This is a genomic window from Marinobacter antarcticus, assembly GCF_011049865.1.
Classification (GTDB): domain Bacteria; phylum Pseudomonadota; class Gammaproteobacteria; order Pseudomonadales; family Oleiphilaceae; genus Marinobacter; species Marinobacter antarcticus_A.
Map to the genome: position 1 here is coordinate 1 of NZ_DRGY01000070.1, position 44,664 is coordinate 44,664.

A 44,664-nucleotide genomic window follows, 5' to 3' on the forward strand; every position below is an offset into this window, starting at 1 on the left:
AGAGAACAGCGCCGCTGAGATCCAGAGTTTTTGTGCTCTCATGTCTTCTCCATTATCCGATTGAAATGCGCTTTCAAAACCGCGAACGCCTCGTTAAGTGCCTGAACTGCTTCTGTATCGCCGCCCCGATCCGGATGTGCCTGCATGACAGCACGACGAAACGCCTGTTTTGCCGCGGAAAAACTCTCAGGAATCCCGTCAAACCCCAGCTTGTTCGCCGCTGCCAGAGCGTCCGGCCGGGTGGGTGCCGGGTTTTGGTAGCCGGCCCAGAAACTTTCCATCATCTGCGCGATAGCCTCCTCGGGGAGTTCGTACTGCGACAGGTCCAGGTAGAACTGGCGAAGCGTGTCTACGGCATCCGGCAAACCGTTTCCACCGATCGTATCCTGGCGTTCAATGCCGATCCGCATGGGCGAGATGTGCAGGTTTTCACCGGCCGCAGCCAGAGTATCCCGTAAACGGTACAGCACGTGAAAAAGCAGAAAATGCGCAGGGTAGAGGGCTTTCGGGTCGTGAAATTCAAGCTCTCCGATCAGCTTCCAGGGCGACTTTTGCAATTTTTTGATCAGCGTCAGTTCGTCCAGACCACCGGGCGAATGGCGAAGTTCATGCTCCACGGCCACTGACAGATGCTGAATCTGTTGTTCCAGCGTGTCTTCATAGGCTTTTTGGGAGACCGTTCGAGAGGGGCCTAACGGCTTGGAAACGTTTTTCATGGGCGGCTGTGGACTTCTATCAGTGCAGTGGTTGCGTTCGCTGAACTTAACATATTCATCCGGGTATGACCTGTCCTCAAACGCAATGGGTGCGTACAATCCATGTACCACTCTTTCACTGAACACAGTTGATATGCCCGACGCGATAATGAATAGAACTGAGCAGACACACCGTACTGAACACGAACGCGGTCTGAAACCTGAACAGAATAAATTGCAAAAGCGTCTGCGCCGACAAGTCGGCCAGGCCATTGCTGATTTCTCGATGATTGAGGCGGGCGACAAGGTGATGTGTTGTTTGTCCGGTGGCAAGGACTCCTACGCCATGCTGGACATTCTGCTCAATTTGCAGAAAAGCGCGCCCATATCGTTTGAGCTGATTGCGGTCAATCTGGATCAAAAACAGCCGGGTTTCCCCGAAGATGTCCTGCCGGCCTATCTCGCTGACATGGGAATCGAATATCACATCATTGAGAGAGATACCTACAGCATTGTTAAAGACAAGGTTCCAGAAGGGAAAACGACGTGCGGCCTCTGCTCACGGTTGCGTCGCGGTATTCTTTACAATTTCGCGGAAGACCATGGCGTTACCAAGATTGCATTGGGACACCACCGTGACGATCTGCTGGAAACCCTGTTTCTGAATATGTTTTATGGCGGAAAACTTAAAACCATGCCGCCGGTTCTGCACAGCGACGATGGCCGGAATACGGTGATTCGCCCGCTGGCGTACAGCCGCGAGAAGGACCTTGCCCGGTACGCCGAGCTCCGACAGTTTCCGATCATTCCCTGCAATCTGTGCGGCTCCCAGGAAAACCTGCAACGTCAGGTTATCAAGGATATGTTTCAGCAATGGGATACGCAGCACCCGGGCAGGCTTGAATCCATGTTCCGGGCCCTGTGCAATGTGGAACCTTCTCACCTTGCGGATCCCGATCTTTACGATTTTCGCGAGGGCAAACGTTTAGGCGAAAAGCGCCAAACCGTGCAGGCGGCCGTGCCGGAATCAGAATTAGAGCCAGAACTAAAACCAGAGCAGAGCTTTGGCCGCCTGAACGTTCTCAATATCTGAGGTTGGATCGGCCAGCCTGAAGGAGTCAGAGCCGGTTCAATGGCTGGTCATCGTCAGCATCGGCAGGGTCCAAAGCCCGAAAAAGATCAGCAGGATGCCGGTAAACTTCCGGAACGTCTTATTGCTCTTCAGCCCGCTGATCCAGCTTGCCGCGTAACCGGTTCCCAGCATCGAAGGCAGGGTGCCTAACCCGAAAAACACCATTGTTAGCGCCGCAGAACCTACGGTGGGCTGCAAGGCTGCCCAGCCCAGCGTGCTGTAAACCAGGCCACAGGGTAACCATCCCCAAAGCGCTCCGAGCGCGAGCGCGTGGCCCGCGTGATTAACCGGCAGAAACCGGCGAGTAATGGGGGAAAGGTGCTTCCACAGGGGTGCTCCGATGCGCTCTACATAGCGAATACCCTGCCACCATTGTCCCATGGATAATCCCATGACAATCAGCAAAAGCCCCGCAATGGAGCGCAAAACCGTGGCAAGCTGTGCCCATTGATCCGCCGCCGTGGTGCTCAGCACTGCGACCAGCGCAGCGATCAGGGCGTAGCTTGCGATTCGCCCTGAGTTAAACGCAAGCAGCATGAGCGATTGCCGCAAGCGGAATCCTTTACCCACAGGCAGCGCCATGGACAGTGACGCGCTGATGCCACCGCACATGCCCAGGCAATGAGTGCTGCCGAGCAGGCCAATGATAAAGGCGCTGGGATAGCTAAGGTACAGTTCAGGGCTCATGAAGGGTCGGGCTTATCCTGGTGGTTTTCCTGATCGCCGGGCTGGGGCTTTGTCGGTTCTGAATCCATTACGCGGGCTTCTTCGGGAATCATGTCTTTGTCGTCGTCGTACAGAATCCGGTGTGCCGGGCCCTCAAGATCGTCGTATTGGCCATTTTTAACCGCCCAGGAAAACAGGAATATGCCCATCGCGACCAGGATCAGCATAACGGGCACCAGCAACATTACGATTTCCACGGGTAAACCTCATAGTTAACGCCACACGATGACGGTATCAGGGCGTGACTCGCGCGCCAAATTTTGGGGCGCGGCCAGCCTTGACCGGGCGGGTTTCAGTGCCAAGGCGCAAAGCGTTCAATACAACAATCAGCGAACTGATCGACATGCCGATAGCGGCGAGCCAGGGTGGAACCAGGCCTGCGGCTGCAAGAGGGAGGGCGCAAACGTTATAAACCAGCGCCCAGGCCATGTTTTGGCGAATGATTTTCCGCGTGCGCTTGCTGGTGTTGAGCGCCTCGACCAACTGCATCAGTTGGCCATTGAGCAACACGGCGTCTGCTTTGAGCTGGGTCAGATCGGCCGCCGTGCCCATAGCAACGGATACACCAGCTCCCGCCATTGAGGGAAGGTCGTTAAGGCCGTCTCCGACCATCATTACCTGATGCCCTTGCGCTCGTAATCGGTTCAGAACGTCCAGTTTTTGCTCTGGAGAGGCCTGACCAATAGCGTCGTCAATACCGAGCATGTCGGCGATCTTGCGAACATGGCCTGAACGATCGCCACTCAAAAGCAGTGTCCGGATGCCTGCATCCTGTAGCGCATTGATCGCCCGCGCGGCATCTTCTCTGGGCTGATCATCGAGTTGGAAACAGGCCAGCCACTCCTCATCCGACGCCAGCCAGATTTCCATGCCCGTGTAGGGTTTCGGCTCTTGTTCCGACTCTTGTTCTAATTCTGGCTCCGGCTTTGGCTCGGGGGCTTTCGTGTGTTGCGCAACAAACTCTCTGTGACCTATGAATAAAGACCGATCACCGAGCTTTCCAGAGAGCCCTCCGCCCAAATGGTTGTTGACGTGATCTACCAAGGCGGCGGGCCGGTTGTGGAAAACCCGCGCAATCGGATGCTCTGAATGCTGCTCCAGCCCCCCGGCCAACTGCAGGCAGGTGCTTTTATCTTTACTGCCTACCGTGCGAGTGTTGATCAGGCTAAGCTCGCCCCGGGTCAGCGTGCCGGTTTTATCGAAAACCACCGTATCGATGGCGTTCATGGATTCCAGAGCGTGGCCCCGGGTGGGCAAAAAACCCAGGCGCCGCAGTTTAACTGTGGCCGATGTAATAGCGGTAGGCGTTGCAAGCGACAAAGCGCAAGGACAGGTCACAACAAGAACCGACAGCGTAATATCGAAGGCATTGTCCGCCCCCGCCAGCCACCAACCTATCCACACTATCGGCGCCAGAATGAGAATGCGCCCCACGAACTTGCCGGCAATGCGGTCTGCCATGAGCGCCACAGGGGGCTTTTCTGACTGCACCCGGTCCAGTATTCGCAGAATGCCGGAAAGGCGTGTTTGGGCGCCGGATTTCTCGACCTGAACGTCCAACGGATTTTCTCCGTTGATGCTTCCGGCATGGACGACCTCCCCGGGCACCCGGGTCTCAGGCAGATACTCTCCGGTAAGTGCGGATTCGTTAAGGGTGGATTGCCCCCGCAGAATAACGCCGTCAACGGGCAAGGTTTCGCCGGGCCGAATCCGAATGACATCGCCGGGCTTCACCTGATGCGCCGGTACAACGTCGGTGTGTTCCCCGGTGACTCGCGTGGCTACTGCGGGGTGAAAACCGGCCAGGGCATTGCCGGTAAGCCCGGCACGGTACCGGGCCTGCACTTCGATGTAACGCCCCAGCAGCAGGAAAAAGGTGAACATGCACACGGATTCAAAGTAGACCTCCTCACCCCCCATAACGGTTACCCAGGCGCTGGCCAGGTAGGCAAGGCCAATGGCAATGGCAACGGGCACGTCCATAGTGAGGTGTCGGGTTCGGATATCGCGCTGTGCGTTGCGAAAAAACGGCGCTGCGCTGTATAGCACAACCGGGGTTGTGACCAGCAGGCTGAACCAGCGAAAAAACGCCACAAACTCAGGCGATAAGCCGCTGATCAACCCGAAGTACAGGGGCAAAGCCAGCATCATGCTTTGAAAGGTACCGATGCCTGCGACCGCCAAACGGATCAGCATGGAGCGATGTTCGGCTTTCAGTTGGTCTTCTGCCGCATCCGGTTGATAGGGTCGGGCGCTGTAGCCGAGCTCGTGAATGGCAATCAACAGACGACTGAGGGCGGCTTTATCCTGTGCCCAGAGAAGTCTGGCACGCTGTGTTGTGTGATTTACGGAGAACGAAATAACGCCTGGCTGTTGCTTCAGATGGTTTTCAAGCAACCAGATGCAGGCGGCGCAGGTAATTCCGCCAATCAGCAACTGGGCTTCCTGGCCGCTCGTGACCGGCGATACAAAGGCCTGTTGAACCAAGGGGTGATCCAACTCCCGGAGGCGGTCAATCTCCCCGTCGGTGAGCGTGCGGGGTTTGACGGCGGCCTCGGTGCGCAGTTGGTAGAACCCGGTAAGGCCCTCGCTGTGGATAATATCGCACACGGCTTTGCAGCCGTGGCAGCAGAAAAACCGGGTTTGCCCGTCGAGCTGAAGTGTAATCGGCGGTTCGCCGTTAGCCGCTTCACCGCAATGAAAACAATCCAGTGGGGTCACCCTTGTGCGGCGCCTTTTGCGCTCATACGCAGTGTGTCTTTGCCCGGAAGCCAGGCTTCGCCTTTCAGGCGCCATTGGTTTTCCGGCCCGCGAAGGTCGTAATACCAGCGACCCTCTATGTCGTCCAGCAGGGTTCCCGTGTAATGGCCGTTGCCATTGTTACGGAACTGGATGGTACGGTCGTTCTGGGCCAGTGTGGGATGGAACAGGTTGAGCACCAGATAGGGAAAATCCGCCGGGCCTTGATCGGTACTGAGGTTCAACATCATGGTTCGGCCTTCGAGGGCCAGGTCGCCGTGCAATTTCATTTCCGTGGCTTTCTGATCGCGAGCAATTTCCAGGTTAATACCACGGCCTTCTTTGGAATAATCATCCGACACCATCGTATCGTCCATATTCGACGCCACCACGAGCATGCCCATGCTGAAAATGATTGCAGAAAGCGGAAATATGGTCAGAAACCAGAACCAGGGCTGGCGATACCAGGGTGCTACGGGAACGTCTTCATTCATAATACACAGTCTCGTCTTTTTACAGAGTGCCAGCGGTGATCCCCGGAAGGATCACTGCGTTGGACCGACAAAGCGGCTTTCAGTTTCCAGCTTCAGCGACGCATCCGTTTCAGACCGTGCGTGGAAGATGATTTCATTGTTGGATTGCTCAATGGACTCCGGCAACACGTCCACGACCGTGGGCAGCGATCGATTCTCTCCGCTGTCTACGGATATCTGAGTCTTGGTCAGAATGCGAATGCCATCCATACCCTCGACAGATAGCGTAAAGATCTGTGGCACTTCTGACATATTGACGATTTTCAACGTGTAAGAATTTTCGATTCGACCTTCGCCGTTGAAACTGAACAAAGCGCCCCGGTCACGGAGAACATCCAACTGGGCTGGCACCCGAGTGGCGATTATATAACCGATTGCGACGATCATGGCGGCCAGCACAATGCCGTACCCAAACGTCCGTGGCCGTAACAGCTTGGAGGGCTTGCCTTCCAGTTCGTTCTCGGTGGTGTAACGAATCAGCCCGCGCGGGTAGTTCATTTTGTCCATGATCTCATCGCAGGCGTCAATACACAGAGCACAGCCGATGCATTCATATTGCAGGCCGTCGCGAATATCGATACCGGTTGGGCACACATGCACACATTGTCCACAGTCAATGCAGTCTCCCAGGCCGGCTTCCTCGGGCTTGACCTCTTTTTTGCGACCACCGCGGGGCTCTCCCCGATTTGGATCATAGGAAACGATGCGTGTGTTCGGATCAAACATGACCGACTGGAAGCGCGCGTACGGGCACATGTACAGGCACACTTGTTCGCGCATCCAACCGGCGTTCAGATAGGTGGCTATGGTGAAAAACGCGACCCAGAAGTAAGCCCACCCATTAGCCTGAAAGGTGAAAATATCGGTAATAAGTTCACGAATCGGATAGAAGTACCCAATGAATGTGAGCCCGGTCAATAAGGAGATAATTAGCCATATCAGATGCTTGGTTGTTTTTTTTACCATCTTTTCGGTGGAGTTTGGTGTTTTGTCGAGCTTCATGCGCTTGTTGCGGCTGCCTTCGATTCGCTCTTCAACCCACATAAAGATGAACGTCCACACGGTTTGAGGGCAGGTGTAACCGCACCATACCCTGCCAAACAGCGTGGTGATAAAGAACAGGCCGAAGGCGCAAATAATCAGCAAGCCTGAGAGCAGGAAAAAGTCTTTGGGATAAAACGTAGCGCCGTAAAGATGAAACTCCCGGGCGGGCAAATCAAAGTGGATCAGCGGAGCGCCGTCGAGCGTCAGCCAGACAAACAGAAAGTACATGCCCATGAGCAGCAAAAGGCTCACGGTCCGGATGCGCTGAAACAGTCCTTTTACTTCTTTCGCGTAGATCTTTTTGCGACTGGCGTAGAGCTCAATCGTTTCCGGCTTCTTCTTTTCGTTCGGAGGCCCCGAGGAGGGGTCGACCTGCGTAACCGGAATTTCATTGCTCATGGATACCTCCAGAAGGAGTCACAAAGCGGGGGCGCGCCGGGCGTTAAGCCCGGCGAAAAACTCAATTGGAGAGGCTGTAAACATACGCCGCCAGAATCTGGATCTGATCTTCAGAAAGACGTCCGCCCTGGGCTGGCATCTGGTTCTGACGACCGTTTACGACGGTTTCCCTGATCCACTTATAGGTGGAGCCGTAAAGCCAGACGTTGTCGGTCAGATTTGGAGCACCGATGGCTTGGTTGCCTTTGGCCTCCGGCCCGTGACAGGCAACACAGCCCTGGGCGAACACCGCTTTGCCGGCTTCTGCTGCTGCCGCGTCCTTCTCCCGACCGCTGAAGCTCAGCACGTAGTTCACCACCTGATCAACCTGCTCGCTGGTCATGTTTGGCATGACGCCTTTTGCCGGCATATTCCCCATTCGGCCGTTGTGCAAGGTTGCCAAAATGGCGTCGGGTGTTCCGCCGTAAAGCCAGTCGTTATCGGTGAGGTTGGGAAAGCCAACCTGGCCCCGCGCGGCAGAGCCGTGGCAAACCGCGCAGTTGTTGGCAAACAGTCGCTGACCAATCTTCAATGCGTCGTCGGTTTTTGCCAATTCCGGAACGGGTGTCTGGCCATACTGCGCGTAGATTTCACCATACTTCTCGTCAGCAGCGGCCACTTCGGCCTCCCACTGATTTGTGGATGTCCAGTTCAACAGGCCGTTGTAGTTGCCCAAACCCGGGTAAAGCGCAAGATAACCGAGGGAGAACACGCAGGTAGCCACAAAGAGATAGAACCACCACTTTGGCAGGGGATTGTCATACTCTTCGATCCCATCGAAGGAATGGCCGGTGGTGCGCTCGGTTTCTGCGTCGCTGGTCTGGCCCTTACGCGTCGCGAGCAACAGCCACCAGCAGCCAAAGATCGTGCCGAGCGTGATCACGCTGACCCAGATGCTCCAGAAGGTACTCATTGTTTTTTCTCCGTTTTTTCCTGTTCAAGAGTACGCTTGTCCACTTCGTCATCATCGAACGGGAGGTGGGCGGCTTCGTCGTTCGCTTTTTTACGATGGGCGCTGAACGCCCACCAGATGATGCCTATGAACACGGCCATTATCAGAAGGGTATGAAGGCCCCGTATGTCGTTTATATCCATCAGATCACCGTCTGTCTGAAATGACGGTGCCCAGCTGCTGCAGGTACGCAACCAGGGCCTCGATTTCAAACTTGCCGTCTACGTCATCGGCCGCGCTGGCGATTTGGTCCTCTGTGTAGGGAACGCCCAGGGTTTTCATGGCCGAGAGCTTGGCCGCGGTCCCCTGGTGATTCACATAATCCTCAAACAGCCATGGAAACGCGGGCATGTTTGATTCAGGAACAACGCTGCGCGGGTTGTACAGATGTTGGCGCTGCCAGGCATCTGAGTAGCGACCGCCAACACGGGCAAGGTCTGGCCCGGTGCGCTTGGAACCCCACAGGAACGGGCGATCGTAAACGAATTCGCCGGCCACGGAGTAGTGCCCATAGCGCTCTGTTTCGGCGCGGAACGGGCGGATTTGTTGGGTGTGACAGACGTGGCATCCTTCACGGATGTAGATATCACGTCCTTCCAGCTCAAGCGCCGACAAGGGTTCGAGACCTTCGATGGGCTCGTTGACTTCTTTCAGGAAAAAGAGCGGTAGCACCTCCGCCAGAAAGCCGCCACTGATGGTCAGCATGATAAAAACGATCATCAGGCCAATATTTTTTTCGACAATATCGTGTTTCATCTGTTCTCTCTCCGTTACGCCGCCTGAACTGCCGCACTGTCTTGGGCAACCGCTTCTTTTTGGCGCACGGTCATGTAGACGTTATAAGCCATGATCAGCATACCGCTCAGGAAGATGACGCCGCCGAGGAAGCGCACAAAATACCCGGGGTAAGACGCTTCAAGAGCTTCAACGAAACTGTAGGTCAGGGTGCCGTCTTCGTTAATTGCGCGCCACATAAGGCCCTGCATGATGCCGTTCACCCACATGGCGACGATGTACAACACGGTGCCAATGGTGGCCAGCCAGAAGTGAACGTTGATCAGGCTTATGCTGTACATTTCTTTGAGCCCCCAGAGTTTGGGAACCATGTGATAGACCGCACCGAAACTGATCATCGCAACCCAGCCAAGCGCACCTGAGTGGACATGACCGATTGTCCAGTCGGTATTGTGAGACAAGGCGTTGACGGTTTTTATGGCCATCATCGGGCCTTCGAAGGTAGACATGCCGTAGAACGACAGGGAAACCACCAGGAAGCGAAGGATGGGGTCGGTGCGCAGTTTGTGCCAGGCACCTGACAGCGTCATCATGCCGTTGATCATGCCACCCCAGGATGGCGCGAGCAGAATCAGGGACATGACCATGCTGGCCGTCTGGGCCCAATCGGGTAGCGCGGAATAGTGCAGGTGGTGGCCACCGGCCCATACGTACGTCGCAATAAGCGCCCAAAAGTGAACGATAGACAGACGATAAGAGTAAACAGGCCGCCCGGCCTGCTTGGGAACGAAGTAGTACATCATGCCCAGGAAACCGGCGGTGAGGAAGAAACCAACCGCGTTATGGCCGTACCACCACTGCATCATGGCATCCGTAACACCCGCGTAGGCCGAGTAGGATTTGAATGCGCTAACCGGAAGTGCGAGGTTGTTGAGGATGTGCAACACGCCAATGGTGAGGATGAACCCGCCATAAAACCAGTTGGCGACGTATATGTGTGGCATGCTCCGCTTGGTAATGGTGCCGAAAAACACGACGCCATAAGTGATCCAGACCACGGCGATCAGTATATCGATCGGCCATTCCAGCTCGGCATATTCTTTGGTACTGGTGAGGCCCATTGGCAGGGTGATTGCAGCTGAAACAATGACCGCGGTCCAGCCCCAGAATGTAAAGGCTGCCAGTTTGTCAGAAATAAGACGTGCCTGGCAGGTGCGCTGAACCACGTAATAAGACGTTGCAAACAAAGCACTGCCGCCAAAGCCGAAAATGACGGCATTGGTGTGCAGCGGTCTGAGACGGCCGAAGTGGGTAAAGGGCAGATCTAGATTAAGGGATGGCCAGACCAGTTGTGCTGCAATCAACACACCCAGTGACATGCCAACAACACCCCATACCACCGTCATTATGGCGAACTGTCTCACCACTTTGTAGTTGTATGTGAGGTTCGGATTTTGTGTGCTCATAGCCTTACCAATGGGTTCAGAGTGGGGAATATGCGGGCGCAATTATGGACAAAGCATTAGCTGTTTGCAATGATTCGGGGTAACTACGAATATCCATCAAAGTCGCCCGAATCAGTAGCATGGCGCGCTTTTTCAACGTTTTGCGCGAAGGTTTTCGGTAATTGCCCATAGCCGCTCAGGTTAGACTTGTCAAAAATCAAGAAATAAACGGACAGGCAATGACGAACGTCAACCGCGTTAATAAACGTTGCGATGTGGGCGCGTTGTGAGCGTTGACACATTAGGCGGTTAAGCTGTTCGCAGTGATGCGAATTATTTTGGATTTCCATGAAGAGGAGTGGATAAGTGAGCGCTGTTGAATACGATGCCGAGCTGGATGCCTGCGGATTGTTTTGCCCGGAGCCCGTCATGATGCTTCATGCCCGCATCAAGGATGTGGCGCCGGGGAAAATTCTCCGAATAACGGCAACCGATCCCTCAACAACCCGCGATGTGCCCAGGTTCTGTCAGTTTCTGGGGCATGAACTCATCAGCCATACCGAGCAGGATGACCGTTTCATTTATCTCATACGCCGCGGCGCTTAGGCCGGCTGTCATCGGGTTAAAACGGTTTCCGGGCGATCAGGTGGCAGGGCTGATGGCAGGGATCAACCCGTTAATGTGATCCAGAAACTGATCCCGATTCATTTCCCCAAGCACCCTGTGTTGCGCTAACTCCTCGCCGTTGCTGTTATAAAAAATAATGGCTGGAGGCCCAAACAGCCCCAGGCTGTCCAGCATGGCTTGCTGTGCTGGCGTGTTGTCGGTCAGGTCAATCTGCAGCAATGTGAAAGGGCGTAGCGCACGAACCACGCTCGCATCACTGAATACATTCCGCTCCATGACTTTGCAGGAAATGCACCAGTCGGCGTAGAAATCCAGCACAACGGGCAGACCTTCCTGTTTCGCCTGCGCCAGCATGGCCTCGATGTCCGAAGGGCTCTCCACCCGGATGAACTCCGCGTGGCGGGGGTCAGCAGCTGCCGCGTCGACGGATGGCCCTGTTGATAAGCCCGCAGTGAAGGTTTTGGCAATAAACGGATCCAGCGGAGCCAGTGGGTCATTGGCACCGCCTGCGGCGCCTGCCAGCAACGCCAGACCGTAGGCGAAGAAGATCAACCCAAGACCTTTGCGAGTGCGCCCCCAGCCAGCTTTGGCCGCATCAAAGGCCCCCAGTTGCACGCCGGTTATGGCAAGCAGCGCGCCCCAGAGGATCAGGCTGAGCCAACCCGGAACCAGGCGTTCAACCAGCCAGATGGCGACCGCAATAAGCATAACACCGTAAAAATGTTTAACGGTGGTCATCCAATGGCCGGTGTGCGGTAGAAGCGTTCGCCCACCAACGGCCACAAGAATAAGCGGAATGCCCATGCCCAGCCCAAGAGCGAACAGTGCGGTGCCGCCGATAACAGCGTTCTGCGTGGTGGATATATACAGAAGACTGCCCGCCAGCGGAGCGGACACACAGGGCGAAACAATTAACGCGGAGAGGGCGCCGATACCGAAAATGCTCACCACCCGGCCGCCGGTGAGCCGTTGGCTTGCGTCGTTCAAACGCTCACGGATAAAGCGCGGAAGTTGAATCTCGAACAGGCCAAACATTGAGAGCGCAAATACCACAAACATAAACGCAAAAATGCCGAGTACCCAAGGTGACTGAAGCTGCGCCTGCATGTTAAAACTCGCGCCCAGAAGCCCCGTCAGCACGCCGGCACCCGCATACGTCAGTGCCATTCCCAGAACGTAACTGCCCGAGAGCAGCAGCGCGTGCCCCGTTGTTCGTGTGTTTTGCCCGGACACCAGCGAGGAAATAATCGGAACCATCGGCAGTACGCAAGGTGTGAACGTTAACCCCAGGCCCAGCAAGAGAAAAACACCGGCTATGACCAGAATTGATTGCTCTGAAAGAAAGCCGGCAAGCCCGGTTGCGGAACTGGCGTCTACCCCGGGCGTGTTGCCAGTCTGACCCGCGTCACTCTGACCGGGCTGCGGTAACCCGGCGTCGGAATCCTGGCTCTGGTAAAAGAGCACGTCACGAGTTTGCGGCGGATAGCAAAGCCCGGCCTCTGCACAGCCTTGATACGTCACCTCGAAGCGCGCTTCACGAACGTTGGCCGGCAGGGTAACCGGAACCCGTGCTTGAACAGGATCGAAGAAAACGGTGGTTTTGCCGAAATATTCATCCTCGGTCTCAGTTCCCGAGCTTGAAAACTCTAGCGCACCGGTGCTGACGCCCTCATCAAGAGCCTTGATGCTGATACGATCCCGATACAGGTAATGCCCGGGGGCAATGTTCCAGGACAACACCACGGCACTGCCTTCCGTGGTGGAACTGAATGGCAGCGCCTCATCCACCGGCAGAAACTGATTATCCTGGCTCCCGAAAAGCGAGTTGCTGTTGCCAACGGCCCAGGCTGCATTGGCGCCCGTCAGCAACAACGCCAACACGAGAAAAAGGCTGTATGGCCCCGTGAGCTTGCGAATACTGCCAGGTGCGGTGAATAAAGCTCTCATGGAATGCGCAGTTTCCCGATTTATGTCATGTCTTGAAGAACCGGCAACTCCTACAAATAAGCCGCCGGTTCACAATGGTTTACGAAGCCCATGGACACAGTGGCCCCGCGAAAGTTCCTTCTGGCATTAGGCGCGTTAAAGACGCACAATAGACAACCAATGAATCACAGTCCAAACGATCTTATCATGCTGTTTAATGACCTGTTTCGGGAAGTTTTCCGAACGACTCTGGTCAGGGGCAGCGCAGAGCCCGAATACCGACCCGCAGGCAACACTGGTGAGTATGCCCAGATTGCTTTTGCCCATGGCTACTATTCCAGTGCTTTGCACGAAATAAGTCACTGGTGTGTTGCAGGTGAGCACAGGCGCACACTTCTTGATTATGGATACTGGTACTGCCCGGACGGCCGGACACCCGCGCAACAGCGAGCCTTTGAACAGGCCGAGGTTAAGCCGCAGGCGATCGAATGGCTGCTGTCAGTAGCCGCCGGTTGGCGCTTTCACATCAGCGTGGATAACCTGTCCGGAGACGGCGCATCGGACGCCGGCAAATTTTGTTGCAGCGTGCGGGACCAGGCCGAAGACTACCTTGACAAAGGCTTGCCGCAGCGAGCGCAGTCCTTTTTTGATACGCTGAAAGCGTTTTATGGAACCCGTGATACGTTCAAAGCAGCCTGGCGTGATGATGTCGGGCGGGTGGTTCCGTTATATTTTGCAAAAGAACACTATGAGGCAAACTGAGACTCCATGACATCTGACCCAAAGCACACCGGCGATCTGAGATTCAGCGATTTGAATCTGGACAAGCGCCTGCTGGACGCCATTGCTGCCATTGGTTTTGAATATTGCACCCCGATTCAGGCAGAAACCTTACCCTGGACCCTGGCGTGCGAAGACCTGATTGGCCAGGCCCAGACCGGAACCGGTAAAACAGCGGCGTTTCTTATCACAGCGATCCAGAGTTTGCTGGAGACACCCATACCCGAGGCCGACCGCTTTGCGTCTGAGCCCCGTGTTCTGGCACTGGCACCGACCCGCGAACTTGCCATGCAGATTGCCAAGGATGCCGAGGAGCTATGCAAGCATACCGGTCACAAGGTTGTGACGGTGGTGGGAGGCATGCACTACGACAAACAGCGCGAACAGCTGCACAACGGCGTTGTGGATATTCTGGTGGCTACCCCCGGCCGTTTGATCGACTTCCTGGGCTCGCAGGATGTGTTCCTCGACCAGATCGACATTCTTATCCTGGACGAAGCAGATCGGATGCTCGATATGGGCTTCATCCCGGATGTGAAACGCATTATCCGTAAATGTACCCCCAAAGATGAGCGCCAAACGTTGCTGTTCAGTGCAACGTTCAACCAGGACGTGCTCAATCTTGCGTCCATGTGGACCACCAACGCTGAATTTGTGGAAATTGAGCCGGAGCAAAAAACCGCTGAGCGAGTTGAACAGACGGTTTATCTGGTGGGTGACGACGAAAAATTGCCCGTGCTGGTGAATTACCTGAAGCGCCCGGAAGTCGAAAAGGCGCTGGTGTTTGCCAACCGACGCGACCAATGCCGGGATCTTGAAGAAGATCTGCGCAACCAGGGCGTCAAGGTGTCACTGATGTCGGGCGAAATTGCCCAGAACAAGCGGCTGAAAACCCTGGAGCAGTTCAAAGAGGGCAGTATTCAGGTACTTGTCGCAACAGACGTCGCTGGCCGCGGTATCCATGTGAACGGCGTCACCCACGTGTTCAATTATAACTTGCCCGACAACGCGGAAGACTACGTTCACCGTATTGGACGCACAGGTCGCGCTGGCAAAACCGGCGTTTCTGTCAGCTTTGCCGGCGAGGACGATTCCTTTGCACTCCCGGCCATTGAGTCTTATATCAGCCAGAAGCTTAAAACCGGCGTGCCGGAAGAGGCGTTGATGGTCGAAATGGATAATCCGCCCATCACCCGCAAGCGCGGTCGTCGCCCGTCACAGGGGCAGGGCGGACGCAGGCCAGTCGGTCGTAGCCCACGCCCACGCCGGAACTGATACCACGAGAAATGAGTATGTTGATCGTCGCAGACGAGAATATCCCACTGCTGGAGGCCTTTTTTGGCGACGTAGGCGAGGTTCGGCGCGTGTCCGGGCGAACGATGAGCCCTGAAGACGTTCACGACGCCGATGTGCTTCTTGTGCGATCCGTTACCCGGGTAAATCGCGAGTTGCTTGAGGGCAGCCGCGTGCGTTTCGTAGGCACAACCACCATTGGAACCGATCATATTGATCTGGGCTGGCTTGACGACAATGCGATCGGTTTTTCGGCAGCGCCCGGTTGCAACGCCAACAGTGTTGTTGAATATGTGCTGTCGGTTTTATCTCTTTATGCAGAGCGTCGCGTGCTGGCTGACTGGTCGCAGCTCACCGTAGGCATTGTTGGCGTTGGCAATGTGGGTGGAGAACTGGCAGAAACGCTCGTTCGCCTCGGTTTCAGCGTTAAACTGTGTGATCCGCCGAGGGCCGCGCAGCAATCAGACGATAGTACCACCTTTGTTGATCTGGACGAGGCGCTTGCGTGCGACGTGGTCTCGTTTCACACGCCGTTAACCCGCGACTCGGCCTTCCCCACCTATCACCTGGTCGGTGAGCGTGAGCTTGCCATGCTGACGTCTGAGCAGCTGCTGATCAATTCAGGGCGGGGAGAGGTGATTGACAACGCTGCACTGTGCAAGCGGCTGGATCGCGACAACGCGCCTCTGGTCGCGCTTGATGTCTGGGAGCAGGAACCTCGAATCAATCCGGATGTGTTAAACCGGGTTTGGCTGGGCACGCCGCATATCGCAGGCTATAGCCTTGAAGGCAAGGTTCAGGGAACGGAGATGATTTACCAGGCGTTGAGCCGATTTCTGGGGTTACCAATACGTAAAAAAGCGGGCCAGTTTCTTCCGGAGCCTGCGCTCAGTAAAGTCTCCTTCACCAGCGCAGCGGACGAATGTGCGGCAATCAGAATGGCACTACGAGCCTGCTACGATCCGAGACAGGATGATGCACGTCTTCGTCATGCCATGAAAGCCCCGGCAGACGAGCGCGGTGTCATTTTTGACGGCCTGCGGCGGGATTACCCCGTGCGTCGGGAATGCTCCAGCCTGAAAGTTCAGTTGAAAGGCACAAGCAAATCCCTGCAAGACAGTTTCCGTGCCATCGGGTTCAAGTTGAAAATCTGAACGTTCTGGCAAATCTTAACGCCCGGTCTTGATCGATTTAACCATCGTGTTTGTTCGCGAAGAGCGTGGCCTGAACCGCATGGCTTATCCGCACAGAATGCCCGCTTTTCAGCGCAGTCCTTAGCAGATGGATGTGGGTGGACAGGTCTTCCTGCAAAGACGGTGGTAAGGGTGCTCCCGGGGTATCTGCCGAACGTTGGCGCCCCTGAACAAGAGCGTCGGGCGCCGGAGCAATCAGGCGCGTAAGCGCTTCTTGCGTAAGCACCGCCTGGTCCAGGGCGTCTTGTCTGATGGTGTCTACGTAACGCAAAAATCCTTCCTCAGCCAACCAGAGCAGGGCGCCAAAGCACGCCATATGGCGTTTGCTGTGCAGGCCGAATTCATCCGGCTCGTCCGGGCCGGCAATGTCCTCTACAAACAGATTCACCCGCCTGGGGAAGGCGCTGTAAAGCTGTATCAAGGCTATGGCCGCGTCTTTGTAAAACTCTTCAACGTGGATGTCAGCCACAAGCAGTGTCCTTTTTTGTCAGTGCCTTGATATCAGCGAGTTACTGCCGGTATTGGGTCAGAAAATTCCCCAGCCTGCCCATGGCATCTTCCAGGGTGTCTTTGCGGGGCAGGAACACCACCCGAAGGTGCTGTTTATCCCCAATGTTGAACGCAGAGCCCTGAACCAGAAGAATCTTTTCCTGTAGCAGAAGATCCAGAACCAGCTTCTCGTCACTCACAACCGGAAATTTTTTCGGATCCAGTTTGGGAAAGAGATACAGGGCGCCCTGGGGTTTCACGCAGCTGACACCGGGAATGTCGTTCAGCATCCGCCAGGCGGTTTCTCTTTGTTCGTACAGTCGCCCACCCGGCGCAACCAGATCGTTGATTGACTGATAACCGCCCAGGGCTGTCTGTATGGCCAACTGGGCCGGAACGTTAGCGCACAGGCGCATGTTAGACAGCATATCGATGCCTTCGATCAGGTCCTTTGCCAAGTGTTTGGCACCGCTGATGATCATCCAGCCAGAACGGTAACCCGCAGCACGATAATTCTTGGAGAGCCCGTTGTAGGTGAAAAAAAGCACGTCGTCTGCCAACGACGCTGTGGATACGTGCTGGGTGCCGTCATAGAGAATCTTGTCGTAGATCTCATCGGAGAGAATGATCAAATTGTGTTTGCGCGCCAGTTCGATCACCTGTTCAAGCAGTTCCTGGCTGTAAACGGCACCGGTCGGATTGTTCGGGTTGATCAGTACAATCGCACGGGTACGATTGGTTATTTTCTTGCGGATATCATCAATATCCGGGAACCAGTTCTGTTCTTCATCACAGTGATAGTGCACAGGCTTGCCGCTTGAGAGCGTCACAGCTGCCGTCCACAGAGGGTAGTCCGGTGCCGGAATAAGTACTTCATCGCCCGTGTTAAGCATGGCCTGCATAGACATCACGATCAGCTCGCTGACGCCATTGCCCAGAAAAATATCATCAATATCAACTTTGGCGATGCCCCGCTGCTGGCAATAGTGCATGACCGCCTTGCGGGCCGAAAACAGGCCTTTTGATTCCACATAGCCTTGCGCCTGAAGCATGTTGTAAATCACGTCTTGCTGGATTTCTTCGGGTATGTCCAGCTCAAACGCGGCCGGGTTGCCGATATTGAGTTTGAGCACCCGATGGCCTTCTTCTTCGAGACGGCGCGCCTCGCGCATCACTACGCCACGTATTTCATAGCACACGTTATCCAGTTTGGCGGATTTGTAGTAGTTCTGCATAAGACACAGGCTTCCTTGGTCAGTAAACGTGAAACAGACACTTGCCGTTCAGGCAAACCACTATTCTAGCGGAGGCGGCGCCAACGACAACAGGGTAATTGTGATCAATTATGGCGGGTTAGCTTTATACTCCATCAATTCATGAGTCATAAATCCATTGCGTGGCTGAGTTTCCCCGCATAGCCTTCACATACAGTGTGCCCAAGTTAAAAGCGCAACATTCTAATACCACCCTGCCAAAGGCCGGCATTCGTGGTTTTGCCAAGGAGAAACCCATGGCCAGTCATTCGGTTTATGACTTTGAAGTTCAGGATATAAAGGGTAACGAAAAGAAGATGGCTGACTATCAGGGCAAAGTGCTACTGATTGTGAATACCGCGAGCAAGTGCGGTTTCACGCCTCAGTTTGAAGGGCTGCAGTCGTTGCACAAAGAGCTTGGGGAACGAGGCTTGGAGATTCTTGGATTTCCCTGCAATCAGTTCCTGAACCAGGATCCCGCGGATGACGATGTCATCAGCCAGTTCTGCAGTCTGAACTATGGGGTAGATTTCCCCATGTTCTCGAAGATCGATGTGAACGGAGAGAGCGCTCACCCCTTGTTCAAGTTTTTGAAGGCGGAGGCAAAAGGGCTTTTAGGTTCGGAAAAAGTAAAATGGAACTTCACCAAATTTCTGATCAGCCGCGAAGGCAAGGTGGTGCGTCGTTACCCACCCACAACCAAACCTGAAAGCATTAAGTCCGATATCGAAACGCTTCTGCTGAGCTGATGTGTGAACGATTTGCACGGGCTCGACAACCAGATCTGTTTCAGCCTGCATGCGGCGTAGCGAGCTCCACGCAGTGCTTGAGGCTATTGATGCTCAGGGCTGTTGACGCTCAGGGCTATTGCGGCTCAGGCGCCTGGGTCCAGCGTAAGATCGCGTCGTTCAGCTGACGGCGGTTGTAAGGTTTGGTGATGTAGTCGTTCATGCCGCAGGCCAGGCAATTATCCCGGTCGCCCTGCATCACGTTTGCGGTAACGGCTATTATGGGCAGGTCACGCCACTCCGGATTTTGGCGGATCTGGCGGGTGGTTTCAAAGCCGTCCATGACCGGCATTTGGCAGTCCATAAGCACCAAATCGTAATGCCGTTGCGAGAGCGCCTCAATGGCCAGCTCACCGTTTTCTTTTACATCAGCGTAGTGCCCCATTTTTCGGAGCAAGGCGCTCGCAACCATCTGGTTTACTTCGTTGTCTTCGACCACCAATATCCGAAGCGCGCCTTGTTGCGGCTCCGAAAGCTCACGGTCGGTTTGCTCAGAGGGTTGTTCAACATGCCGTTGAGGGCTCTTATACGCATCTTGACCTTGATCTTGATTTCGATAGTAGCCATCAATGCTCGGGGCGCGATAGACAGGCAAGGGCAACGTGACCGTAAACCGGGTTCCCTGCTGCTCCTGTGAATCGACTTTTATATCGCCATGCATGCGCTCAGCCAACTGACGACAAAGGGTTAAACCCAGTCCGGTGCCGCCATACAGGCGGGTGGTTCGCGTATCGGCCTGTGAAAAGGGTGAGAATATTCTGCGCAGGCCTTCTTCGCTGATTCCAATGCCGGTATCGCTCACTTCAATGGTCAGCACGTCGGCGGAATAGTGAGCTGCGATGCGCACGCTTCCGACGTTGGTAAATTTGATGGCATTGCTCAGCAGGTTATTGAGAATCTGCCGAATACGAGTGGGGTCGCCCAGAAACTGGTTTGGAACGTTCACGTCGGTTTCTTCAATCAGGCTGATGCCTTTCTTATGAGCCTGTTGGGTATGCAGAGTTGCGCATTCTTCTATTAGCTCATGTATGGCAAACGGAATGTGCTCAAGGTTGAGTTTTCCGGCTTCTACTTTGGAAATGTCCAGAATGTCGTTGAGTATACCCAACAGGCTTTCGCCGGATGACAGTGCAATCTGAAGGCGGTGGCGTTTTGAGGGTTCCGGTTCAGCCTCCAGGGCAAGCCCCAGCATGCCGAGCACGCCGCTCAGTGGCGTACGTATTTCGTGGCTCATGCCGGCCAAAAAGTTGGCCCGGGCTTTGGCCTTGCGCATGGCATCTTCCTTGGCCTTTACCAGTGCCCGGTTACCCCTTTGCAGCGCCTGATTTTTATCCGATATTTCCCGGGTTCGGTTTTCGACTTCCTGTTCCAGTTCACTGGAATGATTTTGCATGGCAACTTTCGCGATGCGCAACTGAGCCAAGCCGGAATCGACGGTTTCCAGGTGCTGATTGATTATCCTCACCATTGTGCCTATTTCATCCTCCTGATGACTGGAGGGTATTGGCAGTCGTACCTTTTCTGGCGAGCTGGCCTTAACCTGACTCAGAGCGTCAATAACGCTGAGCATCGGTCGCGTAAGAATCAGATAGAAGATGCCCAGTAGCGAGGCAGACAGAATCAGGCTTTTCAACAGCCCGCTGAGCAGCGTGTAGCTTGCCCGTTCCAGAAACTGAAAACCGTAATGGTAGGTATCAATTGTCACAACAAGCCGCCCCAGAGGTAGGTTGTTGAGCTGTGACACATGCAGTTCCTTGCTGAACACCCGGCTTGGGCCAAACAGCTCGTCACTGATCCAGCGGTACGGCGAAACGTTGCTGTGTTTGCTGGCGGCAGCCATGGTGCTGTTTTCACTGTCAACGATGCGTGCGTCGATCGTAGCTGGGTGTTTCAAGAGACCATCAAGCAGTTCTTCTGCCAGGCGCACATCAATATTGTAGGCAATCTGGGCAGCGGGGTTGTGGCTGATTTCAATGAGTGCCTGAACGTCCTCCTCCATGGACTGACGAGCGTTGAAGTAATCCAGGGTGATTTGTACAACATTGAGAACAAGCCCCAGCACCATAGCGATCAGCACCGTGTCGCGGGTGAGCCGGTATGAAAGTCGGTGCTTAAAGCCTCTGGTCACGGGTGTCACAATCCCTGTTTTCGGGCAAGTACATCGCCCGGTTCACGCATTCAATCGTCGTAGTCGGCTTTTTTCTTCCATTCTTCATCGTGAAGAAAGTTGTCCCACTGTTTGTCCATGTTCGACTGGGATTCTGGCGAGTCGTTGCCGTCTGCGCTTGCGTTCACCGCTTCCAGTTCTTTTATTCGGGTGCGAAAACTTTTAACCGCTTTCATGGCAAGCGGATTGTCCCGGGACTTGCCCATTTCGGTGCTTGCCATATGGTAGGAATGGATCGCTTTTCGTATCTGGTTCTGACGGATGTGGTCGCGGGCCTGGAAAACATGAAGATCGGCGTGGGTTTTGTGAACCAGAAACAAAACATACTTAAGGTTATTCTTGGCAGTTGCACCGTCTATGCGACCGCTTTTATGCATGGACTCGATCATCTTGAACAGATTCTGCAACAGCTCTTGTACGTACGTGGATTTTTCGGCCGAGTCTATCTTGACCGGCCTTACGTCATCACGATTTTCACGAATCAGGGTTTTCCGCTCTAATGCGGCCTCCCGCCACTGTGTCACCGGCAACCCGGATTTAAGCCCCGCGAGATCGTTACAGACATCTTCCATGCGCTTGATGAGTAACAGCTTCAGGTCTGGCGTCAGATACTGTCCGGGAAGTTCGGACAGCAGACGGCTGCACCTCTTATAGCTGTCCTCCAGCGCCGTAATTTTACGACCACGCTCAATTTTAGCTTTCTCGCGCATCTGGCTGATCACAATAGCGGCAATCGAGATGAAAACGATGACCGCTAACGCAACGACAATGGTGATGGTATTCATGTTTGCGTAATGGCTCTTATGTAGTGGCTTTTATGAAATAGCTCTGGCTTTTAAATACGTCATGCCTGTTTCAGAATTCAGATCTGTTAGGCCAATATCCACGACAACTACCGAAAAGATTAGCAGAAATCCGGCGTTGAATCCGGAATCAAATGTGAAACTTCCGCTTTTATATTTATTTTATGAATTAGTTTTGTTCTGTATATTGCTTGTATGAATGGGTGGTCAGGCGTTGCCCAACCCATGGCTTTTATTCTGCTCCGGAGCTGTTCATGGATATTTCACGTATCGATCTCAACCTTCTTGTTTACCTGGATGTATTGCTCAGGGAGCGCAATGTCACCAAGGCCGCCAACCATCTTGGCATAACCCAGCCGGCAATGAGTAACAGCCTGCGCCGGTTGCGCGATGTGTTCAGCGATCCTTTACTGGTGCGAACCAGTGGCGGTATGACCGCTACCGAGCGGGCGCGGGAACTGCAACCGCTAGTCAGAAGTATCCTTTCAAATATTGAGCAGGCAGTGCAGGAAAAAACGCCTTTTGCGGCATTGGATAGCCAGCGGGTATTTCGCATCATGGCCAGCGATTATGCGGAATCCTGCCTTATGCCCCGGGTTTTGCGAAGGATACGGCAAGAGGCGCCTTACGTAACGCTGGACGTTTTGACGCCCAGCGACGTCAGCTTTCTGGACGTTGAGCAGGGCCGCGTTGATATGGCTATAAACCGGTTCGACAAGATTCCCCAGTCGTTTCATCAGAAAACCCTCTGGGCCGAATATTTTGCCTGCCTGATGAACGCTCGTAACCCGATACTGAAAGAGCCTTTCACGTTAGACACCTACCTGGATGCCAACCACATATGGGTCAGTAAAACCGGGTTTGGCGTCGGTGTCGGGGTCAATCCGAAAGACGTTCAGCGTCTTGGCTGGGTGGATGAGGCGTTGTCCAGAATGGGGCGTAAACGCCAGATTTCAGTGTTCACCCGACATTATCAGTCGGCCATGCTGTTGGCAGAGCAGCACGATCTCATCGCCACGCTTCCGTCACGGGCGGCCTGGCTGCAGAAAGACAATGTGAACCTGGTTGTGAAGGTGCCACCCTTCGACATTCCACCTTTCGAGCTCAAAATGGCGTGGAGCCCTTTGTTGCAGCACAATTCTGACCACCAATGGCTTCGCAGGCTGATTTCAGACGTTGCAGAAGACGTTGATGAGGAATTTGCACCCTTCGGCGCGCGCTTTGAATCTGTGGGCTTGCCCTTGGCGTAACGTTCAGAGCGGCAACTCGCGCAGTTCAAGTGAGTGCTGGCCTACGTCCCACATGCGCTGAAACTGCTCTGATAGCAGCGTGACGCGACGGCTGTCAGCAAACGCTGCAAACCCGGAGGGGCGGGTGAAATCGTGTCGGTACACGACGCCTTCCCGATCTGCGAGCATAAACGGCTGGCCTTCATGGGGATGATCTGCGTTGACCAGTCTCAGCTTGATGCGGCTGGGAAGCCTGCGCATCAGTTCAACCAATCGATGTCGGCGCTTGATGAGGGGTTGATCATCGTGGATCAACAAGCGGATCTCGCTGAGCCTGTGACGACGCGCCAGGCTTGATACAAGCTCCCTGAATCTTTGGCGATCGTAGAGATCGTGATCCAGCAGCCGATCATAGAGCCACAATCGCTGGTCCGCCTGGCCGACCATGGAATCCGTCAGATCAATCAGGCTGCGCTCGTTGTCGAAGAGCCAGCTTTGGGTATCTTCGCCCAGCAACATAGGGCGAGATCGCTCGGTGCCAGCCTGGCTTTCAAGCAGCGCCGGGGCAAGGCAGTGCATATCCAGGTGGGGTATGCCTGCGTCGTCATACGGGTCTGAACAAACGTGAAACCCGGCGCGCTGATAGAACGCAACGGCGTGTTGCTGTGCAGAGAGCTTCAACTCCTGGTATCGCCCGGCTGATTCCGCAATCATGTGTCGGAGCAGTGCCTCGCCAATACCTTGGCCCCGGAACTCCGGCAAAATGGCCATGCGCCCAATGTGTCCGGTTTCTTCCAGGGTTGAAAACAGCCGAGCGACCCCCGCGGGCGTGTTGTCTGGCAGAACGGCAAGAAAATGATCGGCAATGTCGTCGGTGTCGTCCCATTCCAGCTCGGGGGGCACCTTTTGCTCTTCGACAAACACGCTCTGGCGAATGTTTCGGACCGCTTCCGGAGCAAGTTGCCAACTGTATTTTCGGATTCGGACGCTCATGACATCACTCGAAATAGACTGAACCTTGATTATGAAGAGTTGTGAGCAGGCCAAGAAGCGCCGGGTCGTCGGTAAACCCGGCCAGTGCGCTCATGTCGATACGGGCTCCGGCACACAGTAAGGGTGCCAGCGGACGCGCATCGCCCTTGAGCAAAAACGGCTCTCCGTCAGCAAAGAGGGCGGTTTCGTCGCCTTCTTCATGATAGGCAAAACGCGAGCCCTCGTTCCAGCGCAATTGCCCGCCTGATCGGGCGGCGGTTGCAAACTCGTCATTAGAGATAGGCTCGGCCGCGGGCACCACCACGTCCAGGCTTTTTGGCGTGGTTGCGTATTGACCAAACCATAAAGCCAACGAGCGTTTGTCTTCAAGCTTCTCTGCGAGTACCGCTTGAAGGCGGTCAATAACGCCGGGGGCAATGGTGCCTGGGTTGTCCTGAACCTGAAGGTCCGGGTCGTTCAGGTGGTTGGCGGCGTCCGACCGACTGCAAAGATAGTCGGTAAACCCCGTGAGCAGGTCGTCGATTGTTGGCGTACGGAAGCCTATTGAGAGGGTAATGCAGTCGTCTTCGGCCACGCCGTGATGGCCTGTGCCGGGCGGCAAGTAAAGCATGTCGCCGGGTTCAAGGGTGACCGTTTCTTCGCCTTGCCAGGTGCTGAGAATGCGCAGCGGTGTGCCTTCTACGCGCGGCGAGTTCTGATCGCAGTGGCCACCAAACGTCCAGCGTCTGCGCCCCTGAGCTTGCAGTAAAAACACATCATACTGGTCGTAATGGGGCCCAACGCTGCCGCCTGTTGGCGCATAGCTCGCCATGATGTCATCAAGGCGCCAGTTCGGGACGAATCGGAAGTGCTCAAGCAGATCCGCGATTTCTGGAACCCAGTGATCGAGCCCTTGCACGAGCAACGTCCAGTCCTGCTCGGGAAGCAGGCTGAAACGCTCTTCGGAGAACGGACCGTTGTGCAACTGCCACGGCTTGCCGCCATCGTTTTCGATGACGATGCGTGATTCAACGCCTTCTTCACAGCTAAGGCCGGCCAACTCGTCGGCATCAACAGGGCACGTGAAGCCAGGAAATGCCTGATGGATGACCAGCGGTTTTTTTTGCCAGTAGTCCCGCAAAAAATCGGAAGGCGAGCGTCCGCCAAGCATATCCACTATTGCGTTTCCTTAATTCAGATGTTGCGGGCCTGATCAACCGCATTGCCGATGTAATTGCCAGGTGTCAGGGCCATCAGTTCTGTCTTCGCGCTATCAGGAATTTCAAGACTTTCCACAAAACGCCTTATCAACTCCGGGGTCATGGCTTTGCCACGGGTCAGAGCCTTAAGTTTTTCATAAGGCTTTTCAATGTCGTACCTGCGCATCACCGTCTGGATAGGCTCCGCAAGAACTTCCCAGGCCTTGTCGAGATCTTCATTCAGGCGCGCTGGGTTTATCTCGAGTTTAGTTAACCCCTTGAGCGTGGCCTCGTAGGCGATCAGGCTGTGGGAAAAACCTACGCCGAGGTTGCGCAGCACCGTGGAGTCGGTCAGATCACGCTGCCAGCGTGAAACGGGCAACTTCGACGAGAGGTGGCCAAGCAGCGCGTTGGCGATGCCCAGGTTGCCTTCCGAGTTTTCAAAATCGATGGGGTTGACCTTGTGGGGCATGGTCGACGAACCCACTTCGCCTTCGATGGTTTTCTGTTTGAAATAGCCCAGCGAAATATAGCCCCAGATGTCTCGATCAAGGTCAATCAGAATGGTATTAAAGCGGGCGACGGCGTCGAAGAGCTCAGCAATGTAGTCGTGTGGCTCAATCTGCGTGGTGTAAGGATTGAGAGTAAGGCCGAGGCCTTCAATAAACGCTTTGGCGTGAGCAACCCAGTCAACGGACGGATACGCTGAGATGTGTGCGTTGTAGTTGCCAACCGCGCCATTAATCTTGCCAAAAATTTCGGTATCTCCGATGTGTTTCATTTGCCGACGCAGGCGGAACACGACGTTGGCGAATTCTTTGCCAACGGTGGTCGGAGAGGCTGTCTGGCCGTGTGTGCGCGAAAGCATTGGCTGCTCGGCATGCTCCTGAGCAAGCTCACTCAGTTTGTCGGCAACCCGGGCCATCGCCGGGAGTAGGCCGTTATCCAACCCTTCGCGGAGCATCAGGGCGTGGGACAGGTTGTTAATATCCTCAGAGGTGCAGGCAAAGTGAACAAATTCTGTGACTGCGTGAAGCTCTGGAACGCCGGCAATTTTTTCCTTGATAAAGTACTCAACGGCTTTCACATCGTGGTTCGTGGTGCGCTCAATGTCTTTGATGCGCTCGGCATCGTGCAAGCCGAAATCGCGGATCATCTGATCAAGGAACGCGTTTGCCTCTGCGCTGAACGCCGGAACTTCGTTAATTTCCGGGTGTTTAGCCAATTGCTGGAGCCATCGAATTTCAACCGTTACGCGATTCCTGATCAGGCCATATTCACTGAAAATGTCACGGAAAACGCTGACTTTGCTGCCATAGCGTCCATCGACCGGGGAAATGGCGGTCAGGGCGTTGAGTTCCATCGAAAACCTCTCAAATGATCAAAGAATCGGTTCAGAAAAAGGGATGTACCATAATACACCAGCACCGCCGGTGAATCAGTGGTAACGGATCAGTTGTCAAACGAGCGGTTGGTTTGCTCCGCAAGTTCCTTTGCATGTTGAATAACCTTGCGGCGCGACAGAACCAGTTGCCAGCGGCGGCCGCCCGTTTGCCTCCAGAGCACAGCCGATCGAATGCCGGCGAGCAGGAGTGCGCGAACTTTGGCCGCATTCTCTTCCCGTTGCAGCAGTGACGGATTGCCGCTCACATGAATGCGCAAGCGGAAGGTGCTGATGGTATCTGCATAAATAGAGGCCAGGTTGCCGATCAGGTTTGAATGAACGTAACCAAAATGGCTGGCGGTGTGCCGCGCCTGATCAATACGGTTACCGATCTCTCCCAGCATACTGCGGTGTCGATTGAGCTTTGATTCCAGATGAATCAGGTTAAGCACGTAGCGCAGTACCTGAATATCCTGTTGCTCGTTTTGCTCGCTCATCACGGTTGAGAGCGTAACCAGCCCCTCACGCACATCGGTCAGTTCACCACCGTAAACGTCCAGCGTGCTTGCCGGATCGGTGGCGAACAAAGAACGCAGGCACGTCTCCAGACTGGTTTCGTTACACTGCCCGTTATTGGCGATTTGCTGAACCAGGTTGGCGGCCTGAAATACCCCGGCAAGCGCCAGGGTCTGATCATGAAGAGACTGGCTCATTGATTTGTTTCCTTTGCACTGGCCCGGGAAATACGGTCGGGCAGGGCGTCATCGTCGCGCCAGGTTTCAGTGATTACGCCGCCCCCCAAGCATATGTCGCCGTCATAAAAGACCACGGACTGCCCGGGCGTAACGGCTCTTTGGGCGTCATCAAACACCACCTTCACCCCGCCATCAATAACCGTCACGTCGCAATCCTGATCAGGCTGTCGGTAACGTGTCTTTGCCTTGCAGCGGAATGACGTTGTGGGTGGCGCGCCCGCTACCCAATCAACGGGCCCGGACAGCAGCCCCCGGGAGAACAGCAGTGGGTGGTGCTTGCCCTGAACGGCGATCAATACGTTGCGCTCCAGATCTTTTATCGCCACGTACCAGGGGTCGTCACCAAAGTCGCTGAGGCCGCCAATTCCCAAGCCTTGACGCTGGCCTATGGTGTGATACATAAGCCCTTGATGCCGGCCGATCTTTTTGCCTTCCGGTGTTTCAATATCCCCCGGTTGTGCCGGCAGGTACTGTTTCAGAAAATTGCTGAATTTGCGCTCGCCGATAAAGCAGATGCCGGTGGAATCCTTTTTGTCATGAGTGACGAATCCCTGTTGTTCGGCAATCCGGCGAACCTCAGGCTTCTCCAGTTCACCGACGGGGAAGAGAGTGCGAGCAATGCGATCTCCGGAAACCGCATGCAGGAAGTAGCTCTGATCCTTGTTGCCGTCCAGACCTTTGAGCAAAAGGGCGTTGCCGGACTCATCGTTGAGAGGGCGCTGCCGGGTGTAGTGTCCCGTGGCGATATAATCCGCCCCCAGCGTAACGGCGTAGTCCAGAAAGGCGCGGAATTTTACCTCTTTATTGCACAGAATATCCGGGTTCGGCGTGCGGCCGGCCTGGTATTCCGCAAGAAAGTGCTCAAACACACGGTCCCAGTACTCAGCGGCAAAGCTTGCGGTATGGAGGCGTATGCCGATGGTATCCGCAACGGCTTGAGCGTCTGCGAGGTCAGTCATGGCGGTGCAGTATTCGGTGCCGTCGTCCTCATCCCAGTTCTTCATGAACAGGCCTTCGACCTGGTACCCCTGGTCCTTGAGCAAGCAGGCCGCGACCGAGGAATCGACACCGCCGGACATGCCAACAATAACCTGTGTGTTCTGCGGGGAGCGTGTTTCGGATGATGAATTTGTCATGACAATTCTGTGCACCGGTGCAAAACGCGGGAGTTTATCATTTTGTGCCGGTTACGTCTGCGAGTCTGCAATCACATCCAGTGGATAGCATCGCCCGTTTCGGTAATCTTCTATGCTTTTAACGACCAGCGGGCTGCGGAGTTTGTCGCCTAGCTGTCGAATGTCCTCCAGCGACAGCCAATGCGCTGCAATAATGCCGGTGTCGAGTTCGTCGGTGATGCGCCGGCGGGCTTTGCCGATAAAGCAAAAGCGATAATAGGTTACGCCGTTCGCCGGTGCCTTGTAGGTGTAAAGCCCGAGAAAGTGCTCCGGCTCGATTTCCCAACCGGTTTCCTCGAGAGCCTCCCGGCGTACGGCGTCGAGAATAGCCTCGTCTTCCTCAACGTGCCCGGCAGGCTGGTTGAAGACAATCCGACCGCTACTGTGCTCTTCAACCATCAAGAAGCGGCCGTGGGCATCTTCAACGACCACCGCAACCGTGGCATGGGGTGTCCAGGTCATGAGCTTCGATTTCTCCGTGGCAGGTTGACGGGGAGCGTTCGATATTTTCCGGGTTCAAGCCCGTCCAGTGACCAGTCCCCGATACGATAGCGGATCAACCTCAGCGTTGGAAACCCGACGGCAGCCGTCATGCGCCTCACCTGTCTGTTGCGGCCCTCGGTGATTGTCAGTTCCAGCCAGCTGGTGGGTATTGTGTCGCGCCTGCGCACGGGCGGAACTCTTTGCCACAGCTTCGGCTGTTCAATTCTGCGAGCTTTGGCAGGCTGGGTAAGACCATCTTTAAGCGTTACGCCCGCGGTGAGCTTCGCAATAGCGCCGACGGAAATATCACCTTCAACCTGAACCCAGTAGGTTTTCGGCATTTTCAGGGCCGGCGACGCAATACGGTGCTGTAGGGGGCCGTTCCCGGTGAGCAGAAGAAGACCCTCGGAATCGTAATCCAGTCGTCCGGCAGGATAAACGCCAGGAATCGTAATCCAGTCGGCGAGAGTGGCCCGGGGGTTCTGCTCAGCCGTTAAGCGCTCGTCGGTAAATTGGCTGAGCACCTGGAAAGGCTTGTTAAACAGGATGAGGTCAGCCATGAATGAGGCGTCCGGGCCGGAGGGCGGAAGTTAAATCAACGTGAAGGATACGGAGAAGTTACGGCGTTTGAAAGCGTGAGCCAAGCCGCGTGGGTTGCGCCCAGCGGCGGGCAAAGCACCTGCCGGATTCATCCGGCAGGTGCCCTGTCAACACGCAGTCTGCGGCCCGGGTGCCGCATGCATTGCGTGAGTTTCAGCCATTTGCCGCGTGTGGAGAATAGTCTCCGGGCTCGGGCTCTGCCGTTTCATTAGACTGAGCATCGGGCTCTGCTGTTTCAGCAGACTGAGCATCGGGCACGATGTTGACTGCGTGCACGCCCTTGTCGCTCGGCTTCTTGTCGAAGTTGACTGTCTGACCCGCTTTCAATGTTTTGTAGCCGTCCATCTGGACTGACGAAAAGTGTGCAAACAGGTCGTCACTGCAGCCATCTTCAATGATGAAACCGTACCCTTTGGCATTGTTGAACCACTTTACTTTGCCTCTTGGCATGATGAACTCCCTTGTTCTTTTGCTGTCACTCATTGTTGTTCGATTTACTGACCGCTTATGCGTCTGTAATTTGCCGATTTCGGTTACACATTTTGGTTGCACTTTCGTTACAAACTTCGATTACCGTTACAAACTCCGATTACAAAATGCAATCATGTATTTACATTATTTAACAGTGTAGCTTAACTTTCGACGAAACCCGCATTCGAGTCAATAACTTCCTTCTGTCGCGGTAATAGTTGGTTGAACGCAGTCCGGAAGCGGTATCATGTTCGTATAAATGAGTAACTCAGCTCGGGCGCGGGTCTGGCTTGCCAATGTCAGACTTGAAAACCCGGGACCCGACAACCACATTACGGAGAGGCACCGATAACCGGGAAATAATGATGCGGACTATCGAAAATTCTCGACTAGTATTAAATCAGGGGGAGGAAGAACAGCCGGGGCGTCACGACGACCTCAGCGTTGCTCCCGAAAAGCCTGCACTGAAGCGACCGGCCCAGTATAAGGTGATGCTTCTGAACGACGATTATACACCCATGGATTTTGTCGTGGATGTACTGACAACATTCTTCGGAATGAATGATGAAAAGGCGACACAGGTGATGCTGCTCGTCCATACGCAAGGAAAGGCTGTATGCGGGGTGTATACCCGGGACATCGCGGAAACAAAGGCAGCTCAGGTGAACCAGTATTCCTCGGAATGCGATCATCCGCTCCTTTGCGAGATTGAATGTGCAGACTGATAGACGTTGGGGTAGCCCATGTTGAGCAAAGATCTTGAAATTACGCTGAATACAGCCTTTAAAAGTGCCCGCGACAAACGTCATGAATTCATGACCGTGGAGCACTTAATGCTGGCCTTGCTCGATAACGACTCGGCTGTGGGTGTTCTCAAAGCTTGTGGTGCAGACCTCAAGCAACTTCACGACGAGCTGATTGAGTTTGTAGACTCCACAACGCCGCTGATTCCGAGCAGTGACGATGAGCGCGAGACCCAACCAACACTCGGTTTTCAGAGGGTACTGCAGCGCGCGGTATTTCATGTGCAATCTTCCGGTAAAAAAGAGGTAACCGGTGCGAATGTGCTGGTCGCCATTTTCAGCGAACAGGAAAGCCAAGCGGTTTACGTGCTCAAGAAACAAAATGTTGCACGTATTGATGTCGTCAACTTTGTGTCCCACGGCATATCCCGGGTTCAGGGAGCTGAGGACCAGGAAGGCCAGGAGCAGATCTCTCACGAAGAAACGGGAGAAGAGGGCGGTCAGTCCAAGCCCTTGGACAATTACGCAACCAATCTTAATGAGCAGGCTCGCCAAGGTCGAATTGATCCGTTGATTGGCCGCGAGCACGAAGTTGAGCGGGTGGTGCAGATACTCGTGCGCCGGCGCAAGAACAATCCCTTGCTGGTGGGCGAGGCCGGTGTGGGCAAAACGGCTATTGCTGAAGGGCTGGCCAAACGCATTGTTGACGGCCAGGTACCCGATATTATTTCCGATGGCGTGGTGTACTCGCTTGATCTTGGCGCCTTGCTTGCCGGAACGAAATATCGCGGTGACTTCGAGAAACGCCTGAAGGGGCTGCTTGGCGATCTTAAAAAAGAAAAGCATGCCATTTTGTTCATCGACGAAATCCACACCATCATAGGGGCAGGATCTGCGTCCGGTGGGGTGATGGATGCTTCGAACCTGCTCAAGCCCATGCTGAGCTCGGGTGAAATCCGGTGCATCGGGTCGACCACCTATCAGGAGTTCCGGGGCATTTTCGAAAAAGACAGTGCGCTGGCTCGGCGCTTCCAGAAGATTGATGTAAATGAGCCGAGCGTTGAGGATACCTACCAGATTCTCAAAGGGCTGAAGCCGAACTTTGAAAAGCACCACGATCTGAAATACACAGATCGGGCCTTGCGCGTGGCGGCCGAGTTGGCGGATCGTTACATCACGGATCGCCACCTTCCGGATAAAGCCATCGACGTGATGGACGAAGCCGGTGCCCGGCAGCGGCTGATGCCCGAGGACAAACGCCTGAAAACGGTTGATGTTCCGGAAATCGAAGAGGTGGTTGCCAAGATTGCCCGTATTCCGCCGAAGAACGTGTCCACCAGCGACAAGGATTTGCTGCGCAATCTGGAGCGCGATCTCAAAATGGTGGTGTTTGGGCAAGACCCGGCTATCGAATCTCTGTCAATGGCAATCAAACTGGCGCGGGCCGGTCTGAAAGCGCCGGAGAAGCCGGAAGGCTCCTTCCTGTTTGCCGGGCCCACGGGTGTGGGTAAGACCGAGGTAACGAAGCAACTGGCGAAAGCCCTTGGGGTGGAGCTGGTACGATTCGACATGTCGGAGTATATGGAGCGCCATACGGTCTCTCGCTTGATCGGTGCACCGCCCGGATACGTTGGTTACGACCAGGGTGGCCTGTTAACAGAATCGGTGAACAAGCACCCGCACTGTGTGTTGTTGCTGGATGAAATCGAGAAGGCGCATCCGGAAGTCTTCAATCTGCTTCTGCAGGTTATGGATCACGGAACCCTGACCGATAACAACGGGCGTAAGGCCGACTTCCGTCACGTTATTCTCGTGATGACCACGAACGCCGGTGCTGAAAGTATGGCACGGCGCTCTATGGGATTCAGCGAGCAGGATCACAGCAGTGATGGTATGGAAATCATCAGCAAAACGTTCACGCCGGAGTTTCGTAATCGCCTGGACAGCATTATTCAGTTCGGCGACTTGCGCAGAGAGACGATCACCCATGTGGTGGATAAGTTCCTGACCGAGTTGCAGGCACAACTGGATGAGAAGCACGTGGTGCTGCATGTGGATGATGCGGCTAAACTGTGGCTGGCTGACAAGGGCTACGACGTCACCATGGGTGCGCGTCCTATGGCACGGCTGATTCAGGACAAAATCAAGCGTCCGCTTGCTGAGCAGATTCTGTTTGGCGAATTATCCGACAAGGGTGGTGATGTATTTGTCCACCTCAAGGATGATGAGCTAGTCCTCGATTACGAGGATGAACCGGCAGAAGCTGTCTGAACCGACTGGTCCAAACGCTACTCACAAAAAAACCGCTGTATTATAACAGCGGTTTTTTTGTGTTTTATCAGGTCGCTATAACCTTAACGGGCCCGGTACACAATCCGGCCTTTGCTCAGATCGTAAGGCGTCAATTCAACCTTGACCTTGTCACCGGTCAGGATGCGAATATAGTTTTTACGCATCTTGCCGGAAATGTGAGCAGTGACAACGTGACCGTTGCTTAGCTCAACCCGGAACATGGTGTTTGGAAGGGTATCGAGAATAACGCCTTCCATTTCAATAGCATCTGTTTTCGCCATTCAGTAGAAACCTCTTTTGGAAAACTTTCCGTAATTTTAAATTGCGCAATTTTGCCTGAATTGTCGGCATTTGGCAAAGTGAGTTGGTCGGTCGCCCTGTAAAACAGCGCTCAACCACGTTTTGTTGGGGCATTTTAACCAATACTTCCCATTAAGCCACATTTATAGGTCGCCATTGGCCATCTTGCAGTGCTTCTATGGGTTTGAACCGGGTCTTGTAACTCATCTTCCGGCACTGTTCTATCCAGTAACCCAGATAGAGATGGGGCAGGTCGCGCCGCCGCGCCTCTTCGATTTGCCACAGAACCGCGAACGTGCCCAGACTTCGATGCTCCAGGGCAGGATCAAATACAGTATATATCGCTGATAGCGCACCATCTAACAAATCCACCGCCGCCAGTGCCGCTAACTCGCCGTTTATGCGCATTTCGAGAAACCAGGAATCGGTAGCGCCTTCTACCAGAAACGAGGTGAATTGCTCCCGTGACGGTGGATACATGTCACCGTCCTTGTGCCTCAACTCGACATAGTTTGCATAAAGCTGGTAGTAACTCTCCGTGAATGTTGCGGGCACCAGCGTGCATTCGAGGTCGCTGTTCTTTTTCATGACCCGGCGCTGGCTGCGATCCGCACGGAAGTCTTTTACGTTCAGTCTTACGGGAATGCAGGCATTACACTGTTCGCAGTGGGGCCGATAATAGTGGGACCCGCTGCGCCGGAAACCCAATGATGTCAGTTGGCTGTAGAGCTTTTTGTCGATGTGGGCTCGCGGATCGACAAACATAGTGGTTGCTTCACGATCGGCGAGATAGCTGCAATCGTGCCCGGGTGTTGCAAAAAATACCAGGGTTCCGAGACTACTCATTCATGCCTCCGGGCCATTGCCAGTGGAATGTCCAGTCGGGCTGATCCGGTTTTCGGTTTGCGTACGCATCAATTATAGACAAAAAATCCTGTCTGGGTAGGGTGCGTGCGCCCATGCTGAGGAGATGGTCGCTCTCCACTTGGCAGTCAATCACCCTGTAGCCCCAGCCCTGCAGTTGATGGGCCAAGTGAACCATCAATACTTTGGATGCGTTGGTTTTCAGGGAAAACATGGATTCGCCGAAAAAACACTGCCCGATGGCGAGACCGTACATACCGCCGGCCAGTTCACCGTGCAAATCCCATACTTCGATTGAGTGGGCAACACCCTGGCGGTGGAGTGCGCAGTAACTGGCGATCATCTCGTCGGTTATCCAGGTGCCTTCGCTTCGGGTGGAGGCGCACAGGCGAATAATGCGATCAAAGGCCTGATCGGCCGTTACCTGAAAGCGGCGTTGATTCAGCGTTTTGCGCAAACTGCGGGAAATATGAATGTTTTCGGGAAATAGCACACAGCGAGGGTCCGGGGACCACCAGAGAATGGGCTGTTCTTCGCTGTACCAGGGAAATATACCGCTGCGATACGCGAGGATAAGCCGTTCTGTGGAGAGATCGCCTCCCAGCGCGAGAAGGCCGTCGGGATCGTCGAGGGCTTCTTCGGCTGGGGGGAACCACAGTTGCTCAGGGTCGAGCCAGGGAAGTGAGGTCATCCTGCCTTCTGTTCGTTGGATTTAATCCTGCTGATCCAGAAACTTTTCGGCATCCAGCGCGGCCATGCAACCAAAGCCGGCTGAGGTCACAGCCTGGCGGTACACATGGTCGGCTACGTCGCCGGCTGCAAAAACCCCCGGGACGCTGCTCTGGGTTGCCATACCTTCCAGACCCGAGCGGATCTTGATGTAGCCGTTTTCCATGTCCAATTGATTTTCGAACAAGCCGGTGTTGGGCTTGTGTCCGATGGCGATGAAGACGCCGGCCAGGTCGAGATCCTGTTTGGCGTCGTTTTTCATGCTTCTGATGCGCATGCCGGTTACGCCAGTGCCGTCGCCCAACACCTCATCGAGGGTGTGGTCCCAAACGATATTGACGTTGCCGTTTTCGGCTTTTTCGAAGAGTTTGTCCTGCAGGATTTTTTCAGCGCGCAAACTGTCACGGCGGTGGACCAGGGTGACTTCTGCCGCGATGTTGGAAAGGTACAAGGCTTCTTCAACGGCGGTATTGCCGCCACCGATGACGGCGACTTTCTGCTTTTTATAGAAGAAACCGTCGCAGGTGGCACAGGCGGATACGCCCTGGCCTTTGAAGCGTTCTTCGGATTCCAGGCCCAGATACATGGCAGATGCGCCGGTGGCGATGATCAGGGCGTCGCAGGTGTATTCGCCGCCGTCGCCCTTGAGGCGGAAGGGACGGCTTTGCAGGTCGGCCTCGTTAATGGTGTCGTAAACGATGCTGGTTTCAAAGCGCTCGGCGTGTTTGAGCATGCGCTGCATCAGTTCCGGGCCTTGAACGCCATCGTTGTCGCCGGGCCAGTTATCCACATCGGTGGTGGTGGTGAGCTGGCCGCCAACTTCAATGCCGGTGATCAGCGTCGGGTTGAGGTTGGCCCTGGCTGCGTAGACGGCAGCGGTGTATCCGGCAGGGCCGGAGCCAAGAATGATCAGGCGGGAATGTCTGGTTTCGCTCATGAACGTATCTCTCACTAAATCAGTATGTGTCGGGCTCGTGAAGAGCCAATATAACGAGGAAGATGAAAAGGCTAACACGAAAGCAGCAGGCTGCCATTTGTTTTGGCCAATCCCGTTGATAAAGCTTTGCTATTTACGCAAGTACGGAAACGCTGGTCAGCAACTGCCGCACGCGCTGGGCGCTTTTCCCGGATTCGCCCTGCTCAAGACGATGCTCGGCAATTGATGGGAACACCGCCTGAATGTCATCCGGAAGAGCGTGCTGACGACCTTGCATCAGCGCCCAGGCTTTTGTCGCCCTGAGTAATCCGAGCCCGGCTCTGGGTGACAAACCATACAGCAGTCCGGGCATGCGGCGGCTCTGCTCCAGCAAACGCTGAATGTAGTCAAGCAGCGCCGGACTTGCGGTGACACGGGTTACTGCGTCCTGAAGTGTTGCCAGATCCGCTTCCGAGAGCAAAGTGCCAAGTCGATCAGTCATGACCCTGCGGTCTTCGCCTTCCAACAACTCCCGCTCGGCTCTTGGGTCCGGATAACCAAGCCGTATACGCATCAGAAAGCGATCGAGCTGGGATTCCGGCAGCGGGTAGGTGCCGCCTTGTTCCGTGGGGTTCTGTGTGGCAATCACAAAGAACGGGTGTGGCAGCGGACGCGTTTCGCCTTCAATAGACACCTGGCGCTCTTCCATGGCTTCGAGCAGTGCGCTCTGTGTTCGCGGGGACGCCCGGTTGATTTCATCCGCAAGAACAACCTGAGCAAAAATGGGCCCTGGGTGGAATACCAGGCTGCCCGCCTGTTTGTCGTACATTGAATATCCCAGTACGTCTGCAGGCAGCAAGTCGTTGGTGAACTGAATGCGTTGGTAGCTCAGGCCCATAGCCTTGGCCAGGGCATGGGACAGGGTGGTTTTACCCATGCCGGGGATGTCTTCAATCAGCAAGTGGCCCTTTGCAAGCAGGCCACAGAGGGCCAGGCGTACCTGGTGATCTTTGCCCAGCAGAATCTGGTTCAGCTCGGCAACAACGGTGTCTACCAGGTTTTTCATGCGGGGTTCAGTCCCTCACTCTTTTAAGAATGTCGCCGTAGGCGTCGATTCGACGATCTCGGAAGTACGGCCAGATGCGGCGAATCGATTCACTGCGGTGGCGATCAATTGTGACACTCATAATGCATTCGGTGCTGTCGTCGGCCCGAGCCAGGAACTCGCCCTGTGGCCCGCAAATAAAGCTGTTGCCCCAAAAGCGGATGCCGTCTGAGTGCCCGCTCGGGTCCGGCTCAGTGCCGACCCGGTTAGGTGCGACAACCGGCAGGTTGTTGGCCACAGCGTGACCGCGCTGAACGGTAACCCAGGCCTCCAGTTGGCGAGCCTGTTCGTCGGGATCATCGGTTGTGTCCCAACCGATCGCGGTGGGGTAAATCAGTATCTCGGCGCCCGCCAACGCCATCAGACGGGCCGCTTCCGGGTACCACTGATCCCAGCATACGAGAACACCCAGTTTACCCACCGATGTCTCGATGGGTGAAAACCCGCTGCGGCCATCGTTGAACTGAGCGTCTCCGGGCGTGAAATAAAACTTCTCATAAAAGCCCGGATCATCCGGAATGTGCATTTTTCGATACAGGCCGGCAATGGAGCCGTCGGTTTCAATCACCAAAGCGGTGTTGTGATAGACACCGTTCATGCGACGCTCAAAAACGGAACCGACAATGACAACGTCGAGTTCCCGAGCCAGGGCTGAAAGCCGCTCACTGGTGGGGCCCGGGATGGGCTCCGCCAGATCAAATGTGCGGGTGTCTTCCGTCTGACAAAAGTAGTGCGTAGCGTGGAGTTCCTGAAGAACGATTAATTGAGCGCCGCCCAGAGCCGCCTCCCGAACCAGCATTTCGGTGGTCGCCAGACTGGCAGCCTTGTCTTCACTGCATGCCTGCTGAATGGCAGCAATGGCAAGCTGCCCAGAAGGCTGCGGTTTGCCGGGGTGTTGATTCACGGCGTGTTGATTCATGGGGCGACGACTCCTTCGGGAATCTGCATGGTGACGCAGTGTAAACTTCCGTGCTGTTTCACCAGCGTTCGACATCGAATGGGAATAATCTCCCGGTCGGAAAAAATCTGGCTGATAATTCTGATAGCGTCCTGGTCCTGTGGCACGTCATACACAGGCACCAGAACAGCACCGTTGATGATCAGAAAGTTGGCGTAGGTTGCCGGAAGGCGTTCGCCTTCATCGTCCAGTACTGGGTCGGGCCAGGGCAGTGCTGTCAGCTTGTAGGGTTTGCCATCGCGCTGACGGAATTCCCGAAGGTCTTCTTCCATGGCGGCCAACGCACTGTAGTGCTCATCAGCCACATCGGGACAGGCGACGTAGCAAATATGGTCCGGGGCGCAAAAACGGGCCAGTGTGTCGATGTGACTGTCGGTGTCATCCCCTGCCAGATAGCCGTGGTTGAGCCAGAGAATCCTCTGCGCCCCCAGCATCTCCGACAACAATTGCTCAATGGCTCCACGATCCATGGACGCATTGCGGGTTGGCGTCAGAAGACATTCGCTTGTGGCCATCAGCGTGCCTTCACCGTCCGACTCGATTGAGCCACCTTCCAGTACAAAATCCACGGCTTGCATGGGAGTGGTTCCGAATACCCCAAAATTAGCGAGGTGACGATTGAGCGCATCGTCTTTTTCCCACGGAAACTTCCCCCCCCAGGCGTTGAAACGAAAGTCCAGCAGGGTGGGCTCGCCATTCGTGATGACGGTAATCGGACCGTGATCGCGAGTCCAGGTATCGTTGGCGGGTGCAGGCACGGCCCGCACCCGCCCGGTCAGTCCGTGTTGCGCTGCCCAGGCGTTCAGATCACGCTCGAGATCCTGCAGGCGTACGACGTGTTCGCAACTGACAACCAAATGTTCAAAGCGGAGAACGGAATGGGCAATTTCAAGGAATACCGGTTCGGCTTCATCAAGAATCGTTGCCCAATCGGTACCCGGGTGGGGCCAGGTAAGCACAACGGCGCTTTGGGACGCCCACTCAGCGGGCAACACACGTAGGGTCGTCACTTTACAATCACCTTAAAATTTACAGTCACCTTAAAATTGCAAAAACCGCCAGTCTAAACGAAGGGCGGCGTATCGTCAGGGGTAAGACAGGTTATATCAGTGCTTGAATTTCAGTACCGAGTGTATAACACGATTGCCTTCAAAATAGACTATGAAATTGTCGTACTGCCACTGGCTGATTGCAGGCTGCCCAACGGGGCCCTCCATTGAGGCGGGCTGGCCCCAAGCGGCTCGTACTGAAGCCTGGGTTGTTCCGGTTCTGGGCACGCTTTGTTGGTTCCTGTCTACCTGACTCCCCACGGGTACGCGAAGCTCGTCGGAAAATGCCTCGGAAATCGGGGCCAGAGTGAGCAGTGCTGCCATTGCCAGTGCGCCAGTCAGGGCTCGCTTTATTGTCATTGATGGTTCTCCATTGGTTCTGGGGCCTCCGGTAAGCGGTCCGGGGACATGGATAAAACGTAATATCCGAGAAAAGACGGCAAAAGTCACACGTTTTCGCCAGTCTACTCTTTTTGCCGCTGCCGAATCTGCCATCGCATCACATGTCGGGCAATTTGTTGACGGTCGCTATCGTCAATCCGGATAAAATCGGTATGAACCCTTGCCCTGCCTGTTTCGTCAGCCTGCACTTCCACCACCTTTACAATGGCGCGGGGCCGGGAAAGCTCTGGCGGTAACGTCATGCGAACGGCAAGCGTGTCGCCAGTCTGCCACGCCTGGGAGCCCGCACAAAAAGCCAGGCCTCCCTCGCTGAGCGTGACGTCTTGCCAGTCCCCAGGTTGCAAGGGATTTTGCTGAAAGGCCATAATGCGCGCAAGCGTGTCTAGCTTGCCATTCAGGGACTTAACAATGCCTGCGAGCAAACGATCCTGATCCGCAAGGCTGGCAAGCTGGGATTTGATGTCCTGATCCAGCCGTCTGAACTCGGCCTCCAGGTCTTCGAGATGATCGTCGCCAAAGACATTCTCTTCGAACTCGGTTGAAGCGCTCAGTTCGTGGACTTCCAGGCCAATCCGGTCTTCGATGCGGAAAAATTCCCGCCGCTCAGACACATAATCCGTCGGTTCGAACGGCGTTTCTGGAGTGTTCATGCAAGGCTCCGGGAATAAGTATTTTAGCCAGTTGTAAAAGTTTAGCAGTTTCCCGCCGTGCTGAAAGGCCGCCGGGAATTCCAGACCACGACCACCCGAAGGTAGCGACAGGCACCTCTTCATGTTCAGACCCTTATCGTTTTATATCGGCTTGCGCTATACCGCAGCCAAACGGCGTAATCACTTTATCTCGTTTATCTCGCTCACATCCATGATTGGGCTGATGCTTGGCGTGGCAGTGCTGATTGTTGTGCTGTCCGTGATGAACGGATTTGATCGCGAACTCAAACAGCGAATTCTGGGCATGGTTCCCCACGCCATTATTCAGGGCAGCGAACCGCTGGCGGATTGGCGAACGGTGGATGCCGAGGTGCAAAAGCATCCGCGAGTGCTGGCTGCCGCCCCGTTTATTCAGGGCCAGGCCATGGTGACCGGAGGCGGTGAGGTGCGAGGCGTGCTGCTCAATGGCGTGTTGCCAGAGGAGGAGCGCACGGTGTCGATCATCGAAGATCACATGATTGAGGGCAAGCTGGAAGACCTTGTTTCGGGGGAGTTCGGGATCATCGTAGGTCGCACCCTGGCCGCCAACTTGCGTTTACAGATTGGAGACAGAGTAACAGTGGTGTTGCCGGAGGCCTCCATCACGCCCGCCGGGGTGTTGCCGAGACTCAAACGTTTCACGGTGAAAGGCATTTTCAGTGTGGGAGCAGAACTGGACGGCAGTTACACCCTTATTCATATGGATGATGCCGCCAAGTTAATGCGAACCGATGGAAAGGCTCAGGGTGTGCGCTTGCTGGTGGACGATCTGTTTGCGGCACCCAAGGTTGCAGAAGAGGCCGCCAGCATGCTCTCGGGCCGTTACTACGTATCGGACTGGACCCGCACCCACGGCAATCTGTTCCAGGCTATCCGCATGGAGAAAACCATGATCGGCCTGCTGCTGATGTTCATTGTGGCGGTCGCAGCGTTCAATATCGTGTCCACGCTGGTCATGGTGGTGACCGACAAGACCGCGGACATTGCGATTCTGCGCACCATGGGAGCGACGCCGGGTCGGATTTTGAGAATCTTTATTGTCCAGGGCGCGATTATCGGGGTGTTCGGAACCCTGATAGGCACTGCACTGGGTATTTTGGGCGCACTTAACATCAGCGCGTTTATTTCCTGGTTGGAGGGCGCTCTCGGTCACAAGTTTCTGAGTGCCGACGTTTACTTTATCAGCTATCTGCCGTCCCAGTTGCAATGGGAGGATGTAGCCATTATCAGCGGTGCCGGCCTTGCCATGAGCTTGTTGGCGACCATATACCCGGCGTGGAAAGCGTCTCGGGTGGATCCCGCGGAGGCTCTTCGTTATGAATGAGGAAAACGGTGCCATGAAGGATATTCCCTTGGTGATCGACTGTCGTCAGGTCACCCGGACTTACACTCAGGGCCCTGAGAAGCTGACCATATTTTCCGATATCTCACTGGAAGTCACAGCAGGCGAGACAGTGGCTATTGTGGGAAGCAGTGGCGCGGGTAAAACAACCCTGCTGAACCTTCTCGGTGGCCTGGATAAGCCGTCATCGGGACAGATCTCCATATGCGGCAAGGACATTCATCGGTTGTCGGAGGCAGGGCGCGCGCGTTTTCGCAATCGGCATCTGGGTTTCGTGTATCAGTTTCACCATCTGCTACCAGAGTTTACCGCGCTTGAGAATGTCATGATGCCGTGCGTTCTTGGCGGCGTAGCCGTAGGCGATTCGAGCTCGCGGGCGCAAACCATTTTGCAAAGAGTGGGGCTTGCGGAGCGCCTGGCTCATAAGCCTGGCGAGCTTTCTGGCGGCGAGCGACAGCGTGTGGCCATTGCCCGTGCGCTGGTGAATGAGCCTGACTGTGTGTTGCTGGATGAGCCCACTGGTAACCTTGATGAGCACACCGGCGAAGGTGTTCGGGATCTCATTGAGTCGTTGAGAGATCAGTTGGGCATTGCGTTTGTTATGGTTACCCACGACATGAAGATGGCCCGGAGTCTCGGGCGGGTTCTGAGGCTGGAGCAGGGAAGGCTGGTTCAGGAGGCCTGATCGCGGGATGAGCGCCGCAGTTCTTTTCGGGCACGGCGGCGCATGTGCCACTCGGAGCGGATTTTCCGGCGCCAGATAAACTGTATGGCCAGATAAGCCAGGCAGGCTGATACAGTTGCGACGATAAGCGAACCCAGATAGAGCGGGATGCCGATGTCCAGCAAACGCTCACTGATCCAGGACCACGATAGCTGGAAGTCAAAGTTCAAAACCGGCCGGTTGAGTGCCCAGGCGCCTACCTTGTAATTGAAATAAAACAGGGGCGGCATGGTAATCGGATTGCTGATCCATACCAGAACCACAGACAAGGGCAGGTTGGCGTTAAACCAGATCGCAAAAAATGCCGCGGCAACCATCTGGAACGGCATGGGGATAAGGCAGAAAAACACACCAATCAAAAATGCCCGCGCAACGCTGTGACGATTAATGTGCCACAGGTTGGGTTCATTCAGGATATCGCCCAGAAAGCCAAGCGATTTCATCGCCTGCACCTTCTCCGGTGATGGCAGGTAGCGTTTCATGAACTTCTTTGGCATTGGAAGCTCTACCTTCGAGTAGAATGAAACTCCGGCGGCATGGATGTCGCCGACGGATTACATTATCGGGAGGACAAGGATTGTCCAGAAGCTCTTTCAATGGCCCAGACCTGTCTGGTTGGCAGGGCCCTGGCGTGCTCAGTACCGTCTTCTCTGCAGCAATTGGTGTCTTCGCTTTCTCCTGCGGCGTCATCTTACTTTATAGATTGGCGGTGTTGCCACCTCAAGTATGGCTGATCGGTTGCGCAGTTCCCGCTTTATTGTGGTTTTTGCCGACAGGCCGGAAACTGCCCGGGCCTTTTTGGTCTGTTTTTATCGGGTTGGCCCTGGGTGTCGCCTGGGCCGGCTTTTGGGCCAATGAGCGGCTTGAACAGCGCCTTCCCCCAAGCATTGAAGGTGAAACCGTTGTGGTCGCAGGCTACGTTTGTGATCTTCCTTCGGCGGGCAGCTTTGACAGCATACGTTTCAGTTTTTGCGTCACTCGCTGGTACGGGAGTTCACACACGCCTGAACTCGAAAGTACGTTGCCGAGCAAACTGCGTCTGGCCTGGTATGGCCAGCCTGCCGACGCGCTCCCGGATCATCGGTTGCGCCTGGAGGTAGTGCTCAAAAGGCCCCATGGCAATTTGAATCCCGCCGGTTTCCGCTACGAGGACTGGCTGTTCCGCAAAGGTTATCGAGCAACCGGCAGCGTGCGCAGCGCTGTCCCGGATCCATCCGTCGAGTGTTCCTTTGAGTGCCAGTATCACCGTATTCACATCCGGTTGGCGCACTGGGTGGACGAACAGTTCGCTGCTGCCCGGCATCATCCTTTGATCGCGTCGTTGCTGATCGGCAACCGTGGCCATCTTGCTTCCAGACACTGGGAGGTTTTAAAAGCCACAGGAACCATTCATCTAGTCGCTATCTCGGGCCTTCACCTGGGCCTGGTCGCTTTTGGTGCCGGATTCTTGGCGCGTCGGCTTTTGTTGTCCCTGTCCACTTATCGAATGAGCGAGCGCTCTGTGCGTGTGATCGCATTTCTGGCGATTATATTTTGCTGCCTGTTTTATGCACTGGCCGCCGGCTTTACCGTCCCTACCCGAAGAGCGCTTCTGATGGTTGCGGTAGGTGGTTGGATCCTGTTGATGGCGAAACAAGTGCCAGTGTGGCATTCCCTTGTTGTGGCGCTTGGGCTGGTTCTGCTGCTGGATCCCTTTGCGCCTCTGGATCAGGGGTTCTGGTTGTCCTTTGGCGCGGTTTCGATGTTGATCTGTGTCTTTGCGGGCCGCGTGGGCGGAACCGGTTGGCTCGCCGGCCTGATTCTTGCGCAAGGGGCTGTGTTCGCGGGCCTTTGGCCGCTTCTTGAATGGTTGGGCCAGGGGCAACCGATTGCGGGATTGCTGGCCAATGTTTTGAGCATTCCTTGGGTATCACTGGTGGTAATGCCTGTGATCATCATCGGTGGGCTTGTGGTTGCTTTGTTCCCGGAATTATCGAACCCGATTATCTGGCTGATGGATGCGGTACTGGACGTACTTTGGAATTTTCTCGAGTGGGTTGCAGGCATCAACTGGCCAACGCTTGAAGGCGCCAGCGTGGAGATTGTCGGCTTCGGTGTACTGGTGCTACTCATTATCACGGTTCCGGTCAGAAATTTCCGCGTTGCCGGGTTAGCGATCGTACTTTTCTGGGCTTCAACGGCGAGCACTGTTTCGAGCACTGTTTCGAACACCGCCCCGAACGTCGATAACCCTTGGGTTACTGAGCCTGAAGTGCGGGTTTGGGACGTTGGTCAGGGTTTGTCAGCCATGGTGCGAGCGGGCGACAACGTGTTGTTGTACGACACAGGGCCAGAAGTAAAAGGTGTGTTCTCGGCTGCGGAATCGGTACTTGTGCCCAACCTCAAAGCCCTTGGCGTGAAACGGATTGACACGCTGGTTATAAGCCATGCCGACAGCGACCATGCCGGCGGGATCGGCTTGCTTATGGACGAGTTTGAGGTCGGCCGAATCCTGACCGGTGAGCCCAAGGCTATCCGTGAAAAGC

Annotated in this window: 45 protein-coding genes; 12 read left to right on the top strand and 33 right to left on the bottom strand. The window is 55.0% G+C overall.

Annotation, left to right across the window (positions count from 1 at the left end; genetic code table 11):
- Positions 1-38: 38 nt before the first annotated feature.
- Complete coding sequence (locus tag ENI00_RS08825) at positions 39-716, bottom strand: DNA-J related domain-containing protein (protein ID WP_304101440.1); 678 nt, start codon at positions 714-716, stop codon at positions 39-41.
- 148 nt (positions 717-864) lie between these two features.
- Between ENI00_RS08825 and ttcA the strand changes: the two genes are divergently transcribed.
- Positions 865-1,788: a tRNA 2-thiocytidine(32) synthetase TtcA gene (ttcA, locus tag ENI00_RS08830; protein ID WP_304101441.1), complete on the top strand. Its 924-nt coding sequence runs from the start codon at positions 865-867 to the stop codon at positions 1,786-1,788.
- A 36-nt stretch (positions 1,789-1,824) separates the two neighbouring features.
- Here the strand turns inward: ttcA and ENI00_RS08835 are convergent, their stop codons facing one another.
- The 9 genes from ENI00_RS08835 to ccoN all read right to left on the bottom strand — a co-directional run bounded on the left by ENI00_RS08835 (position 1,825) and on the right by ccoN (position 10,460).
- Positions 1,825-2,514, bottom strand: a complete 690-nt coding sequence (locus ENI00_RS08835; RefSeq protein WP_304101442.1) for a sulfite exporter TauE/SafE family protein — start codon at positions 2,512-2,514, stop codon at positions 1,825-1,827.
- On the bottom strand, positions 2,511-2,750 hold the full coding sequence (gene ccoS, locus ENI00_RS08840) for a cbb3-type cytochrome oxidase assembly protein CcoS (protein WP_304101443.1): 240 nt from the start codon (positions 2,748-2,750) through the stop codon (positions 2,511-2,513). The genes ENI00_RS08835 and ccoS overlap by 4 nt, the downstream gene beginning before the upstream one ends.
- A gap of 37 nt (positions 2,751-2,787) precedes the next feature.
- Positions 2,788-5,274 (bottom strand): heavy metal translocating P-type ATPase, encoded by a 2,487-nt coding sequence (locus tag ENI00_RS08845; protein ID WP_304101444.1) that lies wholly within the window; start codon positions 5,272-5,274, stop codon positions 2,788-2,790.
- Positions 5,271-5,786, bottom strand: coding sequence for a FixH family protein (locus tag ENI00_RS08850; RefSeq protein WP_304101445.1), 516 nt, complete (start codon positions 5,784-5,786; stop codon positions 5,271-5,273). The genes ENI00_RS08845 and ENI00_RS08850 overlap by 4 nt, the downstream gene beginning before the upstream one ends.
- Before the next feature lie 51 nt (positions 5,787-5,837).
- Positions 5,838-7,268 (bottom strand): cytochrome c oxidase accessory protein CcoG, encoded by a 1,431-nt coding sequence (gene ccoG / locus ENI00_RS08855; RefSeq protein WP_304101446.1) that lies wholly within the window; start codon positions 7,266-7,268, stop codon positions 5,838-5,840.
- 61 nt (positions 7,269-7,329) lie between these two features.
- Positions 7,330-8,220, bottom strand: a complete 891-nt coding sequence (ccoP, locus tag ENI00_RS08860) for a cytochrome-c oxidase, cbb3-type subunit III (protein WP_304101447.1) — start codon at positions 8,218-8,220, stop codon at positions 7,330-7,332.
- Entirely contained in the window at positions 8,217-8,402 is a 186-nt protein-coding gene (locus ENI00_RS08865; RefSeq protein WP_304101448.1) for a cbb3-type cytochrome oxidase subunit 3, read from the bottom strand. The genes ccoP and ENI00_RS08865 overlap by 4 nt, the downstream gene beginning before the upstream one ends.
- Before the next feature lie 4 nt (positions 8,403-8,406).
- The gene (ccoO, locus tag ENI00_RS08870) at positions 8,407-9,015 is read right to left on the bottom strand and encodes a cytochrome-c oxidase, cbb3-type subunit II (protein ID WP_304101449.1); all 609 of its coding nucleotides are present in this window, start codon (positions 9,013-9,015) and stop codon (positions 8,407-8,409) included.
- A 14-nt stretch (positions 9,016-9,029) separates the two neighbouring features.
- A complete protein-coding gene (gene ccoN, locus ENI00_RS08875) occupies positions 9,030-10,460 on the bottom strand; it encodes a cytochrome-c oxidase, cbb3-type subunit I (protein WP_304101450.1) in 1,431 nt (476 codons plus the stop codon).
- Between the two features lie 345 nt (positions 10,461-10,805).
- On the opposite strand from ccoN, the gene tusA reads away from it, so the two are divergent.
- Positions 10,806-11,045, top strand: coding sequence for a sulfurtransferase TusA (gene tusA / locus ENI00_RS08880; RefSeq protein WP_304101451.1), 240 nt, complete (start codon positions 10,806-10,808; stop codon positions 11,043-11,045).
- A gap of 36 nt (positions 11,046-11,081) precedes the next feature.
- On the opposite strand, the gene dsbD is transcribed toward tusA, so the two are convergent.
- Positions 11,082-13,013 (bottom strand): protein-disulfide reductase DsbD, encoded by a 1,932-nt coding sequence (gene dsbD, locus ENI00_RS08885; RefSeq protein ID WP_304101452.1) that lies wholly within the window; start codon positions 13,011-13,013, stop codon positions 11,082-11,084.
- Positions 13,014-13,172: 159 nt separating this feature from the next.
- On the opposite strand from dsbD, the gene ENI00_RS08890 reads away from it, so the two are divergent.
- From ENI00_RS08890 to pdxB, 3 genes are read left to right on the top strand one after another with little or no spacing between them, the layout of a single operon-like run.
- A complete protein-coding gene (locus ENI00_RS08890) occupies positions 13,173-13,754 on the top strand; it encodes an elongation factor P hydroxylase (RefSeq protein ID WP_304101453.1) in 582 nt (193 codons plus the stop codon).
- A 6-nt stretch (positions 13,755-13,760) separates the two neighbouring features.
- The gene (locus ENI00_RS08895) at positions 13,761-15,047 is read left to right on the top strand and encodes a DEAD/DEAH box helicase (RefSeq protein WP_304101454.1); all 1,287 of its coding nucleotides are present in this window, start codon (positions 13,761-13,763) and stop codon (positions 15,045-15,047) included.
- Positions 15,048-15,064: 17 nt separating this feature from the next.
- Complete coding sequence (pdxB, locus tag ENI00_RS08900; protein WP_304101455.1) at positions 15,065-16,219, top strand: 4-phosphoerythronate dehydrogenase PdxB; 1,155 nt, start codon at positions 15,065-15,067, stop codon at positions 16,217-16,219.
- A 37-nt stretch (positions 16,220-16,256) separates the two neighbouring features.
- Here pdxB and ENI00_RS08905 read toward each other — a convergent pair whose 3' ends face one another.
- Both ENI00_RS08905 and ENI00_RS08910 read right to left on the bottom strand, forming a co-directional pair.
- A complete protein-coding gene (locus ENI00_RS08905) occupies positions 16,257-16,727 on the bottom strand; it encodes a hypothetical protein (RefSeq protein ID WP_304101456.1) in 471 nt (156 codons plus the stop codon).
- 40 nt (positions 16,728-16,767) lie between these two features.
- Positions 16,768-17,982 carry a pyridoxal phosphate-dependent aminotransferase gene (locus tag ENI00_RS08910; RefSeq protein WP_304101457.1) on the bottom strand — a complete coding sequence of 405 codons (1,215 nt, stop codon included), beginning with the start codon at positions 17,980-17,982 and terminating at the stop codon, positions 16,768-16,770.
- A gap of 275 nt (positions 17,983-18,257) precedes the next feature.
- Here ENI00_RS08910 and ENI00_RS08915 point away from each other — a divergent pair, with 275 nt between their 5' ends.
- Entirely contained in the window at positions 18,258-18,749 is a 492-nt protein-coding gene (locus ENI00_RS08915) for a glutathione peroxidase (RefSeq protein ID WP_304101458.1), read from the top strand.
- A 115-nt stretch (positions 18,750-18,864) separates the two neighbouring features.
- Here the strand turns inward: ENI00_RS08915 and ENI00_RS08920 are convergent, their stop codons facing one another.
- The gene (locus tag ENI00_RS08920; protein WP_304101459.1) at positions 18,865-20,916 is read right to left on the bottom strand and encodes an ATP-binding protein; all 2,052 of its coding nucleotides are present in this window, start codon (positions 20,914-20,916) and stop codon (positions 18,865-18,867) included.
- 50 nt (positions 20,917-20,966) lie between these two features.
- Complete coding sequence (locus tag ENI00_RS08925; RefSeq protein ID WP_304101460.1) at positions 20,967-21,740, bottom strand: hypothetical protein; 774 nt, start codon at positions 21,738-21,740, stop codon at positions 20,967-20,969.
- A gap of 272 nt (positions 21,741-22,012) precedes the next feature.
- On the opposite strand from ENI00_RS08925, the gene ENI00_RS08930 reads away from it, so the two are divergent.
- A complete protein-coding gene (locus tag ENI00_RS08930; RefSeq protein WP_304101461.1) occupies positions 22,013-23,008 on the top strand; it encodes a LysR family transcriptional regulator in 996 nt (331 codons plus the stop codon).
- A gap of 3 nt (positions 23,009-23,011) precedes the next feature.
- Here the strand turns inward: ENI00_RS08930 and ENI00_RS08935 are convergent, their stop codons facing one another.
- The 8 genes from ENI00_RS08935 to ENI00_RS08970 form a co-directional block, all read right to left on the bottom strand.
- Positions 23,012-23,980: a GNAT family N-acetyltransferase gene (locus tag ENI00_RS08935; RefSeq protein WP_304101462.1), complete on the bottom strand. Its 969-nt coding sequence runs from the start codon at positions 23,978-23,980 to the stop codon at positions 23,012-23,014.
- Between the two features lie 4 nt (positions 23,981-23,984).
- On the bottom strand, positions 23,985-25,136 hold the full coding sequence (locus tag ENI00_RS08940; protein ID WP_304101463.1) for a cupin domain-containing protein: 1,152 nt from the start codon (positions 25,134-25,136) through the stop codon (positions 23,985-23,987).
- A 17-nt stretch (positions 25,137-25,153) separates the two neighbouring features.
- Entirely contained in the window at positions 25,154-26,521 is a 1,368-nt protein-coding gene (gene purB / locus ENI00_RS08945) for an adenylosuccinate lyase (protein WP_304101464.1), read from the bottom strand.
- Between the two features lie 89 nt (positions 26,522-26,610).
- The gene (gene hflD / locus ENI00_RS08950; RefSeq protein ID WP_304101465.1) at positions 26,611-27,255 is read right to left on the bottom strand and encodes a high frequency lysogenization protein HflD; all 645 of its coding nucleotides are present in this window, start codon (positions 27,253-27,255) and stop codon (positions 26,611-26,613) included.
- Positions 27,252-28,433 (bottom strand): tRNA 2-thiouridine(34) synthase MnmA, encoded by a 1,182-nt coding sequence (gene mnmA, locus ENI00_RS08955; protein ID WP_304101466.1) that lies wholly within the window; start codon positions 28,431-28,433, stop codon positions 27,252-27,254. The genes hflD and mnmA overlap by 4 nt, the downstream gene beginning before the upstream one ends.
- A 51-nt stretch (positions 28,434-28,484) precedes the next feature.
- Positions 28,485-28,934 carry an NUDIX hydrolase gene (locus tag ENI00_RS08960; protein ID WP_304101467.1) on the bottom strand — a complete coding sequence of 150 codons (450 nt, stop codon included), beginning with the start codon at positions 28,932-28,934 and terminating at the stop codon, positions 28,485-28,487.
- Complete coding sequence (locus ENI00_RS08965; RefSeq protein ID WP_304101468.1) at positions 28,931-29,515, bottom strand: pseudouridine synthase; 585 nt, start codon at positions 29,513-29,515, stop codon at positions 28,931-28,933. The genes ENI00_RS08960 and ENI00_RS08965 overlap by 4 nt, the downstream gene beginning before the upstream one ends.
- A 193-nt stretch (positions 29,516-29,708) precedes the next feature.
- A complete protein-coding gene (locus tag ENI00_RS08970; protein ID WP_304101469.1) occupies positions 29,709-30,005 on the bottom strand; it encodes a cold shock domain-containing protein in 297 nt (98 codons plus the stop codon).
- A gap of 386 nt (positions 30,006-30,391) precedes the next feature.
- On the opposite strand from ENI00_RS08970, the gene clpS reads away from it, so the two are divergent.
- Both clpS and clpA read left to right on the top strand, forming a co-directional pair.
- Positions 30,392-30,751 carry an ATP-dependent Clp protease adapter ClpS gene (clpS, locus tag ENI00_RS08975; protein ID WP_304101470.1) on the top strand — a complete coding sequence of 120 codons (360 nt, stop codon included), beginning with the start codon at positions 30,392-30,394 and terminating at the stop codon, positions 30,749-30,751.
- 18 nt (positions 30,752-30,769) lie between these two features.
- A complete protein-coding gene (gene clpA, locus ENI00_RS08980; protein WP_304101471.1) occupies positions 30,770-33,040 on the top strand; it encodes an ATP-dependent Clp protease ATP-binding subunit ClpA in 2,271 nt (756 codons plus the stop codon).
- A gap of 83 nt (positions 33,041-33,123) precedes the next feature.
- On the opposite strand, the gene infA is transcribed toward clpA, so the two are convergent.
- From infA to ENI00_RS09025, 9 genes are all read right to left on the bottom strand, one after another.
- Entirely contained in the window at positions 33,124-33,342 is a 219-nt protein-coding gene (infA, locus tag ENI00_RS08985) for a translation initiation factor IF-1 (protein WP_071263575.1), read from the bottom strand.
- A 151-nt stretch (positions 33,343-33,493) separates the two neighbouring features.
- Positions 33,494-34,207 (bottom strand): arginyltransferase, encoded by a 714-nt coding sequence (locus ENI00_RS08990; protein ID WP_304101472.1) that lies wholly within the window; start codon positions 34,205-34,207, stop codon positions 33,494-33,496.
- The gene (aat, locus tag ENI00_RS08995; RefSeq protein ID WP_304101473.1) at positions 34,200-34,916 is read right to left on the bottom strand and encodes a leucyl/phenylalanyl-tRNA--protein transferase; all 717 of its coding nucleotides are present in this window, start codon (positions 34,914-34,916) and stop codon (positions 34,200-34,202) included. Before aat ends, ENI00_RS08990 begins: the two co-directional genes overlap by 8 nt.
- 21 nt (positions 34,917-34,937) lie before the next feature.
- Positions 34,938-35,891, bottom strand: coding sequence for a thioredoxin-disulfide reductase (gene trxB, locus ENI00_RS09000; protein WP_304101474.1), 954 nt, complete (start codon positions 35,889-35,891; stop codon positions 34,938-34,940).
- 133 nt (positions 35,892-36,024) lie between these two features.
- Positions 36,025-36,936 carry an AAA family ATPase gene (locus ENI00_RS09005; RefSeq protein WP_304101475.1) on the bottom strand — a complete coding sequence of 304 codons (912 nt, stop codon included), beginning with the start codon at positions 36,934-36,936 and terminating at the stop codon, positions 36,025-36,027.
- A gap of 7 nt (positions 36,937-36,943) precedes the next feature.
- Complete coding sequence (locus ENI00_RS09010) at positions 36,944-37,894, bottom strand: carbon-nitrogen hydrolase (protein ID WP_304101476.1); 951 nt, start codon at positions 37,892-37,894, stop codon at positions 36,944-36,946.
- Positions 37,891-38,943, bottom strand: coding sequence for an agmatine deiminase family protein (locus ENI00_RS09015; protein WP_304101477.1), 1,053 nt, complete (start codon positions 38,941-38,943; stop codon positions 37,891-37,893). The genes ENI00_RS09010 and ENI00_RS09015 overlap by 4 nt, the downstream gene beginning before the upstream one ends.
- Before the next feature lie 96 nt (positions 38,944-39,039).
- Entirely contained in the window at positions 39,040-39,342 is a 303-nt protein-coding gene (locus ENI00_RS09020; RefSeq protein WP_304101478.1) for a hypothetical protein, read from the bottom strand.
- Positions 39,343-39,446: 104 nt separating this feature from the next.
- Positions 39,447-40,034 (bottom strand): PilZ domain-containing protein, encoded by a 588-nt coding sequence (locus ENI00_RS09025; protein WP_304101479.1) that lies wholly within the window; start codon positions 40,032-40,034, stop codon positions 39,447-39,449.
- Between the two features lie 121 nt (positions 40,035-40,155).
- Between ENI00_RS09025 and ENI00_RS09030 the strand changes: the two genes are divergently transcribed.
- On the top strand, positions 40,156-41,397 hold the full coding sequence (locus ENI00_RS09030) for a lipoprotein-releasing ABC transporter permease subunit (protein WP_304101480.1): 1,242 nt from the start codon (positions 40,156-40,158) through the stop codon (positions 41,395-41,397).
- Between the two features lie 13 nt (positions 41,398-41,410).
- Positions 41,411-42,100 (top strand): ABC transporter ATP-binding protein, encoded by a 690-nt coding sequence (locus ENI00_RS09035; RefSeq protein WP_414674240.1) that lies wholly within the window; start codon positions 41,411-41,413, stop codon positions 42,098-42,100.
- Here ENI00_RS09035 and ENI00_RS09040 read toward each other — a convergent pair.
- Positions 42,088-42,636, bottom strand: coding sequence for a DUF2062 domain-containing protein (locus tag ENI00_RS09040; protein ID WP_304101482.1), 549 nt, complete (start codon positions 42,634-42,636; stop codon positions 42,088-42,090). The two genes, ENI00_RS09035 and ENI00_RS09040, sit on opposite strands and share 13 nt — an antisense overlap.
- Positions 42,637-42,716: 80 nt before the next feature.
- On the opposite strand from ENI00_RS09040, the gene ENI00_RS09045 reads away from it, so the two are divergent.
- The coding region (locus tag ENI00_RS09045) for a DNA internalization-related competence protein ComEC/Rec2 (protein WP_304101483.1) at positions 42,717-44,664 on the top strand (1,948 nt) is incomplete at its 3' end.

Bases quoted from the DNA above. Each gene is read 5' to 3' on its own strand.
- ccoP (WP_304101447.1), bottom strand. From the start codon at position 8,220: ATGAGTACCTTCTGGAGCATCTGGGTCAGCGTGATCACGCTCGGCACG.
- dsbD (WP_304101452.1), bottom strand. From the start codon at position 13,013: ATGAGAGCTTTATTCACCGCACCTGGCAGTATTCGCAAGCTCACGGGG.
- ENI00_RS09005 (WP_304101475.1), bottom strand. From the start codon at position 36,936: ATGAAAAACCTGGTAGACACCGTTGTTGCCGAGCTGAACCAGATTCTG.
- ENI00_RS08930 (WP_304101461.1), top strand. From the start codon at position 22,013: ATGGATATTTCACGTATCGATCTCAACCTTCTTGTTTACCTGGATGTA.
- clpS (WP_304101470.1), top strand. From the start codon at position 30,392: ATGCGGACTATCGAAAATTCTCGACTAGTATTAAATCAGGGGGAGGAA.
- ENI00_RS08865 (WP_304101448.1), bottom strand. From the start codon at position 8,402: ATGGATATAAACGACATACGGGGCCTTCATACCCTTCTGATAATGGCC.
- clpA (WP_304101471.1), top strand. From the start codon at position 30,770: ATGTTGAGCAAAGATCTTGAAATTACGCTGAATACAGCCTTTAAAAGT.
- trxB (WP_304101474.1), bottom strand. From the start codon at position 35,891: ATGAGCGAAACCAGACATTCCCGCCTGATCATTCTTGGCTCCGGCCCT.
- ENI00_RS08925 (WP_304101460.1), bottom strand. From the start codon at position 21,740: ATGAATACCATCACCATTGTCGTTGCGTTAGCGGTCATCGTTTTCATC.
- ENI00_RS08915 (WP_304101458.1), top strand. From the start codon at position 18,258: ATGGCCAGTCATTCGGTTTATGACTTTGAAGTTCAGGATATAAAGGGT.
- ENI00_RS09035 (WP_414674240.1), top strand. From the start codon at position 41,411: ATGAAGGATATTCCCTTGGTGATCGACTGTCGTCAGGTCACCCGGACT.
- ENI00_RS08825 (WP_304101440.1), bottom strand. From the start codon at position 716: ATGAAAAACGTTTCCAAGCCGTTAGGCCCCTCTCGAACGGTCTCCCAA.
- ttcA (WP_304101441.1), top strand. From the start codon at position 865: ATGAATAGAACTGAGCAGACACACCGTACTGAACACGAACGCGGTCTG.
- ENI00_RS09025 (WP_304101479.1), bottom strand. From the start codon at position 40,034: ATGAACACTCCAGAAACGCCGTTCGAACCGACGGATTATGTGTCTGAG.
- ccoN (WP_304101450.1), bottom strand. From the start codon at position 10,460: ATGAGCACACAAAATCCGAACCTCACATACAACTACAAAGTGGTGAGA.
- ENI00_RS09040 (WP_304101482.1), bottom strand. From the start codon at position 42,636: ATGCCAAAGAAGTTCATGAAACGCTACCTGCCATCACCGGAGAAGGTG.
- ENI00_RS08935 (WP_304101462.1), bottom strand. From the start codon at position 23,980: ATGAGCGTCCGAATCCGAAAATACAGTTGGCAACTTGCTCCGGAAGCG.
- hflD (WP_304101465.1), bottom strand. From the start codon at position 27,255: ATGAGCCAGTCTCTTCATGATCAGACCCTGGCGCTTGCCGGGGTATTT.
- ENI00_RS08960 (WP_304101467.1), bottom strand. From the start codon at position 28,934: ATGACCTGGACACCCCATGCCACGGTTGCGGTGGTCGTTGAAGATGCC.
- ccoG (WP_304101446.1), bottom strand. From the start codon at position 7,268: ATGAGCAATGAAATTCCGGTTACGCAGGTCGACCCCTCCTCGGGGCCT.
- infA (WP_071263575.1), bottom strand. From the start codon at position 33,342: ATGGCGAAAACAGATGCTATTGAAATGGAAGGCGTTATTCTCGATACC.
- ENI00_RS09020 (WP_304101478.1), bottom strand. From the start codon at position 39,342: ATGACAATAAAGCGAGCCCTGACTGGCGCACTGGCAATGGCAGCACTG.
- ENI00_RS08970 (WP_304101469.1), bottom strand. From the start codon at position 30,005: ATGCCAAGAGGCAAAGTAAAGTGGTTCAACAATGCCAAAGGGTACGGT.
- ENI00_RS08965 (WP_304101468.1), bottom strand. From the start codon at position 29,515: ATGGCTGACCTCATCCTGTTTAACAAGCCTTTCCAGGTGCTCAGCCAA.
- pdxB (WP_304101455.1), top strand. From the start codon at position 15,065: ATGTTGATCGTCGCAGACGAGAATATCCCACTGCTGGAGGCCTTTTTT.
- ENI00_RS08910 (WP_304101457.1), bottom strand. From the start codon at position 17,982: ATGCAGAACTACTACAAATCCGCCAAACTGGATAACGTGTGCTATGAA.
- aat (WP_304101473.1), bottom strand. From the start codon at position 34,916: ATGACCTCACTTCCCTGGCTCGACCCTGAGCAACTGTGGTTCCCCCCA.
- ENI00_RS09030 (WP_304101480.1), top strand. From the start codon at position 40,156: ATGTTCAGACCCTTATCGTTTTATATCGGCTTGCGCTATACCGCAGCC.
- ENI00_RS08835 (WP_304101442.1), bottom strand. From the start codon at position 2,514: ATGAGCCCTGAACTGTACCTTAGCTATCCCAGCGCCTTTATCATTGGC.
- ENI00_RS08850 (WP_304101445.1), bottom strand. From the start codon at position 5,786: ATGAATGAAGACGTTCCCGTAGCACCCTGGTATCGCCAGCCCTGGTTC.
- purB (WP_304101464.1), bottom strand. From the start codon at position 26,521: ATGGAACTCAACGCCCTGACCGCCATTTCCCCGGTCGATGGACGCTAT.
- ENI00_RS08990 (WP_304101472.1), bottom strand. From the start codon at position 34,207: ATGAGTAGTCTCGGAACCCTGGTATTTTTTGCAACACCCGGGCACGAT.
- ENI00_RS08890 (WP_304101453.1), top strand. From the start codon at position 13,173: ATGAATCACAGTCCAAACGATCTTATCATGCTGTTTAATGACCTGTTT.
- ccoO (WP_304101449.1), bottom strand. From the start codon at position 9,015: ATGAAACACGATATTGTCGAAAAAAATATTGGCCTGATGATCGTTTTT.
- mnmA (WP_304101466.1), bottom strand. From the start codon at position 28,433: ATGACAAATTCATCATCCGAAACACGCTCCCCGCAGAACACACAGGTT.
- ENI00_RS08895 (WP_304101454.1), top strand. From the start codon at position 13,761: ATGACATCTGACCCAAAGCACACCGGCGATCTGAGATTCAGCGATTTG.
- ENI00_RS09010 (WP_304101476.1), bottom strand. From the start codon at position 37,894: ATGAATCAACACGCCGTGAATCAACACCCCGGCAAACCGCAGCCTTCT.